This is a genomic window from Bartonella sp. MR90HLJMH (assembly GCF_042194115.1).
Taxonomy (GTDB): Bacteria; Pseudomonadota; Alphaproteobacteria; order Rhizobiales; family Rhizobiaceae; genus Bartonella; species Bartonella grahamii.
Window position 1 is genome coordinate 1 of sequence record NZ_JBHIMM010000012.1, and the last position, 48529, is coordinate 48529.

The window sequence follows — 48529 nt, forward strand, 5'->3', positions numbered from 1 at the left end:
GTTAAAAAATGAGAAACTGAAAGCGTTTCTCTCAATTGTGGAGAAGGCTGTTCTTTATGAACTGGACGCAAAATCATTTGATCGGCTAAAGATTGTGAAGATTCTGAAACAATAGCCTGTTGCTTTCCGTCAGAAAAATGAAGAGAACTTGCTGGATATGCCCCTTCAATAATTTGACTTCCAAGAGTTGAAACAGTTAGAGATACAGAAGCTGGAGATTTTTGCCTTAAGTTTTGGCGGTTTTCTCTTCGATGTAGCAACTTAATAGCATGCTCTTTTGTAACTGTAATAGTTGAAAGAGAAGAAGCTGATTGATTTTGATTTAAATGCCACGTAGATCTACTCCTACTACGTGGCAAACTGTTGAGAAATGAAACATTATCAATAAATACCGCAGATAAATACCAAACTTTTTCACCCCCATCCTCATCAATTCTCTGTTTTAAACCATACATATAGGTTCCGCCATCAATAGTTTTAACATTTGCACCAGAAAAGCTTCTCAGAGTAAAATGTGCTCCTCCACTTTGATCAACAATTAAATCAAGTTCTGTTGAAGAAGGATCAACAATTTCAATACCGGAATCTACAATACTTATTGTGTGAGAACCACGGCCATTCTTGATAAAGAGATAATCACCCTCTCCTTCTGCAAGGCTGACATTAAAATCGAAATGTAGACTCCCAAAAAGATTATCAATATAAAGCTTAGAGTAATGTAAATTGGATTCTGTAGAAGTAAAAATAATATTTCCCACACCGCTTAGCTTCTTAATATAGGTTTCTGTGTTTCCATATCCAGTAGAAATAGAGTATAATTTAGCGTTTTCTCCCTCTAAATTAATATCGTCTACTGTTGTCTGATAATTTTTATATTCAGTATAAAAGCTATTATTTCCAGCATAAAGATGGACTTGTCCAAAATCATGAATCTTTATTTTTCCTTCCAACATCGCACCAGCAAAAAACCATGAATTGGCTCCTTCTTTAATTGTTAGATTTTTTACAATGCTACCAGCATGAACTTCTTGAGCAGCATGGCGGTGTAAAGTCACAATATCCGCCTCTCCCCCTGCTAATACCCGCTGTACCCCACCCGCGAAAACCTCAGTATTCACGGCTAAGCCACCACTTTTTTGTACAAAATCATCATCATCTGCGAACCATTTAGCAAGAGTTTGTATTCCTCCACTCATCACTTTTGTTCCCACAGCCATCCCATCATCATATACATTCTGCTGTCCCAGCGTGTCACCTTGACCATAAAGTGTCGTGTTATAAGTGCTGCTCCCCACAATTTCACCATTTACATAACCCTCTCCGAAAACAAGCTGCTCCCCACCATAAATTTCAGCTCTCAATGCGGATCCTCCTCCCTCCACTCTTTGTTTTCCACCCTCGTAAATAATCGTAAATTCTGAGATCCCCTGTTCCCCTACAATCTCTGAACCACCATTTTCAATTGTTGTATTCTTACTAAAACCACCAGTCTCAACATAGAGTGTTGCAGTTTCTGGAACTGTATTATTAATGGATAATTTAAAATCATCCGTTTCTCCATCACCAGCAATATAAACTATGCTATTGTCACCAAGTATGGAGTTTTGTAAAATTTTTTCACCTAGACCAGTAATGAAATCCTCTGCATAAAAATTGAAATCACCTGTATAAGAATCGGCTATAGAATCTTCCGAAGGAGAAACAGTATTTTCTTGCTCAAAAGAGTTATCTATAGGCAACTCCGTATGAGATGGAGAAAAGATAGGAGTAGAAATTTTTTCCGATGTAGATGATGTCGATAAAGACCAAATCTTTCCACCGTTATGATCTTTTTTCTTTAGAGCGTACATGTAGACTCCATTATCAACAGTAGCTATCTCTTCACCCCCAAAATCTATCAGAGTAAAATGCGCATTTCCGCTTTGATCATGAATTAAATCAAGCTCCAAAACTAAGTTCTGATTTTGTAGAAGAGAATTGGTCATTTCAGCACCAGAATCGATAACGCTGATGGTGTGATGACCTGCTCCTTTTTTTATAAGAAGATAATCACCGCGCTGTTCTGCAAAATTAGTATTAAACCTAAAATGTAAATTACCTGAAAGATTACCGACCTCAAGTTTAGAGTAATGTGGATTAAACACGGTAGAAGTAAAAACAACGCGTCCATCCCCGCTTAGATCCTCAATCAGAGAGCTTTCACCATCCATCTTGGAAGCAATAGAGTATAATGTGGTATCTTTACCATTTAAAACAATTTTTTCTACTTCAGTATGAGATCGCTCAGCACCAGCATAAAGATAAATCCGTCCAGAATCATGAATCATGGTGTTTCCTTCTAATGTTGCACCAGAATGCAACCACGATTGTGCTTGATCCTTAATCGTTAAATCTTTTACATAGCCTCCTAAATCTATTGCTTGAAAAGCATTCCCTTGTAAGAGAACACCAATCGCGATTCCTCCTGCTAAAACGTGTTGTTCTCCACCAGAAAAGATCTTCGTATCAAATGCAAAACTGCTATAATGGTCTAGATCTTTTTCCACAAAAAGATTTTGTACCCCTCCTTCCATGATCTTTGTGCTAAAAACCTCTCCATCATCATACACATTCTGGTATCCTAGCACTCCATTTTTACCAGAAACGACAGTGTTATAGGCGCTACTCCTTACCATCTCACCTTTGATATCAAACTTTCCTGAAACAAACTGCTCACCACCGTAAATTTGAGCCCCTTCAGCTTTCCCCCCATCTTCAACCTTTTGTTTTCCCCCTCTCTTAACTGTACTATCCTGTGAAAGACCCTGTGTTCTAATAAGTTCAGTACCGCCTCTTTGAATTGTCGTATACAGGCTAAAACCACCGTTATAAACCGAAAGCTTTCCAGCATCTTTAACTATATTACTAATTGAAGTCTCTCCATTGCTATCAACTTTCTCACTGTTACTATCAAAGCTAGGATCAGCAATCGTAACAATCATTCCCTTTTCAATTGTGCGTTCTGTGAGATCATTCGATAATGAAGCCATCGCAGATGGTTGCAAGTTAAAATCAGAAAATAAAGAGGTATTTTCCTCATCAAGAGCATAATTCGCATCTAAATACCAAATTTTACCATTGCTCTTATTTTTTCTATGTTTCAAACTGTGCATGTAGGTTCCGGCATCAATAGCTCTGATTTTTTCACCAAAAGTATTTGTCAGAGTAAAATGAGCGTTTCCACTATGATCAGAAATTAATTTAAGCTTTTTGTGGGAAGGGGTTGTAACCTCACCTCCAGAATCAGTAACACTTATTGTATGATAACCTGAACCACTTTTTTTAATAACAAGATAATCACTAAGATGCTTGGCAAAGTTGACATTAAACTCAAAATGTAAAGAACCTGATAGATCATCAATATTAAGCTTAGAGTAATGCTTATCAGCCCCAAAAGATGTAAAAATAACTCTGCCACTTCCAGTTAAATTCTGGATATTAACCTGAGAGAGAGTAGCGTTATTTTTAGTTGCAATAGAGTATAACTTGGCATCTTCTCCATTTAAAATAAGATTTTCTACTTCCGTAACAGCTTCACCATTCCCAGCATAAAGATAGAGGTTGCCAAAATCATTAACATTTGTATCCTTATCTAATATTGCACCAGCAAAAACCCATGATTGTGCTTGGTGATTAATTGTTAGATTATCCGCGTATCCAGAATCATATATCTTCTGAGTAGCTCTATCATATAAAGTAACTTCGCTCGCATTCCCTCCTGCTAAGATATTCTGCGCACCATTTTTAAAAAGTTCGGTACTAAGTGCAAAAGCCCCCTCATTGATTGTAAAATCCTCATTTTCTGTATCAGCTGTATCAGTATCTTCTGAGAATCCATTATTAAAATTCTCTTTACCATCAAGATTCTGGACACCTCCTTTCATAACCTTTGTGTCAACAACCATCCCCCCACTATAGACACTTTGTAGTCCTAGGATTCCATCTTCAGCATAAATTTCGGTGTTATAAGCACTACTTTCCTTATCTTTACGCAACAAACCAGTTCCAAGAACCCCCTTACCAAAAATAATCTGCTCACCACCATAGATTTTAGCCCCCTCAGCATTTGCACCACTCTCAACAATTTGTTTACCACCTTTTTTAACAGTGGCATATTCTGAACTGCTCAGATTTTGGACGAATTCAATACCACCACTCTCAATTGTCGTATCCCTGCTAACACTTGCTGCATCAATGTAGAGTTTTCCACCTTCTTGAACCGTATTATTGATGGAATAGCCTGCATCTTCATATTTAAAGCTATTTATTTCAGAATCTTCAGAATCTTGATTAGTAATATAGATAGTAGCACCATCACTTATTATTGAATTTGTGAGTACTTCAAAGAATAGGTTTTCTAATCTCTCCCTTTCCTCTTCTGAAGACTTGCTTCCTTCTACTATCTGTTTATTCTCTATCCTTTTTGATCCCCCTTTTTTTTCTTTTAATCCCCTCACTTCCAATAACAATTTTTTTGTCTCTTCTAGATGTTCACTGATACTTACTGGTGTTAATAACTTTTCTTTTGGTGTCGCTACTCCATCTGCACTCGCAATCTTGACAAAAAAACCACTGGTCATTAATGCACAAAAACTTAATTTCAATTTACGTTGCATTATTCACACTCCATAATTTCAAATTTAAATTCCCCCATTTAGAAAAAAGTGCATAGACCAAAACAACTCAATGCAATTGCTCAACCTCATGTTTTTTAAGATAATAAAGCATTCGATGGACTACACTCTGACAGATCAAATATACACCCTGTGTTTTAAAATGCATGCACAACTAAAAGGTTTAATTTCTTTTTGATACGCTTAAAAAGTGTTATAATTACATCTATGGAAAAATATTTTTGAGATACCAAAGGCTGGTCTATAAATAAGATTGATCCCTCAATAGATAAAAATGGCATTAAACATTAAAGGAAACAGTAATGTTAATGAGAGCGGCCTTTATATCCACATATTTCTTCCTCTACAGCATTTAAAACAGTGTCTTTATTCTACTTAACTTGGGTAATCTAAAGAACACTTATTCATGCTCATCAAGCCATAATCATTGTTCTAATATATAAGAAACGTCATAATATCGACTCGACAGTGATTTGAAATTTTTATAATTATAGTCAGTTAACTCATCATTTGATTTGTCATATACTGAAAGGGACATTCTATTCATGTCTATAAACTTAGAAATGCAAGGTACAAGAAACAGAAATTCCCCTCGTCGCATTTTGTTTGCAAGCCTTATTGGCCCAACAATTGAATTCTTTGATTTCTATGTCTTTGCCACTGCCGCAGCTCTCATATTTCCTCATGTGTTTTTTCCAACACAAAATGATCAGATTGCCATTTTACAATCTTTCCTGATCTTTGGAGCGGCCTTTTTTGCCAGGCCCTTTGGATCAATTGTTTTTGGACATTTTGGAGATAAAATTGGAAGGAAAGCAACACTTATTGCTTCTCTTCTCACAATGGGTCTTTCAACAGTCATTATTGGTTTTCTTCCTACTTATGAAACCGCTGGATGGTTTGCCCCTTTCCTCTTGACCTTGTGCCGTATTGGACAGGGAATGGGATTAGGAGGAGAATGGGGAGGAGCTGTTTTGCTCGCAACAGAAAATGCCCCTCCAGAAAAGCGCGGCTGGTACGCGATGTTCCCCCAATTGGGTGTTCCAATCGGTTTATTTTTATCTATTGCCGTTTATTTAGGTCTGTTGCATTTCCTTGATCATGAAGAACTTTTAGCTTGGGGATGGCGCATTCCTTTTATTGCTTCAGTTGTTTTTATGATTATAGGATTATGGGTCCGTCTTTCAATCAATGAAACTGTTCAATTCAAAAAAACTCTTGAAAGTAAAGAACGTGTCAAAGTTCCTATCATCGATGTCTTTTTAAAATGTCCACGAATCCTATTTCTTGGAATATTTTCTGGTATGGCAACATTTGTTTTGTTTTACTTGGTCACCGCATATTTGTTAAGCTACTCAACAAACCATCTGCAATTGCCATTTTATCAAGCTCTTCAAGTCGAAATTGTTGGTGCTATTTTCTGTGGAATTTTTACTGTCATCACTGGAAAACTCGCTGATCGTATTAGACGTAGAACTTTGATGATTTGGGTTACAATTATCACCGGTATTTATTCTTTTGCAATTCCTTATTTCTTAAATTCTGGAGTTATAGGAGTCCTTGCAATGTCTGTTATCGGTTTGTCTATCATGGGGATGATATACAGTCCTCTTGGTGCTGTTTTGGCTTCACCATACCCAACAGCAATTCGATATACTGGTTCTTCTATTACTTTCAACTTATCGGGTATCGTAGGAGCCTCTCTTGCGCCTTATATTGCAGAATATCTGGTACAACATTTTGATACATCTTATATCGGCTATTATTTGCTTCTTGCTTCTTTTATTTCACTGATTTGCTTCGTCGGATTTACAGATGATGAAATATCCAACTAAAATATAATAAAGAAGAATAAAATAAGTACTGGCAGCAAAAATGCTGCCAGTTTCGTTTTTAAAGACATGGGTTGCGGTATTTTCCACCACAATATTCCTGCGAACAAGGCACTCAAAAAGAAAAATAAAAAATCTGCAATATTGCTTATATAAGCAACAGTAAACATTCCTGATAGGATATGTGTTGTTCCCAACCACGAAACGCAAAAAAAAGCCAATATCACAGCCCATAAAACAAGCAAAATTCGATCAATTATCATGATGCCGTTTCATTTTTTTAATTGTAGGCCATATCTTTAATATGCCTAAAAGAAAAATCACAATAAAAACCCAACGCCCTCCCCCTGATCCTTTCGCAATAAAAAGCGCTGGATTTACTATTCCTATCAATCCTATAAAAATCAGAACAACAGAGATGAGACGCATTAAACCTGTTTTTCCCAACAACGATCTTCAGTCTGTTGCCAATACGTTAAATTATGATTTTCCATTTTATATTTTTTCCACTGTGCACGAACAAGACTCAACTGCTCATCATCTCTACCATCAAATATCACAACAAGCCGTTGATAAGTATCAATATTCGAACATACGGCTCCCTCTATGAGAAAACGAATCTTTGAATCATTCGGATTTTCTTGTCCTGTCGTCAAAAATACAGGCTGAAAGTTTGAATATTGATCACACTCAGTTCCATGTCCAATAAATGATTCATCCGCATAAACCCATAAATGCATATCTATAGAATCGCGTTGTTCTTCACTTACACATTGTATTGTTACCTTACCAAAACGAGCCAATGCACGCTCTACAAGCGTTGGCAAAATATCTTTCAGCGTTGACTGCGTCAAATGATAGAATAGAATATCCAACCTCTTAAGCCCTTATCACCCTTTATAAAAAGCTAACATCTTTTTTAGAGAAACTTCCATACCCACAGTATAAAAGGAAACGGTTCAAGATATAAACCCTCTTTTTTGATTGAGATGCATTATCTTTTTGCACGTGTCTTTAAAAGACAAAAAATTTTAATTTCAACGTTAATAAAAAATTTTTTTAAGTTATTTTCTAGATTCTTTGTAGACTATAGTTGAAAATAAAATATAATGTACGGAAAATTTAAAGAGGACCTCATAGGCAATTTTATATTATTTATTTGGTTAAAATATCCAATTCATAGAAGGGTATTTTTTCGAGCTTTATTACATTTTAACCGAAAGCAGTAAAATATTTGCTATCGAATTAAAGACTGAGGATTTTCCCCAATTTATGCGTATTATTGAGTTCTACATCCTGAAACGTGTCCTTGTTTTGTTTAGTTCTGTTATGATTGCAGCAGTGGGCGTTAGTTGGACAGTACAAATTCTCGCACGGATAAACTTTCTCACAACAAGTAAACAAACACTCCTCACAGTCTTACAATTTTCACTCTCATTGGTCCCTTCTGTTGTTTTTCTTGTCATTCCATTTGCATTAGTAATCGCAATTACAACCATCCTTTCAGCAATGCATCAAGACTCAGAACTTGCTGTCATCAATGCCTCTGGTTTTCCTAAAAGTACTGTTTGGAAACCTATTCTTCTTCTTGCTATTGTTGCATCCTGTATCTCCTTTTCTATAGCTAATTTTGTTGTTCCTCAAGCGCGTCTTCATATGCGACAAATGCTAGCAAGCGCTCATTTTGATCTTATTAATCTATTCATTAGTGAAGGAAGCTTCCAAAAACTCGCTAATAACCTTTACATAGAAATTGGCGAACGAAATCCAAATGGAGCACTTAAACGCCTTTTCATTGCCGACCAGCGTGATCCTAAGACTGATCTTTTTTATTATGCAACAGACGCATCCATTGTGAGCAATAAAAACGGCAGTTTTCTGGTTCTCAATAACGGTGAAATAGAAAGAGTTAACCATCAAAATAACAGTGTTTCAATCGTTCAATTTAGCTCATATACTTTTAGCCTAGGGGAGTTTATCCCCAGTGATAAAGCACCTACTCTTTATCCAAAAGATCGGTCTCTTTCTTATTTACAAAATCCTGATCCAAAAGATCCCTACTATCAACGAAAACCACTCCAATATAAAGCTGAGTTTCACCGCAGATTAACCCAATGGCTCTACCCTATTGTTTTTTCACTTATTGCATTAGCAGCGGCAGGGGATGTATGCTCCCATCGACAAGCTCGTCATTCCGCAAATTTCTCGGCAATTACCCTTTCTTTTCTGGTGTATTGGATAGGATATTTTTTTGCAGAAAAAGCAAAGAACGATCTTGCATACGTTCCTCTCCTTTATATTATGCCCATAGGGACAAGTGCATTTGTTTTTTTTATGCTTTTAACGAATCATAAAATTGGGCTCCCCACAAAAGTTAATGAGATTATTCAAATCGCTTTTCAAAAAGTAATGAACAAATTTGAACATCGAAAATCTCAAGATTCCTCGGATGAAATATCATGATTGGGTGGACACTTGGACGATACTTTTTTATACGTTATCTTAAAATAACTTGTTATTTCTGGGGAAGCATTTTTGTCCTTGCTCTTTTAATCGATTTCACAGAGAACTCCGGTAGGCTGTCCTCCATTCCGCATCATACAGCAAAAGATGCATTTTTCCTCTCTGTTTTACGCATCCCTTTTATCATGCAACAACTTATCCCTTTCATTGCACTCTTTTCTGCAATGGCAACGCTTATCTCGCTCAACAAAAAACTTGAACTTGTGGTGACTCGTTCAATCGGTGTTTCTGCATGGCAATTTCTTATGCCAGCTTGTTTGGGAGCTTTTCTTTTGGGATTATTTTCAGTTCTTCTCATTAATCCACTTGCTGCATGGGGATTTTCTCAAGCAGAAAAAAAGATGACTGAATGGCGCAATAACAATATACTAACACCTCTTCATAATACAGGTATCCACTGGTTAACACAACGTACAAATTTAGGCAGAACAACCATTGGTGCTAAATTTATCACCGACCAAGGACTTTCTCTTATCGATGCAACCTTTGTACAATACAATGACAACGCAACCGTCAAAAATTGGATTAACACCCCAAAAGCAACCTTGAGTAATGGATCTTGGCTATTAACAAATGGAACAATCTATAAAATAGGGCATCCTCCTGAAAAAATTACCGTGTTGCAAATAAAAACCAATCTAAAACCTGAATTTTTAACGGAACGTTTAGCGAATCCCGCGACTATTCCATTTTACCAATTGCCAAAAAAAATTATGATTGCACGTTCATTTGGCTATTCTGCTAATAATTTTGATATGTATTTCCAATCTTTAATTGCATTACCGGCATTACTTGTGGCAATGACCCTCATTGCAGCAACTGTATCTTTAAATTTTACGCGTTTTGGGCAATCTAGAACGTTGATTCTTGGTGGAGTAATAGCTGGGTTTACGCTTTATGTTATTTCCGTACTCGTTCAAGCTTTTGGTAATGCTGGATATATTCCACCAATTATTGCAGCTTGGACACCCGTTGTTATTGCGTTATTCTTAGGAATCTCTTTTTTACTTCATAAAGAGGATGGCTAAGTGAAAGCATTAACACTTAAAAAAATTATTTTAACAAAATTAAGTGCTCTCGCTTTTACAAGTGTTATGGGGGTTATTTTAGGAGGCGCTTTGTCTTATTGTGCGCACGCTCAAAGCCTTATGTCTCCTTCCCAAAGTCGCATTCGAAATCCGGAACGTCCTCTTTTGCTCTCTGCGGATGAACTCATCTACAATCGTGATGAAAACACTGTTTCTGCACAAGGTAATGTCCAAATCGAATATGATGGCAATAAAGTTGTCGCTCAAAAAATTATTTACAATCAAAAAACAGGACGGCTTATAGCACAAGGGAACGTTGAAATTACTGAAAAGGATGGTAATAAAATCTATTCCAACCAAATTGATATGACCAAAGATCTTGGCGAGGGTTTTGTAAACGCCTTACGTATTGATACAGCCAACAATGTTCACTTTTCAGCCCAAAATGCTACACGCAAAAACAATCACATAACAGTCTTTGAAAATGCAACCTATACAGCCTGTGAACCTTGCTCTTATAAACCAGATAGAGACGTCCTATGGAAAATTAAAGCAAGAAAGATCATATGGAATAATAGCATCAAAAAAATTCGGTTTGAAAATAGCAGTTTTGAAGTTTTTGGTGTACCGATTATAAAATTTCCAAATTTTGAGATCTATGATCCAACTGTCAGGCGTGCTAGCGGTCTGCTTACTCCTCATTTTTTTTATACTGATTATCTCGGTATGGGGATAAAGAATTCTTATTTTTGGAATCTCGCCCCTCACTATGATTTTACCCTTTCTTCTACTGTTTATACCCAACAAGGGCTTTTAACCGAAGGGGAATGGCGTCAACGTTTTAAAATGGGCAGTTATAATATTCGCTTTGCTCATATATACCAAATGAAACGGCATAGATTTGATAATGATACGATTGATGCACAGCATAAAAACCGTTATATGCTGTCAACAAAAGGGGACTTTCGTATTAATTCACACTGGACTTATGGATGGGATATCCTTGCACAATCAGATCGGCATTTTAGTCGTGCCTATAAACTTGAAAACTATAGCAATCCTACACAACTTTCTCAGATCTATCTGAATGGCCTTGCAGGAAAAAATTATTTTGATATGCGTTTTTATCATTTTAAAGTTCAAGATTCAATATTGAATGATCCTCATTATGAACGTCACTCTCGGCAAGCTTGGGTCCTACCGCGCATCGATTATTTTTTCACACCAGATGAACCCATTTATAATGGAGAGCTTACCTTCCATAGTAATATGCAATCAATTTATCGTCGTCATACTGACTTCAGTTCTACCGACCAGAACGGAACCCCTCTCAACATAGTAAGACTTTCTGGTATGGCTGGAAATAGTTTGCGTTTAACAAACGAGCTTCAGTGGAAAAAGCGCTTCAACACGCACAACGGACTCATCTTAACCCCCCTTCTCTCTCTACGAGCTGATATCATTACAACCAATGCAAGCGAAAATTATACAGCTTCTACAGAAAAAAATTCCTCATCCGCAATTCATGGTTCAACAATTCGTGGCATGGCAACAGCAGGGTTGGAACTACGCTATCCCTTCCTTATTACAGCGGATCATTCTACACATATTATAGAACCAACCGCACAAATTTTTATACGCAATAATGAACAATATATTGGACAAATTCCTAATGAAGATGCTCAAAGCTTTGTCTTTGATGCAACCACTCTCTTTCAACGAGACAAATTTTCTGGTTATGATCGTGTAGAAGGTGGCACAAGAGCCAATATAGGTCTAAGATATTCTGGAAGCTTTAATGACAATTGGTCTCTTTATGGTCTTGTTGGACAATCCTTTCATCTAGCAGGAAAGAATTCTTTTGCAGAAAAGGACTTTGTCAATGTAGGTATTCATTCTAGCTTAGAGGCAAAACGTTCAGACTATGTTGCAATGTTTGGTGCAACCCATAAAAGTGGTTTTTCCTTAGAAACGCGTGGACGCTTTGACAAAAAGACAGGAAAAATCCGCCGTAGTGAAATCGAAGCATCACAAAAATGGCAAAATTTTTGGGCGGCTCTACAATATGCCTATATCGCAAAGCAACCAGATTATGAATATCCTCAAGAGCGCCAAGAAATTTCTTTTCAAACAGGACTTAAACTAGCAGATTATTGGTCTATTAATAGCAACACCGGTTATGATTTAGTATCTGGTACATTTGTAAAGCGAGGAATTAGCTTGAATTATACAGATGAATGTTTCGGGTTAACATTCGGTTATCAACAGGTAACGAATCCAGGCAGGAAAACACCCTTGCAAAACTTTAATTTCTCTCTTTCATTGCGTACGATTGCAGATATCGGAAAAAAGATAGATTAATTTATAAAGAGAATGTATCAGTCATTTAACTTATCATTGTTTTTATGAAAGAAAGAGTATATTTTAAGTTGTTGATGAGAATTAATAAACAATGCGAAAGCCTATTCACATGAATAAATTGAAAAAGCGTGTTCTTGCTTTATTTTATATTACGTCTTTGAGCGTAAGCAGCCTGCTAATAAATGGATTTTTGATTCCGACAGTCTTTGCGCAGACTTCTATTGTTGTTACAGTTAATGGCAACCCCATCACAAATTATGATATACAAAGGCGCCTTGCTTTTCTCAGATTACAACAAAAGCAAGGCAATTTGGTGGCACAGGCTAAAAAAGAGCTTATCGATGAAAAGCTAAAAAATATTGAAATAAAACGTCGTAATATTGAAGTAAGCAATGATGAAGTTGATAGAGCTTTTGAGAATTTTGCGACACAAAATAATATGACGATTGATCAGCTCAACCAGATTCTGATCCAAACTGAGATCACTGTGCAACACTTTAAAGATTACATCCGTGGACAAATAGGATGGGGGCGTCTTGTTAGCGCACGCTATCAAGCTGAAACAGGTATGATTAGCGAACAAGAAGCTGTACGCAGGATATTAAAAAATGGTGGTGTAAAACCTTCAACCAATGAATATACATTACAGCGAATTGTTTTTGTCATTCCTGCACATCGTCGTTCAGAAATTTTTGAAAGACGTCAAAGAGAAGCAAGCAATTTTCGTGCACATTTCCGTGGATGTGCCAATGCTCACAATCAAGCAAGAGGTATTTTAGACGTTACTATCCGCCACTTAGGAAAGTTTCTGGAGCCCCAACTTCCCAATGCATGGGAACAAGCTATTCTTGCAACGCCTGCTGGAAAAATGACAAAATTACAAGAAACATCTGATGGAATCGAAGCAATTGCTGTCTGCAAAATAAAAAGAGTTTCTGATGATTATGTCGCTCGACTAATATTTTCTCTTCAAGATAGTAAAAAAAGAAGCCCGCAAAAACTTGAAGAATTAAGCGACAAATATTTAGGAGAACTGCGGCGAGTGGCGCGCATTCAAAATTCATAATGGCTGCTCTTATTGTTAGCGGTGGTGATCCTGCCGGAATTGGTCCTGAAATAGTACTAAAAGCGTGGAGTTTGCGTGTTACGCGCCAAATTCCACCTTTTGTGCTTCTTGCTGATCCAGATGTTATTCGTTCGCGCGCTCGTTTTTTACAGATTGATGTTGAGGTGCAATCTGTTTTAATCAATAATTCCGCAAAAAATTTTCAAAACGCTCTTCCTATCATACCGTTAAAAAACAAACAAAGTGATCAATTAGGTATACCTTCATCGAATAATGCCTCTGGAATCATTGAAGCAATTCAACGCTGTGTTCAATTAATTCAAAATGGCCATGCATGTGCACTTATTACTTGTCCTATTGCAAAAAAGAATCTTTATGATGCCGGTTTTCAATTTCCAGGTCATACAGAATTTTTAGCCGATTTAGCCCATAAAGCTTTTCATAAATGTTACCATCCAGTTATGATGTTAGCAGGACCTCGATTAAAAACAGTACCAATAACTGTTCATATTCCATTTAAAAATGTTCCTTCACAGCTTACCCGTGATTTAATTGTTCAAACGGTACTTATTACTGAATGTGACTTAAAAACACGGTTTAAAATAACGTCACCCCGACTAGCTGTTGCTGGTCTTAATCCTCATGCTGGAGAAGGAGGTGCAATGGGAAAAGAAGATATTGAAGTTATCACTCCTGCTATTGAATATCTTAAAAAGAAAGGACTCAATATTGCAGGACCGCTGCCTGCCGACACAATGTTCCATGAATGCGCAAGAAAGGCATATGACGTTGCCATTTGTATGTATCATGATCAAGCCCTTATCCCTGTTAAAACATTAGACTTTGATAGCACTGTTAATGTCACGTTAGGTCTCCCTTTTATTCGCACGTCTCCAGATCACGGAACTGCTTTTGACATTGCTGATAAAGGGATAGCCTCTCCCGAAAGCTTTATTGCTGCTCTTAAACTTGCAAATCAACTTGCCGAAAATAGTTTAATACCATGCCTATAGATAATCTCCCTCCTCTACGTGAGGTCATTGATATATATGGATTACAAGCGCATAAATCTTTGGGGCAAAATTTTCTTTTTGATCTTAATTTAACATCTAAAATTGCTCATCACGCAGGTAATATAGAAGGAAAACCTGTTCTTGAAATTGGTCCTGGTCCTGGAGGTCTCACACGTGCCTTGCTAGCAAAGGGTGCCATTGTAACAGCAATAGAACGCGATGAACGCTGCATACCAGCTCTCTTAGAAATAGAAAAACACTATCCTAAAAAATTAAAAATTATTTGTAATGATGCACTGAAGCAAGACTTCTCAAAACTCTTTGAAACAAGCCCCGAAAAACCTCGCATTATTGCAAATCTTCCCTATAATATTGGGACACAACTCTTATTAAATTGGCTTTTGACTGAACCATGGCCTCCTTTTTATGAATCAATGACATTGATGTTTCAACGTGAAGTTGCCAAACGGATTACAGCTAAACCCCAATCTACTCATTATGGACGTCTTAGTGTCTTAACTGGCTGGCGTACCACTGCTAAAATTGCTTTTGATGTGCCCCCTCAAGCCTTCATACCAATACCTAAAGTAACTTCTTCCGTTGTTCATATTATTCCGCGAATACAACCTCTTGCCTGCTCTGCACAAAAACTAAGCCTCGTCACAAAAACCGCCTTTGGACAAAGACGAAAAATGCTTCGTCAAAATCTCAAAACACTTGGAGGTGAAGTGCTATTAGAAAAAGCTGGAATTGATGGAACACGCCGTGCTGAAACGCTCTCGGTTTCAGAATTTGTAACTTTAGCGCATCTAGTGCTCTAAAAAATTGCACTTTTTGTTATGCAACCTTTTTTAATCAAGACATTTATCGATCTTTTCAGCAATAAGCCCATCAACAAAAGAGTCAAGATAAGAACAGCGCTCGCGTTTTACGGTTTCAGCTAAATAAATTGATTTAATAAAAGATAAAGACTGATCTAAATCTTCGTTAATCACAACATAATCATAAGAACGCCAATGCTTTAACTCCGTTCGTGCATTTTCCAATCGTAAATTGATGATATCTTGGCTATCTTCTGCTCGACGATGTAAACGCGAAACAAGCTCTTTCATTGATGGTGGAAGGATAAAAACAGATACAGTGTCTCCTAGCATCTTTTTTTGCAGCTGCTCGGTACCTTGATAATCAATATCAAATAACATATCACGGCCAGTACTCAATGCGTTCTCAACAGTTTCACGTAAAGTGCCATAATAATTCCCGTGAACTTCTGCCCATTCAATAAATTCATCTCTATCACGCTTATATTCAAACTCTTCCTTTGAAATAAAGTGATAATGCAGTCCATCTACTTCACTAGGACGCCTTTTCCTTGTGGTCATACTTACGGAAAGCTCTAATTTTCCATCTTTTAGAAGTAATCGAGAAATTGTTGATTTACCAGCACCTGAAGGAGAAGAGAGAATAAATAAAAAACCGCGGCGTTGATTTATTTTTATAACACTCAATTTACTTTCGAAGACTGTCATTACATCACTCTACTTTGTTCATAAATGTTTCTCCAAAATTTGAATTATACATTATCTCAACCTTTCCCCTAATCAATGTGTTTTCTTAGCAGTTATCAATGTTATTCTGCTCTTTTTTGAGATAAGTTATTAGCAGTGTATTCACTGCTTTCTTAAATATTTTTATCCATACGCTAATCCCACTTGTGACTGACAAGAAAATGATTTTTTATCATTCTCATAAAAAGTTTAAAGAGAAAAATTTTACTATATTTTGCATTCTCATTTACGATGCAAAAAGATGTATTATCATTATAAATTCAATGTCTTGCCTTTAATTCTCGCCACTTGCGAACATTCACATTATGTTCCTCTAAAGTTCGAGAAAAAACATGCCCTCCTGAACCATCAGCAACAAAATAAAGTGCATCACTGCTTGGTGGATGTGCCACCGCTTTCAAAGAATCTCGACCTGGATTTGCAATAGCTGTTGGAGGCAAACCATTAATTTTATAAGTATTATATGGTGTTTGCTTCTCAAGATCTGAACGATAAATTGCACGACCGGATGGTTTTCCTTTTCCTCCAAAGAGACCATAAATAACTGTTGGATCCGATTGAAGACGCATATGCTTTGTAAGGCGGTTATAAAATACCGAGGCAACCATTGGTCTTTCTGCTGCAATTCCCGTTTCTTTCTCAACAATTGAGGCTAATATAACAAATTCATCAATTGATTTAATGGGTAAATCAGGTGAACGCGTAGCCCATATAGCATGAATTAATTTTGTCTGCCCTTCACGCAATCTGTTTACAATCTCTTTACGCGTTGTCCCCCGAATAAAACGAACAGTATCCGTCATTAAACAGCCCTCTGGAGGCAAAATTTTTGGAAGATCTCCAATCAAAATTTCATTCGCAGCTAATCGATCGAAAACTTGCTGAACCGTTAAACCTTCAGGTACTGTAAATGTATACTCAATAGATTTTCCTTTCACAAGAATATCCATAATATCCTGCATCGAAGAATGAGCCGGAATTAAATATTCACCAGCCTTCAGATGCGTTGTTTTTTGGTGATAACCAACCCCATAAACAAAAATATCCGATGATCGAATGAAACCGCGTTTTTCTAGCAATGCAGCAATTTCACGAATTCCTGTGCCAGGATGGATAAGAACAATTTGTTCCTCCTCAATTTTTCCCTTTTCTTCAAAAATACTTTTTCCGATATAAAGAGGAATACTTATGGCGAAAAGAATAACCACAATCAGCATAAGAAAAAAATGACCGAGAATAACCAACGGATTACGGACGATAGATGATTTCTTTCGTTTTTTATGTACTAACATGTCATAACTATCTGCTAAATGATTCGAAGAGGAATCACTTACGTCCTTTAATGATTTTCCATTTTTCACATCGGACATAACCCCTCAATAGCGATTAAGGACAATATTATAATTTCTCATTCACCTTATAACAAAGTAGAAAACTCAAAAGCAGAAATTAAATAAAAATACTTATTATCCCCTAAAACGTCGCATCACCAACGATGCATTTGTCCCACCAAATCCAAAAGAATTAGAAAGAATCGTATCAATCTTTCGTTCACGCGGTTTGTGTGGTACAAGATCGATTTTCGTTTCAATCGATGGATTGTCAAGATTAAGTGTCGCTGGGGCTATATTATCCCGTATAGCTAGAACAGAAAAAATAGCCTCAGCGGCACCGGCGGCACCAAGTAAATGCCCGATAGACGATTTCGTTGATGACATGGATACTTGTGGTGCATAATTCCCTAAAACACGCTCAACAGCTGCTAGCTCTATGGAATCAGCCATCGTTGATGTACCATGAGCATTAATATAATCAAGTTCACTCACATTCACTTGTGCACGCTTAAGAGCAGCCATCATACTACGCTGAGCTCCTTCACCGCTTTCTGAAGGCGCTGTAATGTGGTAAGCGTCACCAGATAAACCATAGCCAATAACCTCAGCATAAATACGCGCTCCTCGTTTTTTGGCGTGTTCCAGCTCTTCTAAAACAACAACTGCTGCTCCTTCCCCCATCACAAAACCATCACGATCAGCATCATAAGGACGTGACGCCCGTTCAGGATCATCATTGCGACAAGTAGAAAGAGCTCTACAAGCTGCAAAACCTGCAAGAGATATCCGATTTATCGGAGACTCGGTCCCCCCTGCCACCATGACATCTGCATCACCAAACATAATCAAACGTGCCGCATCACCAATCGCATGCGCCCCTGTCGAACAAGCTGTTACAACAGAATGATTAGGCCCCCGTAAACCATATTGAATAGATACATAACCAGAAGCAAGATTAATCAAACGACCTGGAATAAAAAAAGGAGAAACACGACGAGGTCCCTTATCACGAAGCGTATAACCAGCTTCAACAATGCCCTCAACTCCCCCAATTCCCGAACCAATTAACACACCTGTACAAATCTGATCTTCATCACTCTTAGGAAACCATTCGGCATCTGCAAGCGCTTGGTTAGCAGCAGCCATTGCATAAACAATAAATGCATCAACTTTACGTTGCTCTTTAGGTTCCATATACAAATCAGCATTATAGGTTCCCTCTGTTCCATCCCCTAAGGGGATACGCCCAGCAATCTGGCATGGCAAATCTGACACATCAAACTCAGTGATACGTCGGACACCACTTCTTCCTTCAAGAAGTCGTTTCCAACTATATTCAATATTACCAGCTAATGGAGATACCAATCCTAAACCAGTAACAACAACACGTCTCATAACTTCTAACCTTGAACTAAACTTCACATCTCAAAGCTCTCTTTTCAAAAGAGCTCCGAAGAATATAGGCAAAAGCAATTTATGCCTTTGCCCTTTAGTAATCATGCAGAAGCTTTATCAATGAACTTGACTGCATCACCAACTGTAAAAATCGTTTCAGCAGCTTCATCTGGAATTTCTACCCCAAACTCTTCTTCAAAAGCCATAACGAGTTCAACCGTATCAAGGCTATCAGCCCCTAGATCATCGATAAAGCTTGCATTTTCTACAACTTTATCAGCATTAACCCCAAGATGTTCCACAATAATTTTCTTAACGCGCTCTACTGTATCACTCATGTTGAAATCCTCGAATTTATATTTTCCTATAATTTGGTTAACTATATCGGCTCATCTAATCAAGCAATAGATGCATTACTTTAAAAGATTTTAGCAATGATTTAAAACATCCTGTGGATATCCCCTACAAAATGAACCAATTTGACCTTCCGACATCAATTGATCAACGGCCATGTTAAAGAAATAGATGCATCTTTCTATTCCAATCGTTACTATCTAAAATAATACAACTCATAAATCAATGTGGAATAAAATAAATACTCAAATCATTGCCATTCCACCATTGATATGGAGTGTTTGACCTGTCGTATAGGCTGCTTCATCGCTTGCTAAATAAACAGCAGCAGCGGCTATTTCTTGCCCACTTCCCATACGCTTCATTGGAATCGCAGCCATAATGGCTTCTTTTTGCTTTTCATTAAGCTTGTCTGTCATTGCAGATTTAATAAATCCTGGAGCAATACAATTGACAGTGATGTTTCGCGAAGCAATTTCTTGTGCCAATGCTTTAGAAAAACCTATCAAGCCTGCTTTTGCAGCACAATAATTCGTTTGTCCAGGATTTCCCACAACACCAACAACAGATGTAATGTTAATAATCCTTCCATAACGGCGGCGCATCATAGAATGTATTAATTCACGCGTCAAAAGAGAAGCAGCTGTTAGGTTAACTTCTAAAACATCATCCCAGTCTTTATCTTGCATACGCACAAAAAGACCATCCCTAGTAATTCCCGCATTGTTAACCAAAATATCGACGCCATCCATTTCTCTTTCTGCAACTTCAGCCAATTGTTTAATCGATTGGCGCTCAGAAAGATTAGCGGGAAATACAAAAACATTCTGCCCTAATTCTGTTGCTACTTCTCTAAGCTTTTCTTCACGTGTTCCATGAAGTCCAACAATGGCTCCTTGTGCATGAAAGCAGCGTGCAATTGCCTCACCAATTCCTCCCGAAGCCCCCGTTACAAGAGCTTTACGTCCTGTTAATCTAAACATTTTTTTAACTCCTTATAGATTAAACGCCAAGCATGCCTAGCGCTGATTCTATTTCATCAACTGTTCCAATTGTTACCCCCTTTATATCTTTGTTAATACGACGCGTTAAACCTGTTAATACTTTTCCAGAACCAACTTCAAAAAGCGTATCAACCCCATTAGCAGCGATCCATTCTATTGTTTCACGCCATCGCACTCTCCCAGTCACTTGTTCAACAAGAAGAGTAGTAATACGCTCTGGATTGCTCTCAGGTGCAACAGAAACATTAGCAATCAAAGGAACAATAGGGGGCATTTTGTTAACAGTCAAAAGTGCTTTCTTCATGGCATCAGCAGCAGGTTGCATTAAAGATGAATGAAACGGTGCAGAAACTGGAAGAAGAAGTGCACGTTTTGCACCTTTTGTTGATGCAATCTCTACCGCTGTCTCAACTGCTTTTGCTTTACCTGAAATAACAATTTGCCCACCACCATTATCATTAGCAATCTGACATAGTCCTTCTCCAGAAACAGTTTCGCAAATTTCTTCCACAGTGTGCTCTTCCAAACCAATCAGTGCTGCCATAGAACCTTCACCAACCGCGACAGCAGCCTGCATAGCATTGCCACGAATACGCAAAAGTCTTGCCGTATCTGTGAGAGTAAATGTACCAGCAGCACAAAGAGCCGAATATTCACCTAAAGAATGACCAGCAACAAACCTTACCTTTTCTTCTATACGAAGCCCTAATTGTTTCATCACACGAATGACAGCCATGGATACAGCCATTAATGCCGGTTGTGCATTTGCTGTTAACGTTAAAACATCTGCTGGTCCTTCAAAAATGACCTTGGATAATTTCTCACCCAAAGCATCATCAACTTCCTCGAAAACCATCCGTGCGGCAATAAATTGCTCTGTAAGCGCCTTCCCCATACCAACAAGTTGACTTCCCTGCCCTGGAAAAATAAAAGCTGCACCCATTTATCAACTCCTAAAATTGTACCATTAAATTATTTTCTTTTGACCTTATTCATCCGCACAAATCAAGATGAAGCCCTTCATTTAAAACGAATACCACTCTTAAAATTATATTTTAAGGGCGGAATTTGATATAAAAACTTAGGAAAATAGGGTGCTATAAACTGAATAACACCAAAACTTATGAGACTTCCTAAAATTGTACCTGCTAAAATATCAAAGGGATAATGTACACCCACAAAGATGCGCGCCCAACAGATCAAGCACAAAAACACCGTGGCAAATTTAAAAGCAACCTTGTATCGGTAAAAATAAAAGTTAGCTGCATAAGATGCAATGGTCAAGGCATGATTACTAGGAAAAGAAGCTGTTGCACGATGTTGAATAAGCGGTGTTGTCAACCCTACCACGAATGGGCGAGGATGAAAATAAAAAAGAGAAATGAGATAACCTATGAAAAGAGCAGCACAAATACTCATGCAAATGCTTAGCACGACACATCGTTCCCTCTCCCCACCACAAAACCACAATGCACAAAGATGGAGAGGAATAATATAAATTAAAAACTTTGCACAAAAAATACTAAACAAAACTACAATCGACCAAGCTTGATGATTGCCGACAAACATTTCAAAGAGTGTAACATCAATCTGGTTTAAAAAGTCCATTTTTCTCTCCTTTACCTCTATGTTACAGTATTATCTTTTTGTAAAAGAGGGAAATATATCAAGATTTAACAAATCAATTTTTTTATGTGCATAAACTTGCTATTTTAAAAGATAACCTGTAGATATGAAATATTCGTTGCCGGCACTTTAGCTGGAGGTTGAACGGAGGGCTGTAAAATATCAGTAGGAAATACAATGTTTCCGGCCTCCCGTGTCTCCGCTCTCGGATGTCTCGAATCGTAAACGCGTCCTTTCTTCTTTGGATTTCCAAAAAAGACAAGTCGCAGAGGCTTTGCGCTAAAACCGGTGAGATTTAATTGAAGAAAGGCAAAACAATGGCTCTTTATGAACATATGTTCCTTGCCCGACAAGACATTACACCGCAGCAAGTTGATGAACTTTTGAGTCTCTACAAAGGTGTCATTGAAGCACATGGTGGAAAAGTTGGGCGTATAGAAAATTGGGGACTTCGTCCTCTTGCTTATCGCATTCGTAAAAACCGTAAGGCTTATTATACCTTGGTCAATATTGATGCACCAGCTTCAGCAATTGCTGAAGTGGAGCGTCAGATGCGCATCAATGAGGATATTTTGCGTTATATGACCATTCGCGTAGAAAAACACGAAAAAGAAAAATCTGCTATGCTCTCACACCTTGATCGCAATAGTCACATTGGACACGATGAAGAGCGTCCTCGTTTTCCACGTCGTCAACGTGAAAATGCTATAGAAGGGGTAGAATGATGACTGATACTAATCAAAACTCTGCACGTCGCCCCTTTCATCGTCGTCGTAAAACATGTCCTTTTTCAGGGACCAATGCTCCCAAAATTGATTATAAAGACATCAAGTTGTTACAACGTTATATTTCCGAACGTGGGAAAATTGTTCCTTCACGGATTACTGCTGTTAGTCAGAAAAAACAGCGTGAATTAGCTAATGCTATCAAACGTGCTCGCTTTTTAGGCTTACTTCCGTACGTTATAAAGTAAACGCTCAATACGCTATGCAACTGGAGAGTTTCTCCAGTTGCTTTTCTTATATGATTAAAAAAAATAGCTTGTTGCATCCTATGCTAAGCTATTACATGTCAAAGTTGGGGTATTGACACGCCCCTAACTGCAGAAAGCAGGACAGCAATAAATGAAAAAAAATCGTACCTATGAGATATTAATCGGTATTTTAGCAGGATTGTTTGCTGTTGTAATAGGAATGGCAATCATCAGTGTTGCAAATATCGCGCCCTTTTTTTCTCTTCTTCTTGGCTGCTTTCTTTCATTGCCAATTTTTATTGTTGCGTTCGGTCAAGGAACACTAGCCAGTCTCATCGCCCTCATAAGTGCCACTGTTGTTCTTATCATAACCACTAATACCTATATTGCTCTTGGCTTGATGTTCTTATTTTTCCTTCCTGCTGTCTATGCTTCTTGGCTTCTTGGGCTTGCACGACCAGCGCAAAAAGAAAACGAACTGATATGGTATCCATTATCATCGGTTATTTTTCATTTAACTAATTTTATCGCTCTTATAGCAACTTTCATTGGGCTCTATGTTCAAACCCGTCCTTCCACACCCGTCATTGCAAAAAAAATCACCGAAAACATAGCACAAACTCTGCAACAATCACAGTCAATAAAAGAAGCCGATATACGCGCTTTTAGTGAGCTTTTAATGACGCATCCAGCAACTTTTACTGCTGTTTCTTTGACTCTTTATAGTTTGGTTTTTCTCATTGCTAACCTTTACTTTTCCATGATAGCAGCACAACACATGAAATGGCTGAAAAGACCTCGTGATGATTGGAGCCAAACTCTCCGCCTTCCAATTTCTGGAATTGTTATTTTCATTATTGTTTGCATAGCATCGATGATTGAGTTGAGCGCTTCTCTTAACTTGAGTACCCGTGTCTTTAGTACTGCATACACTGTCATCATATTAATTAGCGGTCTAGCATATCTTCACAATATTACAAAAGGGGTAAACGGTCGGATTATTATACTTTCTCTTGTTTATATTGCTATTTTAACAGTCGTTTTTACTCCACCTATTGTTTTCATGATGCTTTTGATGGGAATTTGGGCTGCTATTCAATATAATTTTCAATCACGCAAAAAACTCCACTAAATTTATTTGTTCGAAAGGAAAAACTATGGATATTATTTTACTTGAGCGCATTCCTCGTCTTGGTCAAATGGGTGATATTGTCTCAGTTAAAGATGGTTATGCGCGTAATTTTCTCTTGCCTCAAGGTAAAGCTTTACGTGCAAATGAAGCCAATAAAAAACATTTTGAGATACAACGTGCACAACTTGAAGCACGTAATCTTGAACGCAAAAGCGAAGCGCAAAAAGTTGCTGAAAAACTTGATGGACAATCATTCATTGTTGTTCGTTCTGCTGGTGAAACAGGACAACTTTATGGTTCTGTGTCAACACGTGATATTGCTGAAATTATAACAGATGAAGGCTTTTCTATTGGGAGAAATCAAGTCGAACTTAACCATCCAATAAAAATGATTGGTCTTCACACTATCACTCTTAGCTTACATCCTGAGGTTCAAATTTCCGTGATTATTAATGTTGCGCGTTCTACCAGTGAAGCACAACGCCAAGCAGAAGGTGAAACTCTCACTTCTGCTAAAGAAATATATAATATTCAAGAAGAATTATTAGAAGAAAGTCAGGAAGAATTATTGGCAGAAGAAATTAATGACAACGATATAAACAGTTCTCATCAAGAAGCTTAATTGCTATTTTTGCTTTCTGTTTTATATTTTTTATTCCATTTTAAATATTGCTCATAAAATACTCACACTTTAAAAGTGAGTATTTTATGGCCATCATACATAAAGAACCTAATTTTTATGAAAGCATTAGCAATATATTATTTAAAGGCATTACATGCCGAGAATGATGATATAACTAAGAGGAAATATCTTTTGTTTTCAGCATATAAAGCAAAAATAATTTAAAGTTCTACCTTTCAGGGTAAGGCTTGTATGAGCGGTAAGTTGATTGTATCCTCACATGATCTGAAATAATTTCAGTTATAAAAGAGTAATTCTGCTTACACAGATATTGGAATCTTAAGGTCATGTAACTTCAAAATACTTAAATTTAGAGTACCAAAACTTCCACTTTAAAATTACGTATTATAAAATAAAATAGATAGACGTAACACAAATAATATACAAATGATAAATGAGCAACGAAAAGAGAGCTTTGAAAAATTATATAATTTTAACTTAAAATGAAGGTTTGTAGCTCTATTCTTTTAATTATACGATTTTCAATTTATCGCCTAAAGTAGCTAGACTTGGAATTTTAGTGGAAAAATATTATGGAAGAAACTAACGTTGTTAATGTAGGCTCTTCAAAAAAAGAGGATTCTCCTTCTTTTCGGCAACTTCCGTATAATATTGAAGCTGAACAGGCATTGCTTGGTGCCATCTTTATCAACAATGATTCTCTTGACCGCGTTTCAGATTTTCTAAAACCAGAACATTTTTTTGAACCATTGCATCAAAAAATTTATCATGTTTTATCTCACCTTATTAAAACAGGAAAACGTGTAGATCCAGTTACAATCAAGCCCTATATCCAAATGGAAGAAAAAATTGGAGATATTACTGTCTACCAGTATGTTGTTCGCTTAGCCACAGAGGCAGTCACTATTATTAACGCTGAAGATTATGGACGCGTTATTTACGATCTTTTTATCCGCCGGTCTTTGATTAACCTTGGAACTCAAGTTGTCAATACAGCCTTTGATGCTCCTGTAGAGCTCACGCCTACCCAACAAATTGAAACTGTTGAAAATCAGTTATTTGAGCTAGCAGAAAAAGGGAAATATGGAGGTGGATTTGAAAATTTTAATGAGGCTATCAAAAAAGCTATCGATATGGCAAGTGCTGCGAAAAAGCGCTCTTCACAATTATCCGGGATAGCCACCCATATTAAAACACTTGATGAAAAAATGGGAGGATTACAAGCATCTGACTTAATTATCCTTGCGGGACGCCCTGGTATGGGTAAAACCTCACTGGCTACCAATATTGCCTTTAATATTGCTAATGCTTATAATCGTAATGCCAATATCCAAGAAAATGAAGGTGGCATTGTAGGATTCTTCTCACTTGAAATGTCCTCCGAACAGCTTGCAACACGTATTATTTCTGAACAAACAGAAGTCTCTTCTTCTGATATTCGGCGTGGTAATATTTCAGATGAACAATTTTCAAAAATTATTCGTGCGGTGAACCAACTACAAAAGGCACCACTTTATATTGATCAAACTGGGGGAATATCAATTACGCAATTAGCTGCTCGTGCGCGACGTCTCAAGCGACAACATGGCTTAGATATCTTGTTTATTGACTATATCCAACTCATGACAAGCAGTTCAAAGCGTTCATCAGAAAACCGTGTTCAAGAGATCACAGAAATTACCACAGGATTAAAAGCATTAGCGAAAGAATTGAACATTCCTATTATCGCTCTCTCTCAACTTTCACGTCAAGTAGAAAATAGAACAGATAAACGTCCACAACTTTCAGATTTACGTGAATCTGGTTCAATTGAGCAAGATGCCGACATTGTTCTGTTTGTCTATCGCGAAGAATATTATCTCAAAAATGAAGAACCAAAGTTAGGTAGCTTGGAACATACAAAATGGCAAGAAATAATGGACAAAGCTTTTGGAAAAGCTGATGTTATTATTGCAAAACAGCGCCATGGGCCGACAGGAATCGTGCCACTTGCCTTTCAATCTGATTTCACACGATTCAGTGATCTGGCCGATAGCAATTATCTTCCAGAGCAAATTGGTTAAATCAACATGGTGCGTAATCGTATTCAATTTATCTGCCAAAATTGTGGAACTGTCCATTCTCGTTGGGCGGGAAAATGTAGTGCTTGTGGAGAATGGAATTCCCTTATCGAAGAAACTATAAATGGCGGCATAGGAAGTGCTCCTAAGCAGAATGCTCGTAAAGGACGCATCGTCACACTCACATCTCTTTCTGGAAATATCGAAGATGCTCCACGTATTCATTCTGGTATTGCTGAACTTGATCGTGTTACCGGTGGAGGCTTTGTCCGTGGATCGGCACTCCTTGTTGGTGGTGACCCGGGTATTGGTAAATCAACATTGCTGACACAAACAGCCGCTGCTTTATCACGTAAAGGATATAATGTCATCTATGTTTCAGGTGAAGAGGCTATTGCGCAAATTTGTCTGCGCGCACAAAGGCTTGAAGCTAACAATACAGAAGTGAAACTTGCTGCTGAAACCAATGTTGAAGATATTCTGGCAACCTTAAGCCAACATAAAAACCTTGATATGGTGATTATCGATTCGATTCAAACCCTATGGTCAGATACAGCAGATTCATCACCCGGCACTGTCACACAAGTACGTATCGGTGCTCAAGCAATGATCCGCTTTGCCAAGAAAACAGGAGCCGCCGTTGTTCTTGTTGGTCATGTTACAAAAGATGGGCAAATTGCTGGTCCTCGAGTTGTTGAACATATGGTTGATGGCGTTCTCTATTTTGAGGGTGAAGGAGGACATCATTATCGCATTCTTAGAACTGTAAAAAATCGCTTCGGACCAACAGATGAAATTGGTGTCTTTGAAATGTCTGATAAAGGATTACGCGAAGTGATAAATCCATCCGAATTGTTTTTAGGAGAACGTAATGAAAAAGCACCAGGTGCTGCTGTTTTTGCGGGAATGGAAGGGACACGCCCGATACTCGTAGAAATTCAAGCGCTTGTTGCTCCTTCTTCCCTTGGGACACCAAGACGTGCGGTTGTCGGATGGGATGGAAATCGCCTTTCTATGATTCTTGCCGTTTTAGAAGCCCATTGCGGCATTCGTTTTGGACAGCATGATGTCTATCTGAACGTAGCAGGTGGATATCGCATATCAGAACCCGCTGCTGATTTAGCTGTAGCCGCTGCTTTGGTATCCTCTCTTGCCAATATCGCATTGCCAACGGATTATGTATATTTTGGTGAAGTCAGTCTTTCAGGAGCTACCCGCGCTGTTTCACATTCAGCACAGCGCATCAATGAAGCAAAAAAACTCGGCTTTCAAGGAGCATTTCATCCCACAACAACAACCGAAATGATAAAGTCGCTCAATTTTCAACAAAAAACTTTCTCCGACCTTCCCGAACTCGTTGCTACTCTTACCGTAAGTAAAAAATGATCTGCACCACAGATATGATAATATAGAAAAAACTCTATAAAATACAAAAGATCCTTGCTATAAGAACAAAAAATATATTTGTACACAGACTTATAAGAACACAACTTTATGTATAAGGAACAAACAAATGATCATAACAATCCTTGATGGAATTGTCGTAGTAATCATCCTGTTGTCCGCTTTTCTTGCTATGCTTCGAGGGTTTTCACGTGAAGTGTTATCGTTGATTTCTTGGGCAGTTGCAGCTATTACGACACTGTTTTTATTCAAGCCTGTCTTACCTTTCTTTGAACACTATCTCTCTAATAAAATGATTGCATTGATCACAACATTGGTCACGATTTTTATTATTGTTCTCATTATTACTTCAATTATTACAATGAAGATCTCTGATTTTATTATTGATAGTCGAATTGGTATCCTTGACCGTGCTATTGGTTTTATTTTTGGAGCACTTCGCGGTTTACTTATCATGGTCATCGGTATGTTGCTGATTAATGCACTGATTAAACCCGAGCTTCAAGCGAATTGGTTAAAAAATGCAAAAACAAGGCCTATTTTAGATTCACTAGGACAAAAAGTTTGGGAAATACTCCCAAAAGATATTGGATCTGTTCTCGAAAAGGCGGAAAATTTGTTTAAAGACAGCAATAAACATACGTATGAGCAACACTCTCATAAAAAGATAATTTTAAAAAATAAAGAATAGTTTTTCATGAGGAAAGAGAACTAAATGATGTAAAATGTGATATTAATGATTCCTCCGTATCACAACTGAAAGAATATGATGATAAAAAGTGATGTTTTCTGTCAAGAATTTTCGTTAGATGATGATACCCTTCATGAAGAATGTGGCGTTTTTGGTATTCTTGGGCATGAAGATGCAGCAACATTAACAGCTCTTGGACTCCACGCACTTCAGCATCGTGGGCAAGAAGCAGCTGGTATTGTTTCCTACCATAATAAAATGTTTCATCAAGAAAAGCATTTAGGTCTTGTTGGTGATCACTATACAAATCCTACAACACTTGCACGCTTACCAGGAAATCGCGCTATTGGACATACCCGTTATTCAACAACTGGAGAAGTAGCATTACGCAATGTTCAACCCCTTTTTGCTGAATTAAAAGCTGGAGGCATTGCTATTGCTCATAATGGTAATCTTACCAATGGTCTTACATTACGCCGTGAACTCATCGCTTCTGGAGCTATCTGTCAATCAACATCAGATTCAGAAGTTTTTCTTCATCTTATTGCCCGCTCACGTTATGAATCGTCCTCTGATCGTTTTGTTGATGCAATTCGGCAAGTAGAAGGTGGGTATGCTATGTTAGCGCTCACACGTACAAAGCTTATTGCTGCACGCGATCCAACAGGGATTAGACCCCTTGTGATGGGGGAACTTGATGGTAAGCCTATTTTTTGTTCTGAAACTTGTGCTCTTGATATTATTGGAGCAAAGTATGTCCGTGATGTTAAAAATGGGGAGATCATCATATGTGAAATACAAAAAAATGGGGAAATTACTAAAAAAATTATAAAACCCAAAAATGAAAAACCAGAAAAACTTTGCTTGTTTGAATATGTTTATTTTGCCCGTCCGGACTCAATCGTTGGAGGGCGTAGTGTCTATGCAACACGCAAAAATATGGGAATCCGTTTAGCACAGGAAGCCCCTTGTGAGGGTGATGTTGTGGTTCCTGTTCCTGATGGAGGAACTCCTGCCGCAATTGGCTATGCACAAGAAATTGGAATTCCCTTCGAGCTTGGTATTATCCGTAATCACTATGTTGGCCGTACTTTTATCGAACCAACACAACAAATTCGTGCTTTTGGTGTCAAGTTAAAACATTCTGCAAACCGTCCTGTGATTGAAAGAAAACGTGTTATTCTTGTTGATGACTCTATTGTACGTGGAACAACATCTCTTAAAATTGTGCGAATGCTCCGTGATGCAGGAGCAAAAGAAGTTCATATGCGCATTTCTAGCCCTATGATTTTCTATCCCGACTTTTATGGTATTGATACACCTAAAGTTGAAAGCCTTTTAGCAAATCAATATCCAGATTTAAAATCTATGTGTGATTTTATTGGAGCAGATTCATTAGAATTTCTTTCAACGGATGGATTATATCTTGCTGTAGCAGGGGAAAAACGGAATAACGCCGATCCACAATTTACTGACCATTATTTTACTGGATATTATCCTACGCAACTGGTTGATCAAGAAAATCTCTCCAAAACTCATCAATCATCTGTTCTTAAAACAAGAGATTAATGATGACAAAATGTGACTTTAGTCTCCATGGGCGTGTTGCACTTGTTACTGGCGCATCAAGAGGAATTGGCTATTATTTGGCACTCGAGCTTGCTGCACGCGGCGCTCATATTATTGCTCTTGCACGAACAGTCAGTGGACTTACTGAATTAGATAATCAAATCCGAGAAAAAGGGGCTCATGCAACCCTTGTTCCCCTTGACTTGCATCATATGGAAAACATCGATACTCTTGCTATCTCAATTGCCAAACGCTGGAAAAAACTTGATATTATCGTTGCAAACGCAGGAATCCTTGGAACACTCTCACCAATAGCGCATATAGAAAACACGGTATTTGAAGATGTTTTTCAAATAAATCTTTTCAGCCAATGGCGCTTAATGAAAGCTGTTGAGCCTTTATTACGTGAATCTGATGCTGGACGAGCCATTCTGTTATCCTCAAGCGTTGCGCATGCTGCGCGCCCTTTCTGGGGAGCTTATGCAGCCTCTAAAGCGGCTTTAGAGATGATTGCCCGCTGTTGGGCAGAAGAACTCAAACAAACCCCTATTAAGATTAATTGTGTCAACCCTGGTGCCACACGCACTGCCATGCGCGCTGAAGCTATGCCCGGTGAAGATCCACAAACTCTCCCTTCACCACAAGAGGTTGCAAAAAAGATAGTACATTTGCTATCACCTGATTTAAAGGAAACTGGAAAACTCTTTAATGTTCATAAAAATCGGTTTGTAGATTATCATGTACCTGATTGATCATCATCGGAGAAGTAAATCGTTTAACTCTCTCTTTTTCCTGTGCTTCTCAACAGAAGAATAAAACACTTTATGATTCTTGGATAGATTTAGCATCAGCCTTTTTCTCTTCTAAAGTAGCACGTTTATTATAAGCGATAAAACTACAGGGGAGAAAAATCATATAGCTAACAGCTGTAATCAATAAAGTTTTCCATGTGTAAGTCGCAAGAAAACCGACATAAATAACAATGACCAACATGCACGGTATAACGATATCGCGCCTTAAATTTTGATCAATTGTTTTTGCATTCCATACTGGTAAACGACTAATCAAAAGAAAAGCAATAATTACAGTATAAAGACTAAAAAATAATGCCCACCCCCAATTGGGGACCAAACCAAGAGCGCCTAAATAGGTAGGCAATAAAAGGAGTAATGCTCCTGCTGGTGCTGGAACACCAACAAAATAACTTTTCTGCCACTTAGGTATATTGGTGTTATCCAACATCACATTAAAACGTGCTAACCGCAAACAACAAGCAACACAATAAACAAGGGCTGCAACCCAACCAATGTGATTTGCTTGATTCAAGATAAAAGAATAAACAATAAGTGCAGGGGTAACACCAAAATTTATAACATCAGCAAGAGAATCCATCTGTGCCCCAAAAGATGAACTACCATCTATTAAACGGGCAATGCGACCATCAGCACCATCTAAAACTGCGGCCAAAAGCACCATTAAAATAGCAGCTTCATAGCGATGTTCAAAAGCCAAACGAATGCTGCTCATCCCTGCACAAATTGCTAAAATAGTAATGATATTGGGAATGACATACCGCATTGATGTAGGTGAACGCCGCCGACTTGCAACATCATCATGCTGCCCCTCAGGATTGAATGAAGAAAATGGCGAAAAATTTTTCATTGTGAGTCCTAATCGTATCTGAAGTCCGTTGTGGCACTCTTATCATCAAAAGAACCCAAAACTGTTTCTCCAGCAATTGCGGTCTGTCCAACTGCAACACGCAATTTCATTTCAGTTGGTATATAAATATCAAGGCGAGAACCAAAACGAATCAATCCAAATCGCTCACCAGTCATAACGGCATCGTTTTCTTTTGACCAACAAACAATCCGGCGTGCAACCATTCCCGCTATTTGTACGATACCGATTTTACCATGTTTGCTATCAATTACCACACCATTACGCTCATTAAACTGGCTAGCTTTATCAAACTCAGCATTGGTAAATCGACCTGGATGATAAACGATAGACTCTACTGTACCACTGATAGGAATACGATTAATATGGCATGAAAAAACATCCATAAAAATGGAAATACGGATCATTTCATCTTTCCCTAATCCTAATTCTTCAGGTGGAACACATGATTCCACAAATGAAATACGCCCATCTGCAGGCGACATAACCCAATTTGAATTTAAAGGGATCACACGATCTGGATTACGAAAAAAGTATATACACCACACCGTGAGAACGAGACCAAACCAAAACAACGGACTCCATATCCAACCAAGAATGAGCGAAATAACAAAAAACGCTACAATAAAAGGATAACCCTCTTTATGAACCGGTACAAAGCTATTATGGAAAGATTGCAGAATACTCATATAATTTCCTATTCATCGTAAACTCAAACAAGCAACAAATCTTTTTGTTCCTCTTGTGTCTTTTTATGTATTTAATCAATCACTCCATATAAAGATATAGATTACATTTTGCCCTATTTATTTTTTACGATTAACAACACTCGTCTCATCTTCTTCACGTATTTTACGTAATTTTTCTTCAGCTTTCGATGCTTCAAGCTGCTTATTCCACATTGAAGCATATAAACCTTTCTTGCGTAAAAGCTCTGTATGCGCCCCATTTTCAATAATACGACCACTTTTAAGAACCAAAATTTCATCAGCATTGATGACAGTAGAAAGACGGTGAGCAATAATCAGTGTTGTACGTCCACGGCTTACAATATCCAATGCTTGTTGAATTTCCTGTTCAGTCGCCGTATCAAGAGCCGATGTTGCTTCATCTAAAATAAGAAGTGGGGGGGCTTTTAAAAGTGTCCGTGCAATAGCCACACGTTGTTTTTCACCACCTGATAATTTGAGACCTCGCTCTCCTACCATAGACTGAAAACCTTCCGGTAAAATTTCAATAAATTTTGATATTTGTGCCATTTCAGCAGCTTTGCGCATTTCTTCATCTGTAGCACTTGGACGCCCATAGCAAATATTATAGGCAATTGTATCATTAAATAACACTGTATCTTGTGGGACCATGCCAATCGCTTCACGCAAACTCTTTTGTGTTACGTCACGAATATCCTGCCCGTCAATTGTGATAGAACCCGCGTCAACATCATAAAACCGAAAAAGCAACCGAGAAATAGTTGATTTACCTGCACCAGATGGACCGACAATGGCGACTGTTTTTCCTCCAGGAACTTCAAAATCAATATCTCTGAGAATCTGACGTGTCGAATCATAGGAAAACTTTACCTGATGAAAACGAATGGTCCCATCCCTTATCTCTAACGGTTTAGCATCCGATTTATCAACGATCTCCTTCTGAACATCTAAAAGATCAAACATTGCTTCAATATCCGTCAAACCTTGTCGAATATCACGATAAATTGAACCAATAAAATTCAGTGGAATGGAAAGTTGCATTAAAAGTGCATTAATAAAAACAAAATCACCCAAAGTTTGTGTTTTATAAAAAACTTCATAAGCTGACATCAGCATCATGATCGTCATTCCAATACCAAAGATAAGAGCCTGACCAAAATTAAGCCAGCTTAACGATGTCCAAATCTTTGTTGCGGCTTTTTCATAACCTACCATAGAAGCATCAAATCGATCGGCTTCTAGAGTTTCATTGCCAAAATATTTCACCGTTTCAAAATTCAAAAGAGAATCAACTGCACGCGTATTGGCCTCAGTATCTGCTGTATTCATTTGTTGCCGAATACGAATGCGCCAATCACTCGCCTTAATGGTAAACAAGATATATAATCCAACCGTTGCAACAACGATGAGAAGGTAATGCCACCCATAACTTATGTAAAATACAAGTGCCGTTAATATAAACTCTAGAACTGTCGGTACTGTGTTCAGAATTGAAAATCTTACGATCGCTTCAATTCCTTTTGTACCACGCTCAATCACACGAGAAAGCCCACCAGTTCGGCGTTCCAAATGAAATCGCAAGGATAACTCATGCATATGTACAAAGGTTTTATAAGCCAATTGACGAACAGCATATTGACCAACAGTGGCAAAAAGAGAATCGCGTAATTGATTTAATCCAGCCTGCATAATACGTGCGACATTATATGCCAAAACGAGCATGATGGGAATAATCAAACTGGATGGGAACCATTCAGGTAGCTGAAAGCTTGAATCAAGCACATTCGTAGAATATTTAAAGAAATACGGTACAGATATGAGAACGAGCTTAGCCAAAACAAGATAAAATATTGCCCATAGCACACGTATTTTTAGATCACGTCGCCCTACTGGCCACATATAGGGCCATAAATTGTAAAGTGTGTGCAGAGTTCTGCCTGTATCTGATGATACAGTCTTTGTCATTTCATTGCGTTTCATAAAGTCCTTACTTCTCTATCATCCACACGAAAAAGGCAAAATACCCCCCTGTGGTTGTTTATAGATTTATCTCTTCATTACGCTTCCAATAAGCTATACCCACTCGTTATGTAAAGTTAGACTGTTTTTGAAAAAGGAACAAGAAATAATCCACTATACAATTTATTATTTTTATCTGTATTTTCATACCACTCTGCTGCAAATAAATTTTCAACTTTTACATGGTTTTTTTTCAATTCTGCCTGAAGCCACTTTTTTGTTTTACCAATCTCTTTAAGTCCATCATCAATAACTTCACCATTTTCTATTAAAATCGTCGATTTCTTCCCTTCTTCCTTTTTAATGACAGTGAAATCACCATTGGTTTCCAAACGAACAAAAGCGGCTTCATGTAAGTGACACCCTTTAAGACGTAACATCGTAATGAGATCATTAACATTGATCCCTAAGTTCTTAATCTTATCTATTTGGAAAACCCCATCTAAAACTAATGTAACATTCCGCCCTGCAATAAGACGACGAAAAAAAACTGAATAGCGTGCAAAAAAATTAAAAGATGTAATCAAGGTTTGCCAGATGAGTAAAACAAGCAATAATTGAATGCTACTAATACTCTGATTATAAATAACGCCTCCAATAATACCTCCCATAACAAAATTACTGACCAAATCAACTGGTGTCATCTGACTAAGGCTCCCCCGCCCCGTCGTTCTTAAAATAAATAAGAAGGCAACAAGACCTACAGCCAGCTTAAGCGCGATATACCCATAATGATATAAAAATTCCATCAAATTTTCCTCCCTTTATTTATGTAAGCTGCTGGAATAGGAAAATTAAAATCGTTTTATTTCCCACACAGTTATGCGCTCACCACTCTGCGGATCCTTACTGTCTTTTAAAAGAACCCCCTCCGCTGCAAGCTCATCACGAATTGTATCCGCTGCTTCCCACTCTTTATTATGGATAAGTCGTAGTCTTTCAGCAATACGTTGATCAATAAATTTTGAATCAAGAAAAGTTTTTTTTATAAATAATGGGCAGTCTATTTCTTTAATCCATTCTTGTCGTAACAGTCCTAATAAATTCATCCCATTAGCAAGAGCCAGCGCATTCCCTTCTTTATAAAACTTTCGCAAAAGAGTCAGTGCTTTTGGAGTATTAAGATCATCACTGAGTGCATCTATCAAAGTATCATTAATTGCTTCATTGTTTTCCATCTCACTTTTTTTGCTGCGAAGCAATTCATACCAACGATATAGTTCGCCACTCGATTGTATTAAACGCTGCGCTGTCCAATTTAATGGTTCACGATAATGCGTTTGCAACATCGAAAAACGCGCAGACAAACCAGCCCAATTTTTCTTCATTTCATCGATTAAAATACCATTAAACTCCAAAAAATTATTCTCTAAAACAGAACGAATAGTTATGAAATTGCCAAAGCTTTTCGACATTTTTTTGCCTTCAACTTGTAAAAAACCATTATGCATCCAAAAATTTGCCATTCGCTCCGTCCCAAAAGCTGAACAACTTTGTGCAATCTCGTTTTCATGATGAGGAAAAATTAAATCAACTCCACCACCATGGATATCAAAAACATTCGCGGTTGGATCATCACAAGTTAAACCACCGCCATAGGGCGCTAATAACTTTGCCATTGACATCGCAGAACATTCAATATGCCAACCTGGACGACCTAAAACAGGAATTCCGGCCGGCGATTCCCAACCTGGCTCCCCTTCCACAGAAGGTTTCCATAAAACAAAATCCATCTCTTCCCTTTTATAAGCAGCAACATCAATACGCGCCCCCGCCCTCATTTCATCTAAAGAACGATTTGCAAATGCCCCATAGTGGGGAGGATTTTTTATGCTACTTACAGAAAATAATATATGATTTTCCGCTTTATAAGCGTGCCCCTTTTCAAGCAATCTTTCAATTAAAGAGCGCATTTCCTCTAAATGCTCGGTTGCGCGCGGCTGACTGGTTGGTAATAGACAACCAAGTGCTATTGTATCTTGTTGAAACTGGCAATATGTACGTTCTGTTAATTGACGAATGGCGTCATTCAATGACAAGTTTGGATATTCAAAAGCTGCTCGTGCATTAATTTTATCATCAACATCTGTAATATTACGCGCATATAGAACATGCTCATTGCCATAAACATGACGCAATAAACGAAATAAAATATCAAAAACAATGACAGGGCGTGCATTTCCTACATGCGCATAATCATAAACTGTCGGTCCACAAACATAAAGACGTACTCTTGTCGGATCTATTGGTGTAAAATTTTCTTTTTTACGTGTCAGCGTATTATAAAATCGCAACTCTTTCATTATTGACTCCATAGACGATATTATGCACCGCTCCTTTTAGATGCATCTTATCTCAAATTATCGTATTACGCGGTTTAGGCTAAAAACTTTTTTCTTATAGTAAATTCTTCTTACCATTTTCCCATTGTATTCACGGCTGTATCCATCATTTATCATAAAAACAATCTATTTTATTTGATTGAACAAAAGCATTCTATCATTAGAGATGCTTTCCCTTCTTAAAGAAAACGAGCTTAGAAAAAATTCTATAGGCAACACAATATAAACCTATGTGAAAAATAGATAGCTTTCAGGAAGCAAATCTTAAATTTTTAACCACACAAAGCTTCGTCAGTATTTTCAATATTCCACAATGGGTTCCTTACTGCCTCTTACGCCCTATATTTTATAATCAATAATTGAGAATAATGTAGCAATTAACTCTATTTTTTTACACAGTTCTCATGACAAAATTATTTTATCTGTACAGAGTTTTATTCAAAGAAAGCAATAAAAATAATGCGTAATAGATTGATGAACATCATTATTTTAATATTTCTTGTCATTTCAATGCCAACCTTTGCGCAACAATCTCCACCTTATGAAAAAAAATTACTCCGACTAGCAGAAATTTTGGGATCATTGCATTCTCTCCAAAATCTTTGCGAGCCTCCAACAAACCAATGGTATGATTATATGAATGCACTAATTGAAGCAGAACACCCCATTCCACAAAGACGTGCTTATTTTTATGAAGCGTTTAATGAAGCGTATCGTGCTTTCTCAGAAAATTATCACCATTGTACCCAAGCAGCCATTGAAGCCAATCAAAGATACATCGAGGAAGGAAGAATTTTATCTGAAAACCTCCTCATGCATTATAAATAATTAATCTATGCAAAAAGTATCTTTCTCCATTTTAGCGATATCAATGATATTCCTCTCACAAATGCGGGGAGCAATAAACCAGCTCTGAAAATAGAGAAACTTTTAAAGAATAATGTCTCGATACGCTTTTATTCGTATGAGCGCCTTTTTCCCCATACAAAATCGTTCTTTGGCTTCCTCCCCACACCTCAAAGGATGAAGATTGTTAACTAAATTTGCTCTGTAAATAATCTAGGTTCTTGTTGAACAAGATTCCTCTTGGCTTCCCACTCATGTAATTTGCTTCATAGTTTCTACAAATAAGCCTAAGAATATTCACCACGCATAAAAAACACTTATGTGCCAAAGAGGCTGACATACCCTATATCATCACTCTAAAAGATGATATTTTACGGCATACTTTTTAATCTGTTTACACCAAAGTTTCCATAAATTTAACAGGCTCTCCTTGTGAAGGTGTGACAATTTCACCTTCCCACATAACGCGCATACCACGGATAATAGTCCCAACAGGCCAACCTTTAACTTTTTGACCATCATAAGGTGTCCAACCGGCACGCGAACCAATTAAGCCATTCGTAATAATTTCTTCTCTCTTAAGATCAACAATGGTTAAATCAGCATCGTACCCAACAGCAATGCGCCCTTTACAGCTTATACCAAAAATACGACTAGGGCCATGTGAAGTGAGATCAACAAAACGTTCAAGAGATATTTTTCCTTCATTCACATGTGTCAACATAATTGCTGCTGTTGTTTGCACCCCTGTCATTCCTGAAGGTGAAGAGGGATAAGGTTGAAGTTTTTCTTCAAGAGTATGAGGCGCATGATCTGAGCCTAAGACATCAATAATTCCTTGTTGAACACCGTACCAAAGAGCTTCACGGTGGCGCGACTCACGAATAGGCGGATTCATCTGAATTAATGTACCAAACTTCTTATAATCATCAGCCGTGAGAGTCAAATGATGTTGTGTCACTTCAATTGTTGCAACATCCTTATGTTTTTTTAGAAAATCAATTTCTTCTTCTGTCGAAAGATGTAACACATGAATCCGTGCTTTCGTCTCATGGGCAATTTTTACCAAACGCTGCGTACATTTTAATGCCGCAACTTCATCACGCCAAATCGGATGTGACGATGCATCCCCTTCAATACGCAATATTTTACGCTCTTTGAGCCTCGCCTCATCTTCAGAATGAAAAGCTGCACGACGGCGTGTATTCTTCAAAATAAGGCGTACACTTTCATCATCATCAACCAAAAGATCACCGGTAGAGGCCCCCATAAAGACTTTAATTCCAGCCGCACCGGGAAGTCTTTCTAACTCAGAGAGTTCATGGGCATTTTCACGCGTTCCTCCAACCCAAAATGCAAAATCACAATGCATTCGATGAAATCCGCGTTTAACCTTATCGTTTAATGTTTCTTCTGATGTTGTCAACGGATTGGTATTAGGCATTTCAAAAACTGCCGTAACACCCCCTAACACAGCAGAATACGAGCCACTTTCCAAATCCTCCTTATATTCATTTCCTGGCTCACGAAAATGCACTTGGCTATCAATAATTCCTGGTAAAATATGAAGCCCCGTACAATCAATGACCTCACTAGCCGATGCACATGTAAGGTTGCCTATTTCAGCAATACGACCATTTGTAATACCAATATCACGCTTGCTTCTTCCATCATGATTCACAAGTGTTGCACCTTTAAAAATTGTATCAAATGTTTTAAACATAGCCACGCTCCTTACATATTGCTCACTTATCGATTATGTAACTTTGAGCAGAAAGGCAAGAACCATGATTGAAAAACAAAATGCCATTTGCTTAAAAAACCGCAGGCTTATTCAAATTACAGGCGAAGAAGCAACAGATTTTCTACAATCCTTGATCACGACAGATGTAAAAAAAATCAGTCCACAGGAACTTTTCCCTGGAGCCCTTTTATCCCCACAAGGAAAGATTCTTGCTGATTTTCTTATCGGAAAAAAAGAAAATGGTTACCTGATTGATATCAGAATGCCTTTAGCTGATACGCTTCACCAACGTCTGTTGCTCTATAAGCTGCGTAAAAAAGTAGAAATTACACAACCATTACAAGAGCTTGTTACGGTTTCTTTGAATAATGAATCAGATACTTTAAATTTTGATTCAAGTTTTGTTGATAAACGCTTCCCACAACAAGAAAAAATAATACGAATCTATGGCAAAAAACCTTTTTTGACTTCAGAGTATCATGATACATGGAATCAATTGCGTATCCGTTATGCAATTGCGGAAAGTGGTCAAGACTATGAAGTTGGCAAAGTCTTTCCTCATGATATTAATTACGATCAAATCAATGGACTCTCATTCAATAAAGGATGTTATATTGGACAAGAAATTGTTTCACGAATGCACCACCGCCGTGCAGCACGTCGCCGTATTTTTATTGTAAAAGGCCAGTGTGAATTAACCCCTCAATCTAGCATTGAAGCAGGAACAAAAGTGCTTGGCTACTTGGGAACGTGTGTAGAAAATGAGGCTCTCGCTTTAATGCGTATTGATCACGTCAAAGATTCTATGGACCATAACATCCCCTTTACTGTAAAAAACATTCCTGTCACTATAAACATTGCTAAAAATATGAATTTTACCTTTCCTGAAAATACTATAGAAAATATGCATGGCTAAAGCTGAATTATTAAAAAATGGAGAAGCACGCGCTTGGCAAAGAATGCTCTCTGGACGCAGACTTGATCTTCTCAACCCTTCTCCTTTTGATGTTGAAATTGAGGATATTGCCCATGGACTTTCTCGCGTGGCACGTTGGAACGGTCAAACACGAGGGGAGCATGCCTATTCTGTTGCACAACATTCACTTTTGGTTGAACAAATATTTCAAAAACTTTTTCCACAATCGGGAAGCAACGAATGTCTTTATGCTCTTCTTCATGATGCTCCAGAATATGTCATCGGCGATATGATTTCCCCCTTTAAAGCTGTCATAGGAACACAATATGAACGCATTGAAAAGGGCATCCAAGATGCTATCCACATGCGCTTTTCTCTTCCCGTTGATCTTTCTCAAAAACTTTTAAAAAAAATCAAACAAGCCGACCGTATCGCTGCATATTATGAAGCGATTACGCTTGCTGGATTTAGTACAGAAGAAGCCCTTCGCTATTTTGGCTCTCCCAATAATATTTTACCCGATGATCTTAATTTATACCCCTATTCTACCCAACAAATTGAAAACGCATTTTTAACTCGCTTCAATGCCTTGGATGCCCAAAGATTATAGACTCTTCGCATTGTTGATTCCCTATCATTAAAGACTCATCACACTGATTTATAATAATAATTCATTATTTTTTCATGTTGAATGAGAGCCCCTAATATCGTGAGATTCACTCATTTCAAATCTGTTTATATTGAATCAATCAAAATCATTCTCTTGCACGTCATAAGTGGGACCGGCATATGGGTAAAAACTTTTAAAGAAAGAATTTAAAATGTCTCTTATGAAGCGTAAAGATGCTAGTGCTCTGTAAATTGTACACTTCATAGGAGCTTTACCGTTATACCATTCACGGATAACATGTAAGTTTTATGTAAAAATAACTTGCTGTATTTATACAGCTTTTTTACAGTGAGGGACGCGTAAATAAAAGTTAGGGAATAGGATTTTCTAACATTTCTCTATAAAGCACGCTTCGCACAATGTTTCTAATGTTTCTTTGAAGTCTACTAACGCTTCTTGATGTAAGCCATCTAAAAGCCTCATAAACGCAACAACAGTTTCACGTTGCAACGGAGTAGAAGGTTTTATTATGATGCTTTTTCGACACGAATAGGCTTCTTTTTTTAAGAGAGAAGCCATAGCTTTATCTAAACCATAAAGCTCTATGATCTTTTCTTCCAATCCTACAGGAACAGATTTTTTGCCAATTTCTACAGAAGATAAAAATGCTACAGATATGTCTAATTTCTTAGCCATATCTAAGAGGCGTTCTGAGTGATCAACGCGAAGTTTACGTAAAATTTTACCAAAGGGTGTAAGCATCAAAAAAAGTCCTATTAGAGAAGAAATATTTTTTCTGATTCTAACAAATCTTTTTATGATTTTCTTCAATTATTACGAATCAAGAGTTCTTTTCGGGGTGGTTTTTTAGCAAAACCAGAGGTCCAAAGAGTTTCTAATTCTAAAAAGTCAAAATCCTTAAAGATCTCTCTAACCTCATCACAATCATTGAGACTCAAGACAAATTTGCCTTGTATGCTTTTGAGAACTTTTGCCATACTCACAAAATCATCTTCAACAAAATTCCCAGAGCTGTAACACTTCTTCTTCACTAGATAAGGCGGGTCTAAATAAAATAAACTGTCGGGTGCATCAAATAGCTCGATAACCCGTTCCCACGACAAATTTAAGATTGTCGTATCAAGAAGCTTCTGTCTAACACGTCGCATCCTTGCTAAAAGCTTATCGGGATTAAACTCTGCCGTTCTTTTCCTTCCAAAACTAAAAGAGACATAATCTTTTTTCCCATACATCACACAACGTTGGAGAAACAAAAAGCGAGCGGCTCTTTCAACTTTGGAAAGGCTCTCTGGTTCAATAGCCGCAAGTTCAAAAAACAACTGTCTTGAACAAACAAACCATTCTAGTCGTTTGGCTAAATCATCAAAGTCATTTTGAACACATTGAAACAGATTCGTGATCTCTCCATTCAAATCATTAATCACGGAATATTTTGCTGGTCTTTTATTTAGAAAAATAACACCAGAACCTAAAAATGGTTCAACATAGGTTTCATGGTCAATGCTATTTAAAATCGGTATAATTTTCTTACGCAGATAGTGTTTACCACCCATCCACGCAAACAATGTTTGTGTAAATTCTTGTTTCATCATATTTTTAAAGGAGAGATTTGATATCTAACTTTTTGTTATCCACTTTTTGAGGTGTGAGAAGCTATTCTCTACGGCGTCCACGAAACGGGAAAAATCTATTACAAACATAAAGAGAATAAAGGCAATCAATTTCATGATGCGTGACATCATCTTTAAGCCTTGGTAGGTCTCTATCATCTCGTGAAGGAGCTGTTGTTCTGTTTCTGTAAGATCTTTATCTTTGGTGCTTCGTTTCTTGACCATCTTTCCAACCACATAAATGGGCTCCCTGCTTGTTATGCTTCAAAATATCTCTTGCAAGGTTGGAACTGATGACCGCAACATCCTTGTTATCCAAATAAATGGGCAACCAGCCACCACAAGAAACAGACCTATTTGCCGCGCACCCAACGAGAAAGTTCAGAGCGCACACCAGCATCACTTTTTTGATTAACTTCATTTTCTACCTCAAGCCGCGTTGTTGCTGTCTTTAAAGCATTCTCTGTTTGCTTTTGCCGTTCGCTTTGCTTGCCAAGGTGAAACGCCTTGGCTAAAGCCATAAAAAAAACGGCTAAAGCCGCTGTAAACATAAGAGAATATTTCTTTAGCCAAAAAATCATAAGCGTTGCTCCCCAAACCGCTTGGCGACAATCACTATGCCCGTTACAGCCGCTAAAACCATTATGCCTGCTAATGCCCATTGCACCGGTCCATTGCCTGCTAACAAGCCGCCAAAACCAGAACAAGACCCTATAATCGGGGCAAGTGCTTCTATTTTAAGAAGTCCTGTTGCCGTTTTCGTTTCTACCCTTTGATAATTCGAAGAAACATAAGACCCTTTTACCCATAATCCTGCTTCTGCTGCTCGACGGTTGGCTAAACCAGCAAGAGGCTTCCCACCCACCTTATTCCATTTCTGTAATTCAACAGGTACGGCTTCATAATCGCCTTGATTGAGCTTCTTCAACAATGTTGACTTGCGAAAAGCAGCTGTTCCTACGTTATAGCAAAATGAGACTAATGCCGCGAATTGGCAATCCGTTAACGAAACCGTGACCGATTCCTCTACCGTCTTCTCAAATTGCTTTAAGTCTTCACAAAGGATTTCTTCTGCTTGCTCTTGGCTAATACACATGCCTTTTTTGACAAGGGGGTGACCCGCATTGCTGGTGTGACCATAACCAATCGTCCAGATACATGCCGTGTCTCTATAAGCCTCTAAACGCAATCCTTCCCATTGTTTGATAAGCTCTAATCCTTCTTTCGATATCTTTCTCATCTGACGCTCCATAAAAAAAGCCCCACAAAAGTGAGGCTGGATAAAAATGTTTTTTTATGATCTCTATTGACTATGCTCTTTGATCAGTTGCTCGACTTCTTCAACACCAAAGCCAAGCTGAAAGAGCGGCGCATATTCACTTTCCTGTAATTCATACTGACAACGCTTTTCTACAAAATCACCATTTGAATCAAACGGCATGGTTGTTGTTAGACAAACCTTATGCGTGTCATCTTCAATCCCCTCTTCTCCCTCTCCAAGCTCTTTAACAAAGACCCAATAAAAACGCATTGCTAAAAGATGCTCTAGCCTTCTTACTGTTTCAACTTTGTCAAAAGAAAGCATGTTCAGATAATCTTCTTTGCTATTTAAATGTTCTGGATATTCTATCATCTCTCCCTCCTAAACAAAATGACGCGTATGGCTACATCCACGCGCCGCAACTTGTTCATTTCCACCATTGACGATCATGGCGGCTCGAGTAAAACGCCCATTATCCGTTGTATTACTCCAGCTACCACCCCCTAACAATGCTCTCATTTCAAACGTATTTTGCGTACGGCTTATGGGTATAGGAAACGTGCCCGATAAAAATTGCCAAACATAACCGCAACCATCTTCACAACCGATATGCGAAATCATCCGTATATTTGCCGTATCCTTATATCCACCTGAAACCTTAGAGGTTGGTTCTTTCTTGCCAACAATATGTGTCTTTTCATTGCTTCCATACATAGCAGAAGCAAACGCTTCATCACTCAGTAAAGATTTTTTAACACGCGCCATATCTGTTACATGTTCGGTATAATTACGGTTTGTTGTTATATTGGTACGATACATTGATTTCGTATTTTCACCCGTCCCTGATTGAAGATAAATATCAACCCAAAGATCTGTAGAGGGGTCGTAGACCATTCCCTCTGGTGAACTATAAGGGCGGTGATTCAAACACCAAACAGAATTCGGCAATATATCCCCTGCTTGATAACCGGATAATGGATGACCAGAAATCGTACCAACATCCGCACAGAGCGTATGAAACCCTCCTATCTTACGAGAATTACTCACAGTGTAATCCCTTGGATAGGTAGAGTTTTCTGACAAAACAAGTTTATGAGACTGTTTTCCATCAGAAACCAAATAAACATAATAATCCTTGCCTGCCGAAAGAGAAGGAACGCTTATTCTTGTATCTGCCATATAACTTGCAACCAAAGTATCATTGCCTAATGCCAAGGTTATACGCGTTCCTTTCTTCAATGTGAGTTGTTTTTTCCCTGTCGCAACAAGAAACGGCGTAGAAATTGAAAGAACCGTTAAATTGGACTGTTTCAGTAAATTGTTTATCTCTTCCCCTAGCACTTTTGCCTGTGAGGCTACTGTATGGGCTGTTGTTGCCGTTGCTAGGGAACTCTTGATACCTCCAAGCTCTTGTTTCGTCGTATCGGCTGTTGTTTTAGCTTCTTCTGCTGTCCTTTTCGCTCTATCGGCTACTTCCTTGGCTTTTTCAGCTTCGCTCTTGGCTTGATAGGCTTGTGAATCTGCCGACTCGGCTTTTTTCTTGGCTTCTTCTGAGTACATCCGCGCTAAACTTACGGGGGCTTTAAAATTCTCAACCACTTGATTGATATCGATAACCCTACTTCTCGCAGACGAGGCTATTTTCTCTGCATTTTCTGCCTGATTGCGTGCTTGCGTCGCGTCATGTCTTGCATAGCCAGCAGACTCCTTGGCTTCCTTGGCTATTTTTTGTGCTTCTTCCGCTTCTTCCTCTAAAGACGCGGCTTTTTTACCCGCTGTTTCGGCTGCCCTCTGCGCCTCTCCTGCTATATATTTTGCATTACTAGCTATTTCCTTGGCTTTTTCTACTTCATTCTTGGCTTCATACGCTCGGTCATCGGCTTTCTCCGCTATTTTCTTGGCTTCTTCGCCTGCTCTTTCTGCTAAACTTGCTATAGTCTTAGCGTTATTGGCGGCTTCCTTCGCGTTGTTAGCTGTACTACTAGCATTATAAGCTATATTTTTCGCAGATTCTGCCTCACTACGAGCTTGCCTCGCATCATTTTCGGCATAAACAGCTTTCTGTTTGGCTTCCTTCGCTGTTTTTTCTGTCTCTTCTAGCTTGTCTTCTAAAGATGATGCTAAAGACGCTGCCTTTTTACCCGCCGCTTCTGCCGCTTTCTGTGCTTGTTCTGCTGTATATTTTGCACTATTAGCTATTTCCTTGGCTTTTTCGGCTTCGCCCTTAGCTTGATAGGATTGTGAATCTGCTACTTCCGCTTTTTTCTTGGCTTCGTCTGCATATGTCCGTGCTAAACTTGCTATAGTCTTAGCGTTATCGGCTACTTCCTTCGCGTTGTTAGCTGTACTCCACCCTTGATGAGCTGTGTTGCCTGAATTTTCCGCTATCTTCTTGGCTTCATCTGCGTACGTACGCGCTAAACTTGCTATAGTCTTAGCGTCACCTGCTACTTCCTGAGCTTTATTGGCATTACTCCATCCTTCATGAGCTGTACTTTTTGCCTTTTCTACCTCACTGCGCGCTTGTGCCGCCTCATGGTTAGCATAACCAGCTGTCTGTTTGGCTTCTTTCGCTATCTTTTCAGCTTCACCCGCTACTGTCTCTACCTGCGATGCCTTCTTTTGTGCACCATCAGCTACCTTCTTTGCCTCGTCCGCTGTCGACTTCGCACTATTGGCTAATTGTTTTAGACCATCCAAAGCACCTTTCGTTTCTTCTGCTACCTTCTCTGCTGCTTCCGCTTTACTCTTTGCTGCTGTAGCTATACCCTTCAACGCTTCTGCATCAACATGCCCTGCCGTCTCTCCTGAACGCGCCGCAGACTCTGCTACCGCTTTCGCTTCAGAAGCTAATTTTGTAGCCTCCTCTGCACTCTGTTGGGCTTGATGAGCCGTCGCTGTTGCTGTATTCGCTGCACTCTTGGCTTCTTCTGCTGTGGTCTTCGCTGTATTCGCCACCCTAACAGCACTTTCTGATGCTCCTTTGGCTTCGTTAGCTACGCTCTCTGCTGTTTCTGTCGCTGTCGCTACCGATTGTTTTACTTCCTCCACTAAACCTTTTGCCTCAACAGCTGTCGTTTTACTTTCATTAGCTAACGTTGCTGCCTGATCTGCTACTTTTTTCGCTTCAGCGGCTTTAGACAATGCTTCTGAAGCATCTTGGTGCGCTGTTGATGTCTCTAACGCCTGTTTTGCCTCTTGCGCCATAGTCTTGGCTTCTGAAGCTGTAACTGTCGCATCATCCGCCTTCTTTTCGGCTCTTGCGGCTTTCTCTTCTGCCGTTTCTGCTGTGCTCTTAGCTTCTTGCGAAAGGACATGAGCATCCTCTGCTTTATTTTTTGCTTCCACCGCTGTGTCTTTTGCGCTATCCGCTAACCGCTTTGCATTATTCGCTAACGTTTCTGCCGAATGCGCTCTCGTCTTAACTTCTTCAACCAATTGTTTCGCTTCACCGGCTTTAGTCTTGGCTTGTGTAGCAACGTCTTCTATTGTTAAAGCCCTCTGTTCTACTCCTTCTGCTGTCCTTTTGGCTCCCTCAGCTGTATTCTTGACATGATCAACCGATTGCTTAAGGTCATTGACATCTGCCAACGCTCTCAATGCCGTTTCTTTTGCATCACCAGCTACCGAAGATGCTGTCTCAGCTGTCATCTTGGCTTTCTTCGCTGTAGTGAGAGCTTGCCCACTGCTCGCTGCCGCCGTTTCTGCAACATTCTTCACCTCACCCATCACCTGCTTGGCATCATCAAAAGCACTCTTGGTTTGTTCGGAAAGTGTTTTTGCATCTCCTGCCGTTGCCTTGGCTTCTCTTGCCTCTGTCAAAGCTGTCTCTACTGTGCCTTGAACTTGTGTCACTCTTTGAGAGCTTTCCGTGACCGCTGTCGTCACTCTATCGGCTGCACCTTTAGTATCCTCCGCAATACGCTTGGCTTCTTGCGCTAACCTCTCTGCCGCTTCTGATTTCATCTTGGCATCTTCTGAAGAAGCTTTCGATATCTCTGCTGTCTGCTTGGCGGCATTGGATGTTGTTAATGCCGTATTTGCCTGCTCTAAAGCTGTCTCTGCTGTCGTCTTGGCTTCAGAAGCTACAGTAACTGCACTCGCTGCTGTGCCTGCTGCTTGCGCTATCGTCGTCGCTGCTGCATCCGATAATTCCTTGACACTATCTGCTATAGTTTTCGCTTGATCTGCTGTTTGTTGCGCGCCATTCGCACGCGCCATGGCTTTTTCTGCTTCTTTCCTTGCATTAACAACCTGCTCTAAGGGCGCAAAGGTTTCATACGAATACAAAGACGCCGTCCCTAAAAGCTTCGGAACAACAACACTGTCTTGAGAAGTTCCTGCTATCATTTCTTCTCTCGTCGCGACAGGTATCAAATATTCATGTTCATGATCGGGTATCTTCATCTGCTTTCGTCCTCACATCATTCAGAGCACTTCGTCTAATGAACACTCTTTCAAATCTTCAAACTCTTCTCTTAAAGCCTCTAAGCGCTTCTCTAAATCTTTTAACGATCCATC

43 protein-coding genes are annotated in these 48529 nt (G+C 38.5%); 19 read left to right on the forward strand and 24 right to left on the reverse strand.

Annotated elements, in window-relative coordinates; genetic code table 11:
* Positions 1-4655 (reverse strand): pertactin-like passenger domain-containing protein (locus tag ACFIJ9_RS07680; protein WP_375636530.1); only part of this gene is annotated, 4655 nt, incomplete at its 3' end.
* Positions 4656-5218: 563 nt separating this feature from the next.
* On the opposite strand from ACFIJ9_RS07680, the gene ACFIJ9_RS07685 reads away from it, so the two are divergent.
* On the forward strand, positions 5219-6508 hold the full coding sequence (locus ACFIJ9_RS07685; RefSeq protein WP_375636532.1) for an MFS transporter: 1290 nt from the start codon (positions 5219-5221) through the stop codon (positions 6506-6508).
* Here ACFIJ9_RS07685 and ACFIJ9_RS07690 read toward each other — a convergent pair.
* Genes ACFIJ9_RS07690 through ACFIJ9_RS07700 form a run of 3 tightly spaced genes read right to left on the reverse strand, consistent with a single transcriptional unit; the run spans position 6505 to position 7380 of the window.
* A complete protein-coding gene (locus ACFIJ9_RS07690) occupies positions 6505-6768 on the reverse strand; it encodes a hypothetical protein (RefSeq protein ID WP_375636533.1) in 264 nt (87 codons plus the stop codon). The genes ACFIJ9_RS07685 and ACFIJ9_RS07690 overlap by 4 nt on opposite strands.
* Positions 6758-6934, reverse strand: a complete 177-nt coding sequence (locus ACFIJ9_RS07695) for a hypothetical protein (RefSeq protein ID WP_012754972.1) — start codon at positions 6932-6934, stop codon at positions 6758-6760. The genes ACFIJ9_RS07690 and ACFIJ9_RS07695 overlap by 11 nt, the downstream gene beginning before the upstream one ends.
* Positions 6934-7380, reverse strand: a complete 447-nt coding sequence (locus tag ACFIJ9_RS07700) for a DNA polymerase III subunit chi (protein WP_375636534.1) — start codon at positions 7378-7380, stop codon at positions 6934-6936. Before ACFIJ9_RS07700 ends, ACFIJ9_RS07695 begins: the two co-directional genes overlap by 1 nt.
* Positions 7381-7777: 397 nt before the next feature.
* On the opposite strand from ACFIJ9_RS07700, the gene lptF reads away from it, so the two are divergent.
* The 6 genes from lptF to rsmA all read left to right on the forward strand — a co-directional run bounded on the left by lptF (position 7778) and on the right by rsmA (position 15317).
* Complete coding sequence (lptF, locus tag ACFIJ9_RS07705) at positions 7778-8968, forward strand: LPS export ABC transporter permease LptF (protein ID WP_375636536.1); 1191 nt, start codon at positions 7778-7780, stop codon at positions 8966-8968.
* Positions 8965-10056 carry an LPS export ABC transporter permease LptG gene (lptG, locus tag ACFIJ9_RS07710; RefSeq protein ID WP_375636537.1) on the forward strand — a complete coding sequence of 364 codons (1092 nt, stop codon included), beginning with the start codon at positions 8965-8967 and terminating at the stop codon, positions 10054-10056. Before lptF ends, lptG begins: the two co-directional genes overlap by 4 nt.
* Entirely contained in the window at positions 10057-12417 is a 2361-nt protein-coding gene (locus tag ACFIJ9_RS07715; RefSeq protein WP_375636539.1) for an LPS-assembly protein LptD, read from the forward strand.
* A 109-nt stretch (positions 12418-12526) separates the two neighbouring features.
* Positions 12527-13483, forward strand: a complete 957-nt coding sequence (locus ACFIJ9_RS07720; RefSeq protein ID WP_026500356.1) for a peptidylprolyl isomerase — start codon at positions 12527-12529, stop codon at positions 13481-13483.
* Positions 13483-14496 (forward strand): 4-hydroxythreonine-4-phosphate dehydrogenase PdxA, encoded by a 1014-nt coding sequence (pdxA, locus tag ACFIJ9_RS07725; RefSeq protein ID WP_375636541.1) that lies wholly within the window; start codon positions 13483-13485, stop codon positions 14494-14496. Before ACFIJ9_RS07720 ends, pdxA begins: the two co-directional genes overlap by 1 nt.
* Positions 14487-15317 (forward strand): 16S rRNA (adenine(1518)-N(6)/adenine(1519)-N(6))-dimethyltransferase RsmA, encoded by an 831-nt coding sequence (gene rsmA, locus ACFIJ9_RS07730; RefSeq protein ID WP_273788483.1) that lies wholly within the window; start codon positions 14487-14489, stop codon positions 15315-15317. The genes pdxA and rsmA overlap by 10 nt, the downstream gene beginning before the upstream one ends.
* Positions 15318-15347: 30 nt before the next feature.
* Here the strand turns inward: rsmA and gmk are convergent, their stop codons facing one another.
* From gmk to ACFIJ9_RS07765, 7 genes are all read right to left on the reverse strand, one after another.
* Complete coding sequence (gmk, locus tag ACFIJ9_RS07735) at positions 15348-16025, reverse strand: guanylate kinase (protein WP_375636543.1); 678 nt, start codon at positions 16023-16025, stop codon at positions 15348-15350.
* A gap of 299 nt (positions 16026-16324) precedes the next feature.
* A complete protein-coding gene (gene mltG, locus ACFIJ9_RS07740; RefSeq protein WP_375636545.1) occupies positions 16325-17434 on the reverse strand; it encodes an endolytic transglycosylase MltG in 1110 nt (369 codons plus the stop codon).
* A gap of 96 nt (positions 17435-17530) precedes the next feature.
* Complete coding sequence (gene fabF, locus ACFIJ9_RS07745; RefSeq protein WP_375636547.1) at positions 17531-18793, reverse strand: beta-ketoacyl-ACP synthase II; 1263 nt, start codon at positions 18791-18793, stop codon at positions 17531-17533.
* A 101-nt stretch (positions 18794-18894) separates the two neighbouring features.
* Entirely contained in the window at positions 18895-19131 is a 237-nt protein-coding gene (locus tag ACFIJ9_RS07750; RefSeq protein WP_004860281.1) for an acyl carrier protein, read from the reverse strand.
* A 261-nt stretch (positions 19132-19392) separates the two neighbouring features.
* Positions 19393-20130 (reverse strand): 3-oxoacyl-[acyl-carrier-protein] reductase, encoded by a 738-nt coding sequence (gene fabG / locus ACFIJ9_RS07755; RefSeq protein WP_375636549.1) that lies wholly within the window; start codon positions 20128-20130, stop codon positions 19393-19395.
* Positions 20131-20149: 19 nt separating this feature from the next.
* A complete protein-coding gene (gene fabD / locus ACFIJ9_RS07760; protein ID WP_375636551.1) occupies positions 20150-21094 on the reverse strand; it encodes an ACP S-malonyltransferase in 945 nt (314 codons plus the stop codon).
* A gap of 77 nt (positions 21095-21171) precedes the next feature.
* The gene (locus ACFIJ9_RS07765; protein WP_375636552.1) at positions 21172-21759 is read right to left on the reverse strand and encodes an undecaprenyl-diphosphatase; all 588 of its coding nucleotides are present in this window, start codon (positions 21757-21759) and stop codon (positions 21172-21174) included.
* 335 nt (positions 21760-22094) lie between these two features.
* Between ACFIJ9_RS07765 and rpsF the strand changes: the two genes are divergently transcribed.
* The 9 genes from rpsF to ACFIJ9_RS07810 all read left to right on the forward strand — a co-directional run bounded on the left by rpsF (position 22095) and on the right by ACFIJ9_RS07810 (position 31001).
* Entirely contained in the window at positions 22095-22502 is a 408-nt protein-coding gene (rpsF, locus tag ACFIJ9_RS07770) for a 30S ribosomal protein S6 (RefSeq protein WP_273788489.1), read from the forward strand.
* Complete coding sequence (gene rpsR, locus ACFIJ9_RS07775) at positions 22502-22750, forward strand: 30S ribosomal protein S18 (RefSeq protein WP_012754957.1); 249 nt, start codon at positions 22502-22504, stop codon at positions 22748-22750. The genes rpsF and rpsR overlap by 1 nt, the downstream gene beginning before the upstream one ends.
* A gap of 151 nt (positions 22751-22901) precedes the next feature.
* Positions 22902-23882 carry a hypothetical protein gene (locus tag ACFIJ9_RS07780; protein ID WP_375636554.1) on the forward strand — a complete coding sequence of 327 codons (981 nt, stop codon included), beginning with the start codon at positions 22902-22904 and terminating at the stop codon, positions 23880-23882.
* A 25-nt stretch (positions 23883-23907) separates the two neighbouring features.
* Positions 23908-24504, forward strand: a complete 597-nt coding sequence (gene rplI, locus ACFIJ9_RS07785) for a 50S ribosomal protein L9 (RefSeq protein ID WP_375636556.1) — start codon at positions 23908-23910, stop codon at positions 24502-24504.
* A 593-nt stretch (positions 24505-25097) separates the two neighbouring features.
* The gene (locus tag ACFIJ9_RS07790; RefSeq protein ID WP_375636558.1) at positions 25098-26588 is read left to right on the forward strand and encodes a replicative DNA helicase; all 1491 of its coding nucleotides are present in this window, start codon (positions 25098-25100) and stop codon (positions 26586-26588) included.
* 6 nt (positions 26589-26594) lie between these two features.
* Positions 26595-27971, forward strand: coding sequence for a DNA repair protein RadA (radA, locus tag ACFIJ9_RS07795; protein WP_375636559.1), 1377 nt, complete (start codon positions 26595-26597; stop codon positions 27969-27971).
* 127 nt (positions 27972-28098) lie between these two features.
* Positions 28099-28680, forward strand: a complete 582-nt coding sequence (locus tag ACFIJ9_RS07800; protein WP_375636561.1) for a CvpA family protein — start codon at positions 28099-28101, stop codon at positions 28678-28680.
* 75 nt (positions 28681-28755) lie between these two features.
* Positions 28756-30249 carry an amidophosphoribosyltransferase gene (gene purF / locus ACFIJ9_RS07805; protein WP_375628701.1) on the forward strand — a complete coding sequence of 498 codons (1494 nt, stop codon included), beginning with the start codon at positions 28756-28758 and terminating at the stop codon, positions 30247-30249.
* A 2-nt stretch (positions 30250-30251) separates the two neighbouring features.
* Positions 30252-31001 carry an SDR family NAD(P)-dependent oxidoreductase gene (locus tag ACFIJ9_RS07810; protein WP_375636583.1) on the forward strand — a complete coding sequence of 250 codons (750 nt, stop codon included), beginning with the start codon at positions 30252-30254 and terminating at the stop codon, positions 30999-31001.
* A 70-nt stretch (positions 31002-31071) separates the two neighbouring features.
* Here the strand turns inward: ACFIJ9_RS07810 and pssA are convergent, their stop codons facing one another.
* The 5 genes from pssA to cysS all read right to left on the reverse strand — a co-directional run bounded on the left by pssA (position 31072) and on the right by cysS (position 36961).
* Complete coding sequence (gene pssA, locus ACFIJ9_RS07815) at positions 31072-31911, reverse strand: CDP-diacylglycerol--serine O-phosphatidyltransferase (protein WP_375636563.1); 840 nt, start codon at positions 31909-31911, stop codon at positions 31072-31074.
* Positions 31912-31919: 8 nt separating this feature from the next.
* A complete protein-coding gene (locus tag ACFIJ9_RS07820; protein ID WP_375636564.1) occupies positions 31920-32618 on the reverse strand; it encodes a phosphatidylserine decarboxylase in 699 nt (232 codons plus the stop codon).
* Positions 32619-32735: 117 nt separating this feature from the next.
* Positions 32736-34619, reverse strand: a complete 1884-nt coding sequence (locus ACFIJ9_RS07825) for an ABC transporter ATP-binding protein/permease (protein WP_012754947.1) — start codon at positions 34617-34619, stop codon at positions 32736-32738.
* A gap of 116 nt (positions 34620-34735) precedes the next feature.
* Positions 34736-35407, reverse strand: a complete 672-nt coding sequence (locus ACFIJ9_RS07830; protein WP_375636566.1) for a DUF421 domain-containing protein — start codon at positions 35405-35407, stop codon at positions 34736-34738.
* Between the two features lie 45 nt (positions 35408-35452).
* Positions 35453-36961, reverse strand: coding sequence for a cysteine--tRNA ligase (gene cysS / locus ACFIJ9_RS07835; protein ID WP_375636568.1), 1509 nt, complete (start codon positions 36959-36961; stop codon positions 35453-35455).
* 498 nt (positions 36962-37459) lie between these two features.
* Here cysS and ACFIJ9_RS07840 point away from each other — a divergent pair, with 498 nt between their 5' ends.
* Complete coding sequence (locus tag ACFIJ9_RS07840) at positions 37460-37828, forward strand: TIGR02301 family protein (protein WP_208439587.1); 369 nt, start codon at positions 37460-37462, stop codon at positions 37826-37828.
* Between the two features lie 412 nt (positions 37829-38240).
* Here ACFIJ9_RS07840 and ACFIJ9_RS07845 read toward each other — a convergent pair whose 3' ends face one another.
* The gene (locus ACFIJ9_RS07845; protein WP_375636570.1) at positions 38241-39569 is read right to left on the reverse strand and encodes a dihydroorotase; all 1329 of its coding nucleotides are present in this window, start codon (positions 39567-39569) and stop codon (positions 38241-38243) included.
* Between the two features lie 64 nt (positions 39570-39633).
* Here ACFIJ9_RS07845 and ACFIJ9_RS07850 point away from each other — a divergent pair, with 64 nt between their 5' ends.
* Together ACFIJ9_RS07850 and ACFIJ9_RS07855 are read left to right on the forward strand one after the other, a co-directional pair.
* Positions 39634-40506 carry a YgfZ/GcvT domain-containing protein gene (locus ACFIJ9_RS07850; protein WP_375636572.1) on the forward strand — a complete coding sequence of 291 codons (873 nt, stop codon included), beginning with the start codon at positions 39634-39636 and terminating at the stop codon, positions 40504-40506.
* Positions 40499-41116 carry a YfbR-like 5'-deoxynucleotidase gene (locus ACFIJ9_RS07855; protein WP_375636574.1) on the forward strand — a complete coding sequence of 206 codons (618 nt, stop codon included), beginning with the start codon at positions 40499-40501 and terminating at the stop codon, positions 41114-41116. The genes ACFIJ9_RS07850 and ACFIJ9_RS07855 overlap by 8 nt, the downstream gene beginning before the upstream one ends.
* A gap of 387 nt (positions 41117-41503) precedes the next feature.
* On the opposite strand, the gene ACFIJ9_RS07860 is transcribed toward ACFIJ9_RS07855, so the two are convergent.
* The 7 genes from ACFIJ9_RS07860 to ACFIJ9_RS07890 form a co-directional block, all read right to left on the reverse strand.
* On the reverse strand, positions 41504-41878 hold the full coding sequence (locus tag ACFIJ9_RS07860) for a helix-turn-helix domain-containing protein (RefSeq protein ID WP_375636575.1): 375 nt from the start codon (positions 41876-41878) through the stop codon (positions 41504-41506).
* A 65-nt stretch (positions 41879-41943) separates the two neighbouring features.
* Positions 41944-42729, reverse strand: a complete 786-nt coding sequence (locus ACFIJ9_RS07865) for a DNA adenine methylase (protein WP_375636576.1) — start codon at positions 42727-42729, stop codon at positions 41944-41946.
* A gap of 24 nt (positions 42730-42753) precedes the next feature.
* The gene (locus ACFIJ9_RS07870) at positions 42754-42984 is read right to left on the reverse strand and encodes a hypothetical protein (protein ID WP_375636577.1); all 231 of its coding nucleotides are present in this window, start codon (positions 42982-42984) and stop codon (positions 42754-42756) included.
* Positions 42985-43100: 116 nt separating this feature from the next.
* Entirely contained in the window at positions 43101-43328 is a 228-nt protein-coding gene (locus ACFIJ9_RS07875) for a hypothetical protein (protein WP_012754703.1), read from the reverse strand.
* Entirely contained in the window at positions 43325-43987 is a 663-nt protein-coding gene (locus tag ACFIJ9_RS07880; protein WP_375636578.1) for a lysozyme, read from the reverse strand. Before ACFIJ9_RS07880 ends, ACFIJ9_RS07875 begins: the two co-directional genes overlap by 4 nt.
* A gap of 63 nt (positions 43988-44050) precedes the next feature.
* Entirely contained in the window at positions 44051-44380 is a 330-nt protein-coding gene (locus ACFIJ9_RS07885) for a hypothetical protein (protein WP_375636579.1), read from the reverse strand.
* A gap of 9 nt (positions 44381-44389) precedes the next feature.
* On the reverse strand, positions 44390-48415 hold the full coding sequence (locus ACFIJ9_RS07890) for an alanine-zipper protein (protein ID WP_375636581.1): 4026 nt from the start codon (positions 48413-48415) through the stop codon (positions 44390-44392).
* Between the last annotated feature and the right edge of the window lie 114 nt (positions 48416-48529).

Excerpts from the sequence above, each read along its gene's own strand:
- ACFIJ9_RS07780 (WP_375636554.1), top strand. The coding sequence starts at position 22,902 with ATGAAAAAAAATCGTACCTATGAGATATTAATCGGTATTTTAGCAGGA.
- ACFIJ9_RS07800 (WP_375636561.1), top strand. The coding sequence starts at position 28,099 with ATGATCATAACAATCCTTGATGGAATTGTCGTAGTAATCATCCTGTTG.
- gmk (WP_375636543.1), bottom strand. The coding sequence starts at position 16,025 with ATGACAGTCTTCGAAAGTAAATTGAGTGTTATAAAAATAAATCAACGC.
- lptF (WP_375636536.1), top strand. The coding sequence starts at position 7,778 with ATGCGTATTATTGAGTTCTACATCCTGAAACGTGTCCTTGTTTTGTTT.
- ACFIJ9_RS07820 (WP_375636564.1), bottom strand. The coding sequence starts at position 32,618 with ATGAGTATTCTGCAATCTTTCCATAATAGCTTTGTACCGGTTCATAAA.
- rpsF (WP_273788489.1), top strand. The coding sequence starts at position 22,095 with ATGGCTCTTTATGAACATATGTTCCTTGCCCGACAAGACATTACACCG.
- ACFIJ9_RS07850 (WP_375636572.1), top strand. The coding sequence starts at position 39,634 with ATGATTGAAAAACAAAATGCCATTTGCTTAAAAAACCGCAGGCTTATT.
- purF (WP_375628701.1), top strand. The coding sequence starts at position 28,756 with ATGATGATAAAAAGTGATGTTTTCTGTCAAGAATTTTCGTTAGATGAT.
- ACFIJ9_RS07690 (WP_375636533.1), bottom strand. The coding sequence starts at position 6,768 with ATGATAATTGATCGAATTTTGCTTGTTTTATGGGCTGTGATATTGGCT.
- rpsR (WP_012754957.1), top strand. The coding sequence starts at position 22,502 with ATGACTGATACTAATCAAAACTCTGCACGTCGCCCCTTTCATCGTCGT.
- ACFIJ9_RS07830 (WP_375636566.1), bottom strand. The coding sequence starts at position 35,407 with ATGGAATTTTTATATCATTATGGGTATATCGCGCTTAAGCTGGCTGTA.
- ACFIJ9_RS07840 (WP_208439587.1), top strand. The coding sequence starts at position 37,460 with ATGCGTAATAGATTGATGAACATCATTATTTTAATATTTCTTGTCATT.
- ACFIJ9_RS07865 (WP_375636576.1), bottom strand. The coding sequence starts at position 42,729 with ATGATGAAACAAGAATTTACACAAACATTGTTTGCGTGGATGGGTGGT.
- lptG (WP_375636537.1), top strand. The coding sequence starts at position 8,965 with ATGATTGGGTGGACACTTGGACGATACTTTTTTATACGTTATCTTAAA.
- ACFIJ9_RS07790 (WP_375636558.1), top strand. The coding sequence starts at position 25,098 with ATGGAAGAAACTAACGTTGTTAATGTAGGCTCTTCAAAAAAAGAGGAT.
- mltG (WP_375636545.1), bottom strand. The coding sequence starts at position 17,434 with ATGTCCGATGTGAAAAATGGAAAATCATTAAAGGACGTAAGTGATTCC.
- ACFIJ9_RS07875 (WP_012754703.1), bottom strand. The coding sequence starts at position 43,328 with ATGATTTTTTGGCTAAAGAAATATTCTCTTATGTTTACAGCGGCTTTA.
- ACFIJ9_RS07880 (WP_375636578.1), bottom strand. The coding sequence starts at position 43,987 with ATGAGAAAGATATCGAAAGAAGGATTAGAGCTTATCAAACAATGGGAA.
- ACFIJ9_RS07810 (WP_375636583.1), top strand. The coding sequence starts at position 30,252 with ATGACAAAATGTGACTTTAGTCTCCATGGGCGTGTTGCACTTGTTACT.
- rplI (WP_375636556.1), top strand. The coding sequence starts at position 23,908 with ATGGATATTATTTTACTTGAGCGCATTCCTCGTCTTGGTCAAATGGGT.
- ACFIJ9_RS07720 (WP_026500356.1), top strand. The coding sequence starts at position 12,527 with ATGAATAAATTGAAAAAGCGTGTTCTTGCTTTATTTTATATTACGTCT.
- ACFIJ9_RS07765 (WP_375636552.1), bottom strand. The coding sequence starts at position 21,759 with ATGGACTTTTTAAACCAGATTGATGTTACACTCTTTGAAATGTTTGTC.
- ACFIJ9_RS07860 (WP_375636575.1), bottom strand. The coding sequence starts at position 41,878 with ATGCTTACACCCTTTGGTAAAATTTTACGTAAACTTCGCGTTGATCAC.
- ACFIJ9_RS07685 (WP_375636532.1), top strand. The coding sequence starts at position 5,219 with ATGTCTATAAACTTAGAAATGCAAGGTACAAGAAACAGAAATTCCCCT.
- ACFIJ9_RS07855 (WP_375636574.1), top strand. The coding sequence starts at position 40,499 with ATGGCTAAAGCTGAATTATTAAAAAATGGAGAAGCACGCGCTTGGCAA.
- fabG (WP_375636549.1), bottom strand. The coding sequence starts at position 20,130 with ATGTTTAGATTAACAGGACGTAAAGCTCTTGTAACGGGGGCTTCGGGA.
- ACFIJ9_RS07845 (WP_375636570.1), bottom strand. The coding sequence starts at position 39,569 with ATGTTTAAAACATTTGATACAATTTTTAAAGGTGCAACACTTGTGAAT.
- ACFIJ9_RS07825 (WP_012754947.1), bottom strand. The coding sequence starts at position 34,619 with ATGAAACGCAATGAAATGACAAAGACTGTATCATCAGATACAGGCAGA.
- ACFIJ9_RS07890 (WP_375636581.1), bottom strand. The coding sequence starts at position 48,415 with ATGAAGATACCCGATCATGAACATGAATATTTGATACCTGTCGCGACG.
- ACFIJ9_RS07750 (WP_004860281.1), bottom strand. The coding sequence starts at position 19,131 with ATGAGTGATACAGTAGAGCGCGTTAAGAAAATTATTGTGGAACATCTT.
- rsmA (WP_273788483.1), top strand. The coding sequence starts at position 14,487 with ATGCCTATAGATAATCTCCCTCCTCTACGTGAGGTCATTGATATATAT.
- fabD (WP_375636551.1), bottom strand. The coding sequence starts at position 21,094 with ATGGGTGCAGCTTTTATTTTTCCAGGGCAGGGAAGTCAACTTGTTGGT.
- cysS (WP_375636568.1), bottom strand. The coding sequence starts at position 36,961 with ATGAAAGAGTTGCGATTTTATAATACGCTGACACGTAAAAAAGAAAAT.
- ACFIJ9_RS07695 (WP_012754972.1), bottom strand. The coding sequence starts at position 6,934 with ATGCGTCTCATCTCTGTTGTTCTGATTTTTATAGGATTGATAGGAATA.
- pssA (WP_375636563.1), bottom strand. The coding sequence starts at position 31,911 with ATGAAAAATTTTTCGCCATTTTCTTCATTCAATCCTGAGGGGCAGCAT.
- pdxA (WP_375636541.1), top strand. The coding sequence starts at position 13,483 with ATGGCTGCTCTTATTGTTAGCGGTGGTGATCCTGCCGGAATTGGTCCT.
- fabF (WP_375636547.1), bottom strand. The coding sequence starts at position 18,793 with ATGAGACGTGTTGTTGTTACTGGTTTAGGATTGGTATCTCCATTAGCT.
- ACFIJ9_RS07885 (WP_375636579.1), bottom strand. The coding sequence starts at position 44,380 with ATGATAGAATATCCAGAACATTTAAATAGCAAAGAAGATTATCTGAAC.
- radA (WP_375636559.1), top strand. The coding sequence starts at position 26,595 with ATGGTGCGTAATCGTATTCAATTTATCTGCCAAAATTGTGGAACTGTC.